The 57,397-nt window shown below is 72.5% G+C and carries 47 protein-coding genes (1 of these 47 cut by a window edge); 28 read left to right on the top strand and 19 right to left on the bottom strand.

Annotated features, from left to right (window positions below; genetic code table 11):
- From ACZ3I4_RS34110 to surE, 10 genes are all read left to right on the top strand, one after another.
- Positions 1–584: the 3' portion of a glycosyltransferase gene (locus ACZ3I4_RS34110; protein WP_465386194.1), read on the top strand. The gene continues 337 nt to the left of window position 1, outside the view; only the last 584 of its 921 coding nucleotides appear in the window; the start codon falls outside the window, past its left edge; the stop codon is at positions 582–584.
- Positions 569–1,777, top strand: a complete 1,209-nt coding sequence (locus tag ACZ3I4_RS34115) for a glycosyltransferase (RefSeq protein ID WP_465386195.1) — start codon at positions 569–571, stop codon at positions 1,775–1,777. Before ACZ3I4_RS34110 ends, ACZ3I4_RS34115 begins: the two co-directional genes overlap by 16 nt.
- A complete protein-coding gene (locus tag ACZ3I4_RS34120; RefSeq protein WP_465386196.1) occupies positions 1,774–2,376 on the top strand; it encodes a D-sedoheptulose-7-phosphate isomerase in 603 nt (200 codons plus the stop codon). The genes ACZ3I4_RS34115 and ACZ3I4_RS34120 overlap by 4 nt, the downstream gene beginning before the upstream one ends.
- Entirely contained in the window at positions 2,373–3,797 is a 1,425-nt protein-coding gene (locus ACZ3I4_RS34125; protein ID WP_465386197.1) for a PfkB family carbohydrate kinase, read from the top strand. The genes ACZ3I4_RS34120 and ACZ3I4_RS34125 overlap by 4 nt, the downstream gene beginning before the upstream one ends.
- 8 nt (positions 3,798–3,805) lie before the next feature.
- Positions 3,806–4,486 (top strand): SDR family oxidoreductase, encoded by a 681-nt coding sequence (locus tag ACZ3I4_RS34130; protein WP_465386198.1) that lies wholly within the window; start codon positions 3,806–3,808, stop codon positions 4,484–4,486.
- A complete protein-coding gene (locus ACZ3I4_RS34135) occupies positions 4,483–5,403 on the top strand; it encodes a glycosyltransferase family 9 protein (RefSeq protein WP_465386199.1) in 921 nt (306 codons plus the stop codon). Before ACZ3I4_RS34130 ends, ACZ3I4_RS34135 begins: the two co-directional genes overlap by 4 nt.
- On the top strand, positions 5,384–6,364 hold the full coding sequence (locus ACZ3I4_RS34140; protein ID WP_465386200.1) for a DNA topoisomerase IB: 981 nt from the start codon (positions 5,384–5,386) through the stop codon (positions 6,362–6,364). Before ACZ3I4_RS34135 ends, ACZ3I4_RS34140 begins: the two co-directional genes overlap by 20 nt.
- A gap of 42 nt (positions 6,365–6,406) precedes the next feature.
- The gene (locus ACZ3I4_RS34145; RefSeq protein WP_465386201.1) at positions 6,407–6,703 is read left to right on the top strand and encodes a hypothetical protein; all 297 of its coding nucleotides are present in this window, start codon (positions 6,407–6,409) and stop codon (positions 6,701–6,703) included.
- Positions 6,704–6,764: 61 nt separating this feature from the next.
- Positions 6,765–7,682, top strand: coding sequence for a 1-phosphofructokinase family hexose kinase (locus ACZ3I4_RS34150; protein WP_465386202.1), 918 nt, complete (start codon positions 6,765–6,767; stop codon positions 7,680–7,682).
- On the top strand, positions 7,679–8,479 hold the full coding sequence (surE, locus tag ACZ3I4_RS34155) for a 5'/3'-nucleotidase SurE (RefSeq protein WP_465386203.1): 801 nt from the start codon (positions 7,679–7,681) through the stop codon (positions 8,477–8,479). Before ACZ3I4_RS34150 ends, surE begins: the two co-directional genes overlap by 4 nt.
- Here surE and ACZ3I4_RS34160 read toward each other — a convergent pair.
- From ACZ3I4_RS34160 to ACZ3I4_RS34170, 3 genes are read right to left on the bottom strand one after another with little or no spacing between them, the layout of a single operon-like run.
- The gene (locus ACZ3I4_RS34160) at positions 8,398–9,603 is read right to left on the bottom strand and encodes a glycosyltransferase 87 family protein (protein WP_465386204.1); all 1,206 of its coding nucleotides are present in this window, start codon (positions 9,601–9,603) and stop codon (positions 8,398–8,400) included. The genes surE and ACZ3I4_RS34160 overlap by 82 nt on opposite strands.
- A 54-nt stretch (positions 9,604–9,657) precedes the next feature.
- Positions 9,658–10,941 carry a hypothetical protein gene (locus tag ACZ3I4_RS34165; RefSeq protein WP_465386205.1) on the bottom strand — a complete coding sequence of 428 codons (1,284 nt, stop codon included), beginning with the start codon at positions 10,939–10,941 and terminating at the stop codon, positions 9,658–9,660.
- Positions 10,941–11,270 carry a PadR family transcriptional regulator gene (locus ACZ3I4_RS34170; protein ID WP_465386206.1) on the bottom strand — a complete coding sequence of 110 codons (330 nt, stop codon included), beginning with the start codon at positions 11,268–11,270 and terminating at the stop codon, positions 10,941–10,943. The genes ACZ3I4_RS34165 and ACZ3I4_RS34170 overlap by 1 nt, the downstream gene beginning before the upstream one ends.
- A gap of 126 nt (positions 11,271–11,396) precedes the next feature.
- Here ACZ3I4_RS34170 and ACZ3I4_RS34175 point away from each other — a divergent pair, with 126 nt between their 5' ends.
- Entirely contained in the window at positions 11,397–13,346 is a 1,950-nt protein-coding gene (locus tag ACZ3I4_RS34175; RefSeq protein WP_465386207.1) for a S9 family peptidase, read from the top strand.
- Here the strand turns inward: ACZ3I4_RS34175 and cydC are convergent.
- The 3 genes from cydC to ACZ3I4_RS34190 form a co-directional block, all read right to left on the bottom strand.
- Entirely contained in the window at positions 13,297–17,250 is a 3,954-nt protein-coding gene (gene cydC / locus ACZ3I4_RS34180) for a thiol reductant ABC exporter subunit CydC (RefSeq protein ID WP_465386208.1), read from the bottom strand. The genes ACZ3I4_RS34175 and cydC overlap by 50 nt on opposite strands.
- Before the next feature lie 104 nt (positions 17,251–17,354).
- Complete coding sequence (cydB, locus tag ACZ3I4_RS34185; protein WP_465386209.1) at positions 17,355–18,335, bottom strand: cytochrome d ubiquinol oxidase subunit II; 981 nt, start codon at positions 18,333–18,335, stop codon at positions 17,355–17,357.
- Between the two features lie 11 nt (positions 18,336–18,346).
- The gene (locus tag ACZ3I4_RS34190) at positions 18,347–19,708 is read right to left on the bottom strand and encodes a cytochrome ubiquinol oxidase subunit I (protein ID WP_465386210.1); all 1,362 of its coding nucleotides are present in this window, start codon (positions 19,706–19,708) and stop codon (positions 18,347–18,349) included.
- A gap of 83 nt (positions 19,709–19,791) precedes the next feature.
- Here ACZ3I4_RS34190 and ACZ3I4_RS34195 point away from each other — a divergent pair, with 83 nt between their 5' ends.
- The 5 genes from ACZ3I4_RS34195 to ACZ3I4_RS34215 all read left to right on the top strand — a co-directional run bounded on the left by ACZ3I4_RS34195 (position 19,792) and on the right by ACZ3I4_RS34215 (position 24,709).
- A complete protein-coding gene (locus ACZ3I4_RS34195) occupies positions 19,792–20,142 on the top strand; it encodes a BlaI/MecI/CopY family transcriptional regulator (RefSeq protein WP_465386211.1) in 351 nt (116 codons plus the stop codon).
- A gap of 10 nt (positions 20,143–20,152) precedes the next feature.
- On the top strand, positions 20,153–21,061 hold the full coding sequence (locus ACZ3I4_RS34200; RefSeq protein WP_465386212.1) for a M56 family metallopeptidase: 909 nt from the start codon (positions 20,153–20,155) through the stop codon (positions 21,059–21,061).
- Between the two features lie 198 nt (positions 21,062–21,259).
- The gene (locus ACZ3I4_RS34205) at positions 21,260–22,237 is read left to right on the top strand and encodes a C40 family peptidase (protein WP_465386213.1); all 978 of its coding nucleotides are present in this window, start codon (positions 21,260–21,262) and stop codon (positions 22,235–22,237) included.
- Positions 22,238–22,325: 88 nt separating this feature from the next.
- Positions 22,326–23,549, top strand: a complete 1,224-nt coding sequence (locus ACZ3I4_RS34210) for an ATP-binding protein (protein WP_465386214.1) — start codon at positions 22,326–22,328, stop codon at positions 23,547–23,549.
- Positions 23,546–24,709: a hypothetical protein gene (locus tag ACZ3I4_RS34215; RefSeq protein ID WP_465386215.1), complete on the top strand. Its 1,164-nt coding sequence runs from the start codon at positions 23,546–23,548 to the stop codon at positions 24,707–24,709. The genes ACZ3I4_RS34210 and ACZ3I4_RS34215 overlap by 4 nt, the downstream gene beginning before the upstream one ends.
- A 6-nt stretch (positions 24,710–24,715) precedes the next feature.
- Here ACZ3I4_RS34215 and ACZ3I4_RS34220 read toward each other — a convergent pair whose 3' ends face one another.
- The 3 genes from ACZ3I4_RS34220 to ACZ3I4_RS34230 form a co-directional block, all read right to left on the bottom strand.
- Positions 24,716–25,465 (bottom strand): YcnI family protein, encoded by a 750-nt coding sequence (locus ACZ3I4_RS34220; RefSeq protein WP_465386216.1) that lies wholly within the window; start codon positions 25,463–25,465, stop codon positions 24,716–24,718.
- An 81-nt stretch (positions 25,466–25,546) separates the two neighbouring features.
- Entirely contained in the window at positions 25,547–26,899 is a 1,353-nt protein-coding gene (locus tag ACZ3I4_RS34225) for an ATP-binding protein (protein WP_465386217.1), read from the bottom strand.
- Positions 26,896–27,558 (bottom strand): response regulator transcription factor, encoded by a 663-nt coding sequence (locus ACZ3I4_RS34230; protein ID WP_465386218.1) that lies wholly within the window; start codon positions 27,556–27,558, stop codon positions 26,896–26,898. The genes ACZ3I4_RS34225 and ACZ3I4_RS34230 overlap by 4 nt, the downstream gene beginning before the upstream one ends.
- A gap of 103 nt (positions 27,559–27,661) precedes the next feature.
- Here ACZ3I4_RS34230 and ACZ3I4_RS34235 point away from each other — a divergent pair, with 103 nt between their 5' ends.
- From ACZ3I4_RS34235 to ACZ3I4_RS34250, 4 genes are all read left to right on the top strand, one after another.
- A complete protein-coding gene (locus ACZ3I4_RS34235; protein ID WP_465386219.1) occupies positions 27,662–28,798 on the top strand; it encodes a LolA family protein in 1,137 nt (378 codons plus the stop codon).
- A 79-nt stretch (positions 28,799–28,877) separates the two neighbouring features.
- Positions 28,878–30,035: a tryptophan synthase subunit beta gene (gene trpB, locus ACZ3I4_RS34240; RefSeq protein ID WP_465386220.1), complete on the top strand. Its 1,158-nt coding sequence runs from the start codon at positions 28,878–28,880 to the stop codon at positions 30,033–30,035.
- Between the two features lie 128 nt (positions 30,036–30,163).
- Positions 30,164–30,955, top strand: a complete 792-nt coding sequence (gene trpA / locus ACZ3I4_RS34245) for a tryptophan synthase subunit alpha (protein WP_465386221.1) — start codon at positions 30,164–30,166, stop codon at positions 30,953–30,955.
- On the top strand, positions 30,855–31,646 hold the full coding sequence (locus ACZ3I4_RS34250; RefSeq protein WP_465386222.1) for a GntR family transcriptional regulator: 792 nt from the start codon (positions 30,855–30,857) through the stop codon (positions 31,644–31,646). Before trpA ends, ACZ3I4_RS34250 begins: the two co-directional genes overlap by 101 nt.
- Here ACZ3I4_RS34250 and ACZ3I4_RS34255 read toward each other — a convergent pair.
- On the bottom strand, positions 31,634–31,903 hold the full coding sequence (locus tag ACZ3I4_RS34255) for a DUF2277 domain-containing protein (protein ID WP_465386223.1): 270 nt from the start codon (positions 31,901–31,903) through the stop codon (positions 31,634–31,636). The genes ACZ3I4_RS34250 and ACZ3I4_RS34255 overlap by 13 nt on opposite strands.
- A 74-nt stretch (positions 31,904–31,977) precedes the next feature.
- Between ACZ3I4_RS34255 and ACZ3I4_RS34260 the strand changes: the two genes are divergently transcribed.
- From ACZ3I4_RS34260 to ACZ3I4_RS34275, 4 genes are all read left to right on the top strand, one after another.
- Positions 31,978–32,361 (top strand): DnaJ family domain-containing protein, encoded by a 384-nt coding sequence (locus ACZ3I4_RS34260; RefSeq protein WP_465386224.1) that lies wholly within the window; start codon positions 31,978–31,980, stop codon positions 32,359–32,361.
- Between the two features lie 82 nt (positions 32,362–32,443).
- Positions 32,444–34,525 (top strand): transglycosylase domain-containing protein, encoded by a 2,082-nt coding sequence (locus tag ACZ3I4_RS34265; RefSeq protein ID WP_465386225.1) that lies wholly within the window; start codon positions 32,444–32,446, stop codon positions 34,523–34,525.
- Positions 34,526–34,565: 40 nt separating this feature from the next.
- Positions 34,566–35,855 (top strand): GAF domain-containing sensor histidine kinase, encoded by a 1,290-nt coding sequence (locus ACZ3I4_RS34270; RefSeq protein ID WP_465386226.1) that lies wholly within the window; start codon positions 34,566–34,568, stop codon positions 35,853–35,855.
- A gap of 11 nt (positions 35,856–35,866) precedes the next feature.
- The gene (locus tag ACZ3I4_RS34275) at positions 35,867–37,843 is read left to right on the top strand and encodes an ATP-binding protein (protein ID WP_465386227.1); all 1,977 of its coding nucleotides are present in this window, start codon (positions 35,867–35,869) and stop codon (positions 37,841–37,843) included.
- On the opposite strand, the gene ACZ3I4_RS34280 is transcribed toward ACZ3I4_RS34275, so the two are convergent.
- The 6 genes from ACZ3I4_RS34280 to ACZ3I4_RS34305 all read right to left on the bottom strand — a co-directional run bounded on the left by ACZ3I4_RS34280 (position 37,764) and on the right by ACZ3I4_RS34305 (position 47,085).
- Positions 37,764–40,415, bottom strand: a complete 2,652-nt coding sequence (locus ACZ3I4_RS34280; protein WP_465386228.1) for a molybdopterin-dependent oxidoreductase — start codon at positions 40,413–40,415, stop codon at positions 37,764–37,766. The genes ACZ3I4_RS34275 and ACZ3I4_RS34280 overlap by 80 nt on opposite strands.
- Entirely contained in the window at positions 40,412–41,188 is a 777-nt protein-coding gene (locus ACZ3I4_RS34285; protein ID WP_465386229.1) for an FAD binding domain-containing protein, read from the bottom strand. Before ACZ3I4_RS34285 ends, ACZ3I4_RS34280 begins: the two co-directional genes overlap by 4 nt.
- Positions 41,189–41,217: 29 nt before the next feature.
- Complete coding sequence (locus tag ACZ3I4_RS34290) at positions 41,218–42,648, bottom strand: hypothetical protein (RefSeq protein WP_465386230.1); 1,431 nt, start codon at positions 42,646–42,648, stop codon at positions 41,218–41,220.
- Between the two features lie 51 nt (positions 42,649–42,699).
- Entirely contained in the window at positions 42,700–44,865 is a 2,166-nt protein-coding gene (locus ACZ3I4_RS34295) for a ricin-type beta-trefoil lectin domain protein (protein WP_465386231.1), read from the bottom strand.
- A 12-nt stretch (positions 44,866–44,877) separates the two neighbouring features.
- On the bottom strand, positions 44,878–46,065 hold the full coding sequence (locus tag ACZ3I4_RS34300; protein ID WP_465386232.1) for an alginate lyase family protein: 1,188 nt from the start codon (positions 46,063–46,065) through the stop codon (positions 44,878–44,880).
- A gap of 141 nt (positions 46,066–46,206) precedes the next feature.
- Positions 46,207–47,085: an SDR family oxidoreductase gene (locus ACZ3I4_RS34305; RefSeq protein WP_465386233.1), complete on the bottom strand. Its 879-nt coding sequence runs from the start codon at positions 47,083–47,085 to the stop codon at positions 46,207–46,209.
- Positions 47,086–47,222: 137 nt separating this feature from the next.
- Between ACZ3I4_RS34305 and ACZ3I4_RS34310 the strand changes: the two genes are divergently transcribed.
- Together ACZ3I4_RS34310 and ACZ3I4_RS34315 are read left to right on the top strand one after the other, a co-directional pair.
- Positions 47,223–47,789: a TetR family transcriptional regulator gene (locus ACZ3I4_RS34310; RefSeq protein ID WP_465386234.1), complete on the top strand. Its 567-nt coding sequence runs from the start codon at positions 47,223–47,225 to the stop codon at positions 47,787–47,789.
- Positions 47,790–47,866: 77 nt separating this feature from the next.
- A complete protein-coding gene (locus tag ACZ3I4_RS34315; protein WP_465386235.1) occupies positions 47,867–49,537 on the top strand; it encodes an FAD-binding dehydrogenase in 1,671 nt (556 codons plus the stop codon).
- Between the two features lie 406 nt (positions 49,538–49,943).
- On the opposite strand, the gene ACZ3I4_RS34320 is transcribed toward ACZ3I4_RS34315, so the two are convergent.
- Complete coding sequence (locus ACZ3I4_RS34320) at positions 49,944–50,930, bottom strand: ricin-type beta-trefoil lectin domain protein (RefSeq protein ID WP_465386236.1); 987 nt, start codon at positions 50,928–50,930, stop codon at positions 49,944–49,946.
- A gap of 263 nt (positions 50,931–51,193) precedes the next feature.
- Between ACZ3I4_RS34320 and ACZ3I4_RS34325 the strand changes: the two genes are divergently transcribed.
- The gene (locus tag ACZ3I4_RS34325; protein WP_465386237.1) at positions 51,194–53,038 is read left to right on the top strand and encodes an alpha/beta fold hydrolase; all 1,845 of its coding nucleotides are present in this window, start codon (positions 51,194–51,196) and stop codon (positions 53,036–53,038) included.
- A gap of 386 nt (positions 53,039–53,424) precedes the next feature.
- Here ACZ3I4_RS34325 and ACZ3I4_RS34330 read toward each other — a convergent pair whose 3' ends face one another.
- Together ACZ3I4_RS34330 and ACZ3I4_RS34335 are read right to left on the bottom strand one after the other, a co-directional pair.
- Positions 53,425–55,893 carry a VIT domain-containing protein gene (locus ACZ3I4_RS34330; RefSeq protein ID WP_465386238.1) on the bottom strand — a complete coding sequence of 823 codons (2,469 nt, stop codon included), beginning with the start codon at positions 55,891–55,893 and terminating at the stop codon, positions 53,425–53,427.
- Complete coding sequence (locus ACZ3I4_RS34335; protein WP_465386239.1) at positions 55,890–56,621, bottom strand: MerR family transcriptional regulator; 732 nt, start codon at positions 56,619–56,621, stop codon at positions 55,890–55,892. The genes ACZ3I4_RS34330 and ACZ3I4_RS34335 overlap by 4 nt, the downstream gene beginning before the upstream one ends.
- Before the next feature lie 56 nt (positions 56,622–56,677).
- Here ACZ3I4_RS34335 and ACZ3I4_RS34340 point away from each other — a divergent pair, with 56 nt between their 5' ends.
- Positions 56,678–57,373, top strand: coding sequence for a cyclase family protein (locus tag ACZ3I4_RS34340; protein ID WP_465386240.1), 696 nt, complete (start codon positions 56,678–56,680; stop codon positions 57,371–57,373).
- Positions 57,374–57,397 lie beyond the last annotated feature (24 nt).

The raw sequence follows: 57,397 nt of genomic DNA on the forward strand, positions 1-57,397 counted from the left end.
ACGAGCTGATGTGGGACAACGGCGGCACCCGGACGACAGTGATCGAGCACGGCATCGTCGAACCGAAGGCGCGCTGGACCGGCGAGGTTCCGCACCTGGCCGTGGTGACCAACGAGCCGGTACGCCGTCAGCGCGTGACCGGCACCGATCTGTTCCCGCGGTTCGCCGGCGTGGCGCCGCTCGACGTCTTCGGCATGGGTGTCGAGAAGCTCACCGGGGCCAACGTCTTCGAAGACCTTCCCCAGCACCGGATGCACGCGGAAGTGGCGCGCCGCCGGGCCTACCTGCATCTGTGCCGCTGGACGTCGCTCGGGCTGAGCCTGATCGAGGCCATGCAGATGGGCATGCCGATCATCGGCCTGGCCACGACCGAGGCGGTCGTCGCCGTGCCACCCGACGCCGGGGTGCTCGACACCCGGGTCACCACCCTGGTCGAGGCCGCGCACTGGCTGCTCGAGGACGACGCCGCGGCCCGCAGCCTCGGCGCCCGGGCCCGCCAGGTCGCCCTCGCCCGCTACGGGCTGGACCGGTTCCTCGCGGACTGGGACCGGCTGCTGGAGGAGGAAACATGCGCATCGCGATGATCTCGGAGCACGCCAGTCCGCTCGCCGCCCTCGGGGGAGTCGACGCGGGCGGGCAGAACTCGCACGTCGCCGAACTGGCCGGGGCGCTCGCCGCGGCCGGGCACGAGATCCGCGTCTACACCCGCCGGGACAGCGCCGACCTGCCGGCCGTGATGCCGATGGCCGACGGGATCGACGTCGTGCACGTGCCGGCCGGGCCCGCGACGGCGTTGCCCAAGGACGAGCTGCTGCCGTTCATGGGGGCGTTCGCGGATTTCCTGGCCGAGGACTGGCGTACGGAGTGGAAGCCGGACGTCGCGCACGCGCACTTCTGGATGAGCGGGCTGGCCGCGGTCACCGCCGGGCGCCGCTGTGACGTGCCGGTCGTGCAGACGTACCACGCGCTCGGTTCGGTCAAGCGCCGCCACCAGGGCGCGGCCGACACCAGCCCGCCGCGGCGCGTCGCCTACGAGCGCGAGCTGGGCCGGGCCGTCGACCGGGTGATCGTGCAGTGCCAGGACGAGGTGCGCGAGCTGCTCCGGCTGGGTGTGCCCCGCGCGCAGATGACGCTGGTCCCCTCCGGCGTCAACATCGAACGCTTCCGCCCGGACGGCCCGGCCGTGCCCCGCAACGGTCACCGCCTGCGCATCCTGACCGTGGCCCGGCTCGTCGAGCGCAAGGGCGTCGAGGACCTGATCCGCGCCCTCCCGGCCGTCCAGCAGGCCGAGCTGGTCGTGGTCGGCGGACCGCCCGAGGGCGATCTCGAGGACGACCCGTACGCCCGCAAGCTGCGGCACCTCGCCCGGGCGTGCGGAGTCGGCGACCGGGTGGTGCTGGCCGGCGCGGTCCCGTCGCACGAGATGCCGAAGTGGTACCGCTCGGCCGACATCCTGGCCGCCACCCCCTGGTACGAGCCGTTCGGCCTGACCGCGCTCGAGGCGATGGCGTGCGGCGTCCCGGTCGTCGCCACCGCGGTCGGCGGCCTGGCCGACACGGTGGTCGACGGCGTCACCGGCGACCTAGTGCCCCCGCGCGACCCGGCCCGGCTCGGCGCGGCGCTGCGCAAGCTGGCCGTCGAGGAGATGCGCCGGCTGTCCTACGCGGCCGCCGCCGTCGATCGGGCCCAATACACGTACGCCTGGCCGCGCATCGCCGAGCGGCTGGCCGAGGCGTACGCCGGACTCACCGCGAACACCCCGGAGGTAGTGGCGTGACGGACTTTCTCGAAGGGCATCTGTCCGCGTTGACCGCGGCCCTGGTGCCGTTCCGGGCCGAGGCCGGTCGGCTCGCCCGGTGGGGCGCCGACCTGGCCTGGCACCTGGGCCAGGGCGGGCGCCTGCTGGTCGCCGGCAACGGCGGCAGCGCGGCCGAGGCCCAGCACCTGGCGGCCGAGCTGGTCGGGCGGCTGCGCGAGGAGCGCCGGCCGCTGTCGGCGATCGCGCTGACCCCGGACTCGTCGGCGGTCACCGCGATCGGCAACGACTACGGCTTCGACGAGATCTTCGCCCGCCAGGTGCGCGCCCACGGCCGCCCCGGCGACGTGCTGATCACCCTGTCGACCAGCGGGCGCAGCCCCAACCTGCTGGCCGCCGTGCGGGCGGCCAAGGAGAGCGGCATGCGCACGTGGGCCATGACCGGGCCGGACGGGCCGCTCGCCGACGCCTCCGACGAAGCGCTGCGCTGCCCGTCCCCGGACAGCCAGGTCGTGCAGGAACTGCACCTGGTCGCGGTCCACCTGATGTGCGAGTACCTCGACCGGACCCTGCCGGCCGTCGCCCCTTTCGCCGACTTCCAGGTGGAGGTCTCGGTATGAGGCTGGTCATCGTCGGCGACACCCTGCTGGACCGGGACGTGGACGGCAGCGTCCGGCGGGTCGCCCCGGACGCCCCGGCGCCCGTCCTCGAGGAGGAGCGGGTGGCCGAGCGTCCCGGCGGCGCCGGCCTCGCGGCCCTGCTCGCGGCCCAGTCCGGTCAGGAGGTCGCGCTGGTCACCGCCTTGGCCGACGACGCCGGCGGGGCCCGCCTCAGCGAGCTGCTGGCCGACGCCGGGGTGAAGGTGTACGCGCTGCCGCTTCCCGGGGCGACGCCCGAAAAGGTGCGGCTGCGCGCGGACGGGCACGTGCTGCTGCGCCTCGACCGCGGTGGTGACGCCCGGCCACCCGGCGAGGCGGCCGAGGCCGTGCTTGACGTGCTCCGCGACGCCAAGGCCATCCTGGTCAGCGACTACGGGCGGGGCGTGGCCCGGCATCCGGAGCTGCGCCGGGCCCTGGGCGAGACCAAGGCCGCGATCGTCTGGGATCCGCACCCCAACGGGCCGCCGCCGGTGCCGAACGCGCGCCTGGTCACGCCCAACCTGGCCGAGGTGCGCAAGCTGTCGGGCGACGCCGGTGGCGGGTCCACCCTGGCCGCCGCCCAGCGGGGCGCGCAGGCGCTGCGGCAGCAGTGGCGGGCCGGTGCGGTCGTCGTCACCTGCGGGGCCGAGGGCGCGGTGCTGTGCCACTCGGGGCCGACGCCGCTGGTCGTTCCCGCGCCCACCGTGGGCGACGGCGACACTTGCGGCGCGGGGGACCGGTTCGCGGCCAGTGCGGCGCTCGCGCTGGCCGAGGGCGCGCTCGTCTCCGAGGCCGTCCAGCAGGCCGTCGCCGCCGCCTCGGCCTACGTCGCGGGTGGGGGAGTGACGGCGGCCCTGGCCCCGGCGCGCGAGGTCGCTTCCGTTCCGCCCGAGCGCATCGGCGCCGAGGACGCGGGACGGCTGATCGCCGAGGTGCGTGAGCGGGGCGGCACGGTCGTGGCCACCGGCGGCTGCTTCGACCTGCTGCACGTGGGCCACCTGGCCACCCTGCGCGCCGCCCGCCGGCTGGGCGACTGCCTCATCGTGTGTCTGAACAGCGATGACTCCGTACGAGGTCTGAAGGGTTCCGACCGCCCGCTCAACTCGCAGCACGACCGGGCCCGCATGCTCGCCGCCCTCGACTGCGTGGACGCCGTCGTGATCTTCGGCGAGTCCACCCCCGAGGCCGTGCTGACCTGGCTGCGCCCCGACATCTGGGTCAAGGGCGGCGACTACGACTCGCTGCCCGAGACCGAGCTCGTCGAGCGCTGGGGCGGCCAGACCGTGATCGTGCCCTACCTCGACGGCCGATCGACCACCAAGACCATCGCCGCGGCCCAGGCGGCTCAGTCCGCACCGGCCCGCCCCGAAATCGCGGCTCAGGCCGCCCCTACCCGGAGGTAAACCAGCACATGGACGCAGTGATCGTCACCGGCGGCTCGAGCGGGCTCGGCGCCGCCGTCGTCGACGCCGTGATCAAGGCCGGCGGCCGCCCGTACGTGATCGACCGCCAGGCCCCGGCCGAGGGCGTCGCCTGGATCGAATGCGACCTGGCCGACACCCGCGCCGCCGAGGCCGCCACCCGCCGCGCGATCGAGGAGGCCGGCGGCAGCATCGACGGCGTCGTCACGGCGGCCGGCATGGACGTGCCCGGCGCGCTGGCCGACATCCCCGGCGAGACCTGGGACCGCATCGTCACCATCGACCTGCTGGCCACCGCGGCCGTCATCCGGGCCGCGATCCCGGCGCTCAAGCAGTCGCACGGCGGCATCGTCACCGTCGCCTCCACGCTGGGCGTCAAGGCGGTCAGCGACGCCACGGCGTACTGCGCGGCCAAGTTCGGCGTCGTCGGCTTCACCCGGGCCCTGTCGGCCGAGCTGGCCGGGCAGGTCAACGTCACGCTGGTGATCCCCGGCGGCATGCGCACCAAGTTCTTCGACGAGCGTGACGACCAGTACAAGCCGGGACCGGACGCCATCCTCAACGACCCGGCCAACGTGGCCGGAGCGATCATGTTCGCCCTCGGACAGCCGCGCGGTTGTGCCATCCGGGAGCTCGTCATCGCGGCCGAGACGGAGAGCTCGTACCCGTGATCCTCGCCCTCCGCGCGCTCGGGGTGGGCGACCTGCTGACCGCGGTGCCCGCCCTGCGCGGGCTCCGCGGAGCCTTTCCCGGACGCACGCTCGCGCTGGCCGCGCCGGCCTGGCTGACGCCGCTGACCTCGCTGATCAGCGGCGTCGACCGCGTCGTGCCGGCGTCCGGCCTCGATCCGGCCGAGCTGCCGCATGCCGCGATCGCGGTCAACCTCCACGGCTGCGGGCCGGAATCGCACCGGCTGCTCCAAGCCGCCTCACCCGATCGGTTGTGGGCGTTTGCCTGCCCACCGGCGGGGCATCTCGACGGTCCTGCCTGGGATGAGGAGGAGCACGAGGTGCATCGCTGGTGCCGGCTGCTGTCCCACTACGGCGTGGCCGCTGACTCTTCGGATCTTTCACTCCGGCCGCCGTCCGGTGGCCCGTCCGGGATGTCGATCATCCATCCCGGGGCCAAGTCGCCGTCGCGCCGCTGGCCGGTCGAGCGCTACGCGGCCGTGGCGCAGCGGTTGCGCGCCGACGGCCACCGCGTGCTGATCACCGGTTCCTCCGCCGAGAGAGACCTGGCCGTACGCGTCGCCGAGCGCGCCGGTCTGGGCGAGGCGGCCGTGCCCCGCACCGACCTGGGGGAGCTCGCCGCGCTGGTCGCCCGGGCCCGGGTCGTGATCAGCGGGGACACCGGCATCGCCCATCTCGCGTCGGCGTACCGTACGCCCTCGGTGGTCCTGTTCGGACCGATGTCACCGCGGCGCTGGGGCCCGCCCGACCGGCCGCAGCACCGCGCGATCTGGCACGGCACCCGCAGCGAGCCCGGCGACAGCCCCGACCCCGGGGTGCATCCGGCGCTGCTGGCCATCGAGCCCGGCGAGGTGCTCGACGCCGCCCGCGAGGTGACCGGTGCGGCTGCGACGCTCTGACCTGACCCGGCCCGGCTACGCCCGGCAGCGTTCGGGCCAGGGCTTCACCTATCGCGACAACGACGGCTCGCGGCTCACCGACGACGCGGCGCTCGAACGGATCAAGGCGCTGGTCATCCCGCCGGCCTGGACCGACGTGTGGATCTCACCCGACCCGCGCGGGCACATCCAGGCCACCGGGGTCGACGCGGCCGGCCGCAAGCAGTACCGCTATCACGACGAGTGGCGGACCGCGCGCGACGAGGAGAAGTTCGACCACGCCCTCGAGGTGGCGGCCCGGCTCCCCAAGATCCGCGACCGGCTCTGCGCCGACCTGACCGAGGGCCGCGGGCTGACCCGGCAGCGGGTGCTGGCGGCGATCGTCCGGCTGCTCGACATGGGCATGTTCCGGATCGGCAGCGACCAGTACGCCGTCCGCGAGGACGACCCGTCGTTCGGGCTGTCCACGCTGCGGCCCGAACACGTGCGGACCAAGGGCGGGTGCGTGCTGCTCGAGTTCACCGGCAAGTCGGGCGTCTCGCACTCGGGCACGGTCGGCGACGGCGAGGTCTGCCAGGTGCTGCGCGACCTGAAGATCCGGCGCCGCGGAGAGGACCGGCTGTTCGCGTTCTACGACCGGGCCGGCCGCCGCTGGCGGGACATCCACGCCGACGACATCAACGACTACCTGCGCGAGGTCAGCGGCGAGCGGATGACGGCCAAGGACTTCCGTACGTGGCACGGCACCGTCGAGGCGGCCCGGTCGCTGGCCTCGCAGGGCCCCCAGCCGACCGAGTCCAAGCGCAAGAAGGCCGTGTCGCACGCCATGAAGGAGGTCGCCGAGCTGCTGGGCAACACGCCTGCCGTGGCCCGCGCGTCCTACGTCGACCCGCGCGTGCTCGAGGCGTACGAGGAGGGCGAGGTCGTGAAGTCCGGCAGCGAGAAGGCCGTCCGCAAACTGATCAACGAAGTGGCCGAGTAGCTCGCGCTGCGAGGTGCGGGCCAGGGTGGCAGGATCGTTGGTATGACTGTCATCGCTACGCTCACCGTCGAACGCCCCTCCGGGCACTGGTTCGACCGGGCCCGGGCGTACGAGATCGTCGTCGACGGCGCCGTGAAGGGTTCGGTCCGGTGCGGCCGCGAGCTGTCGCTGGCGCTCCCCCCGGGCACCCACACCGTGCGGGCCAAGCTCGACTGGACCGGCAGCGAGGCCCTGCCCGTCCATCTCGGCCCGGGCGCCACGGTCCGCCTGCGCGTCGAACCCCGCAGTGCCCGGCACGCGGCCGGACGGCGTTACCTGCGCCTCACCCGGGTCGGCTGACGCACACGATCGGGCCGGCCGCGGTTGCTTGAATTCGCGTCGGGCGGGTAACGAAGGGGCCATGACCGACCGGGTGATGGTTTTTGCCCCCGCGCCGATCCTGACCGTGACGATCGAGCAGCAGAACAATGCGCCGGACCTGCACGTCCACCCCGGTGGGCAGGGTGTGTGGCAGGCGCGCATGATCTCCGCTCTCGGTGTGCCGGTCACCCTGTGCGTCGCCCTCGGCGGTGAACCGGGCTCGCTGGTCGAGGCGCTTCTCGGAACCGAGGAATTCGACGTGCGTGCGGTACCCCGGCGCGCGACGACCGGGTGGTACGTGCACGACCGCCGCGACGGGGAACGCGACACGGTGGCCGAGCACCCGGGGGAGCCGCTGGAACGCCATGACCTCGACGAACTGCACAACGTCGCGCTCACCGAGGGGCTGCGCTCGTCGGTCGCCGTCCTGAGCGGGCCGCACGGGCCGTCGGTGGTCGACCCGGCCCTGTACGAGCGGCTGGCGGCGGATCTGACGGCCAACGGCGTACGGGTGGTGGCCGACCTGTCGGGGAACTATCTGACCGCCGTACTGGAAGGCGGGGTGGCCTTTGTCAAGGTCAGCCACGAGGAGCTGATCGACGACGGGCTCGCCGCCGACGACAGTGTCGACTCGCTTTTGGCCGCCGGGCGCAAACTGCTCGAGCGCGGCCTCGAAGGGGTGCTGATCAGCCGGGCCGGTGACGCCGCGCTGGCCCTCTACGACGGCAACGAGTGCGAGGTGCACCCGCCGCCGCTGCGCGTCAACGAGCATCGTGGGGCCGGGGATTCGATGACCGCGGGAGTGGCTTCGGTGCTCGCCCGGGGTGGTTCGATGGACGAGGCCTTGCGTACCGGGTCGGCGGCTGGTGCATTGAACGTGACCCGGCACGGGCTGGGAACCGGAAGGGGCGAGGCGGTGCGGGAGTTGATGAGCCGCGTGCGGATCGAGCCGCGATGAGGGTCCTCGTGACCAACGACGACGGGATCGACGCGCCCGGGCTGCGGGCTCTGGCGCTGGCCGTGCCGTCCGGGTACGACGTCGTGGTGGCGGCACCGCAGGACGAGGCGAGCGGGATGAGCGCGGCCCTGTCCGCGGTGGTGTCGGACGGCCAGATCGTCGTCACCCACGCCGACATCTCCGACCTGACGGCCTTCGGGGTGGCGGCCTCACCGGCGTACATCGTGGTGCTCGCGTCCCTGGGCGTCTTCGGGCCGCCGCCGGATCTCGTGCTGTCCGGGATCAACCGGGGCGCCAACGCGGGCCGGGCCGTGCTGCACTCGGCCACCGTCGGGGCGGCGCTGACCGCGGCCAACTACGGCATGCGGGCGATGGCGGTGTCGCTGGACGTGCTCAACGCCGACGCGTCGGTGTCACCGTCCTCGGGCGGCAACGCGATCGTCGTCCCGTCCGACGACAAGCTGCACTGGGACGCCGCGGCCTCGACGGCGGCCGGGCTTCTGGAGACGTTGGAGTCGGCGCCCGCGGGCACGGTTCTCAACGTCAACGTGCCCGACCGGCCCCGGCCCGGTGAGCTGCGGGAGGCCGCGCTGGCCACGTTCGGCCAGGCCGGCATCGCGATCGCCGAGGCCGGCGAGGGCTTCGTCCGGACGACCATCGAACGCGTCGACGAGCAGCTGGTGCCCGGCACCGACCTGGCCCTGCTGGCCGAGGGCTATGCGACGGTGACCGCCTTGCGGCCGCCGACCGAGGTGAGCGGGGTGCGCATCCCGTCCCAGCGTCGCGTCCCGTCGTAGAGCGGCACCATCGCGGCCGCGGCGACGGCCAGCAGCAGCCGCGATTCGCTCAGCGGGCCGATCGCGGTCACCGGCGCCAGCATGACGACGAGAACCGTGACCGGCCAGGCGACCCGCACCCAGGCTGGACCGGCCACGGGAAGCAGGGCGGCGAGCACGAGCCAGACCTGATGATGCGTCCACGAGACCGGCGAGAGCACGACACTGGCCGCCCCCACGACAACGGTCGCGCCCAGCCAATGGCCTTCGGCGGCCAGCCGTACGCCCCGGAGCAGAGCCGCCGCGGCGATCGTCCCGCCGATGGCCACCACGAGCACCGAGCGGGCATGGTCGGGCACCTCTAGCCGCATCAGGGCCCCGTTGAGCGACTGGTTGCCCAGGCCGGTGATGTAGCCGAGCCGGCTGACGTCGAACATCTCACCCAGCCAGAACCGCCACGAGTCGCCCGGCAGCGCCAGCGCGCCGATCGCCCCGCACCCGGCGAACGTTCCCGACGCCACCACCGCCGCGCGCCGGCGGCCCGAGAACCACAGCAGCGGAACGAAGATCAGAGGCGTGAGCTTGACGGCGGCCGCGATCCCGATCAAGGCCCCGTTCCATCCCGTACGCCGCAGGAGCAGCAGATCGGCCAGGACGAGCGCGGCGAGAAACAGGCTGACCTGCCCGTACTTGAGATTCGACGAGACCGGGGCGGACAGCACGAGCACCAGAGCCGCCACCGCCACCGGGGCCGCGGCGAACTTTGACAGCGCGTTCGCCGCCGTGGCCGACCCGTGCGTCGCCGGTGCTGCGACGGGCGCCTTTGCCGCCGTGGCCGGGCCGCGCGTCACCAGGGCCGCCACGGCGGCGACCGTGGCCAGGGTGGCCAGCGTCCACGCCACCTGAACGACCGGAACCGGCACCCACGTCAGCGGCGTGAAGACCAGGGCGGCGAACGGTGGATAGGTGAAGGGCGCGGCGCCCCGGGCGAAGTCGTAGAGGCTGCCCCCGTCGGCCAGCCCGCCGACCGCGCCCAGATAGACGGCCATATCGGTGAGGCGGGTCTCGGCCGGCCGTCCGAGTGCCACTCCGGCCGAGATCGCCCCGGCCACCGCGGCGAGCACCCACATCCATCGCTTTCCCATGCTCGAAACCCTACATAGGGCCTGGGCTGCGGAGAAGATACCGTGCCGACTTCGTTACCCGGCGGCCGACCGGGCGTCGGCAGCCCGCACCGCCAGCACAGCCAGAATCAGCGCCATCAGTCCGAGCCCCACCGGATGCTCGACGAACCCGAACCCGAATGCCGTCGAGTTGCTCAACATCCGCGGCAGGGCAGCGTCGGCATCCACGGGCGCGGCCGGCAGCATAGGCGCCACCATCAGTCCTCCGACCGCCGCCACGACCCCCACGGCAATGCGCCGGGCCTCGCCCGGGACTGCGGACATGCCGAGCTTGCCGGGTGCCCTATCCGGCCTCAGTTCACGCGCCGCGCCGCCCAATGAGCTTGATGCCATGCCAAGCTCCCGACCGTGGCCGGCGGCGTGGATTGCGCCGTTCGGTCCCCGGTTGCGGGCCTCCGCATGGGCTGCGCTGGAGACCGCGTTCAGTTCCGAGTCGTGAGTGGGGGCCGGAGCCCGGAAGGCCGAGGCCACGACGAAGGCGGTGCACAGCAGGAGTGGGCCGGTCATGACGGCGGCGTTGGCCAGCAGGATGTCGGAGGCGTGGAAGGCCGCGCCCGAGGACTGGAGGCTGCCGAAGGCCGCGGTGCCGTCGGCGAAGCGAGGGCCGAACGCGACGAGGTCGCCGGGCAGCAGCGCCAGGGGCAGCCAGGCCGGAGCGCTCCAGGCGGGCACGCCCAGCACCGACGCGGCGTGGGCGGAGCCGGCGATGGTGGCCAATTCGAGCGTCAGCAGACCGCCGCCGACGGCGGCGCAGGTGGCTCGCCCTCCGCGGCCCGCCGCCACGAGCCGCCGCGCCCACCATGTCACGGCGACGGTGCCCGCGGCCCAGACCGTTACGGCCGGGGCGATGTCGGCCGCGCCCATGAACGGCATGATCGGCACGGGGTTGCCCGCGAGCAGGAACGCGAAGACGGCCAGGCCGACGAGGGCGGCTGACGCTCGAACCCGGCGCCCGGCCCAGCCGAGCAGGATCGCGGCCACGGTCAGCAACATGGGCGCGAACAGTTCGGTCGCGCGGGCGACATTGGCCACCACCGCGGCGCCCAGCGTCACGCCGGCCGCGACCGTTGCCGCCCGGCCCAGCCTGTGCGCCCGCTCCGGCCACGACGGGCCGTCGACCGTGGGCGAAACGGCCAGCGAGACGGCGAAGGCCAGTTTCCGGCGGTGACTTCCGGCGAAGGCGAGCTCGGCCAGCCACTCGTCGCGCATCACGCCGGCCAGGTCGCCGGGCCACCGCCGGGCCGCCGCGATGACCAGCGCCCGCGCCAGCCGATCCAGCGGCGAACCGCCCCGGCCCATCACGCCTCCCGCGCGCGGCGGGCGGTGGGGGTGACCGCGCGGGACATCTGCTGCTGCATCAGCGCGACCTCGCGCCGCGCGGCGACCAGGCCGTCGGCGGTGAGCAGGTAGTAACGCCGGCTCGGGCGGCCCTCGGCGACCGGGTCGATCTTTTCCCAGCGCGATTCCACCCAGCCGGCCCGTTCCAGCCGGGCCAGGATCGGATAGAGCGTGCCGCTGGGCAGACCGGATTCCTGCATCAGCTCGAGGCCGTAACGCTGCGCCTGCGGGTCGGCGAGCAGGCCGGCCAGCACCCGTAGCACCGACGCCGTGATCCGTGGCTCACCCATGTATGCACTCTACATAGGGGCGAAAAGCTTGATCGACAGGAGTAAGACTGTTTCATGCTTGTGTCGTTTCCGCGGCTTCTGGCCCGGACGCAGGGGTTCCGCCTAGGGCGCCCGCAACGCTTCACCGTGTCGGCGGACGGGAAGCGCCTTCTCTTCCTGCGCAGTGCGGGCGGGGAGGATCCCGTACGGCGGCTCTGGTCTCTGGATCTCGGGTCGGGGGAGGAGACTCTGCTGGCCGAACCGCCCGGCGCGACGAGTGCCATGTCGGCGACGGAACGGGCGCGACGCGAACGGGCGCGGGACCGGTCGGCGGGCATTTCGGATTACAGTGCCGATTCTGCCGTACGCCGCATCGCCTACACGGCCGGCGAGAAGCTCTTTGTCGTCGGCGAGGACCGAGAGCTTCCCGCCCGTACGCCGCTGACCGGCGCGACGCTCAGCCCGGACGGAACGCGCGTCGCCTACGTGCACGCCGGCGAGCTGCGGGTGATCGGGGCCGACGGCACGGGGGACCGGGCCGTCGCGACGCCGGAGACGGAAGACGTGACGTACGGGCTCGCCGAGCACGTGGCCGCCGAGTCGATGGGCCGGCATCGCGGGTTCTGGTGGGCCCCCGACGGCCGGAGCCTGGCCGTGGCCCGCGTCGACAACGAGCCGGTCGAGGTCTGGTATCTCAGCGACCCCAGCGAGCCGGCCCAGCCGCCGACCGCGCACCGCTACCCGGTCGCGGGCACGGCCAACGCCGACGTCCAGCTGTGGATCATGGGCGAGGGGGAGCCGGTCCGGGCCGACCTCGGGTGGGACGACTACGAATATCTCGTCGACGTCGTCTGGGACGGGCACGGGCTGATGGCGGTCGTGCAGAACCGGCCGCAGACCGTGCTGCGGGTGCTTGCCGTCGACCCGGCCACCGGGCGTACGGAAATGCTCGCCGAAACCACCGGCCCGAACTGGACGCACATCGCGCCCGGCTTCCCCCGGCGTACGGGGGAAGGCTCTCTGATCTGGACGGTCGACGACGGGGACACGCGGCGCCTGACCGTCGACGGCCGGCCGGTGACTCCCGACGGGCTGCAGGTGAGCGAATTGTGCGCGGTCGACGGGGGAACTGTGGTCTTCACCGCCTCCGACGAACCGGTCGAAATGCACGTCTGGTCGTGGTCGGCCGCCGACGGGCTGCGCCGGCACACCACCGAGCCGGGACGCCACGAGGCCTTCCGCGCGGGCGGCGCCACGGTGATCAACTCGGCCACGCTCGACGGCGTGAGCGTCACCTGGCCCGGCGGCACGGTCCGGGAGTTCGCCACCAGCTCGCCGGTCGTCCCCAAGGTGTCGCTGCTGCGGGCCGGCCGCCACGAACTGCGCACGGCGGTGCTGTTCCCGGCGATGTGGCAGCGCGGCGAGCGGCTGCCGGTGCTGATGGACCCGTACGGCGGCCCGGCCGGGCAACGCGCCGTCGCCGACCGCCGCTCGTACTACGTCTCGCAGTGGTTCGCCGACCAGGGATTCGCGGTGATCGTCGCGGACGGTCGCGGCACCCCCGGACGCGGGCCGCGCTGGGACCATGAGGCGCGCGGGCGTTCGGCGACCAAGCTGCTCGAGGACCAGATCGTGGCGCTGGAGACGGTGGCCGCGCTCTACCCCGAGCTCGATGTCGACCGGGTCGGCATCCGGGGCTGGTCGGCCGGCGGATATCTCGCCGCCCTGGCCGTGCTGCGCCGCCCCGACGTCTTCCACGCCGCCGTCGCCGGGGCCCCCGTCACCGACCTGCGGCTCTACGACACGCACTGGCAGGAGCGGTTCCTCGGCGACCCCCGGATCGACCCGGGCCCGTACGAGGAAGGCTCGTTGATCGCCGACGCCGCCACCCTGTCGCGGCCGCTCATGCTGATCCACGGCCTGCGCGACGACAACGTCTATCCGGTCCACACCATGCGGCTGTCGGCGGCCCTGCTCGCCGCCGGCAAGTCACACACCGTGCTGCCGCTGCCCGGCGCCAGCCACATGCCCCCCGACGCCGACCTGCTCACGCCCGAACTGCAATTCCTGCGCGCTGCTTTAGCCGCCCCGCACTGAGCTCGAACACCCGGTCGACCCGGTCGAGCCCCTCGGCGCGGTGGGTCAGCAGCAGCACGGTCCGCCCGTCCGAGGCGTCGAGCAGGTCGGCCATCAACGCCGCGGCGACCTCCTCGTCGAGCCCTTCGGTCGGTTCGTCGAGAATCAGCACCTCGGGCCCGGCCAGCAGGGCGCGCGCGGTGGCGAACCGCCGGCCCTGCCCACCCGACATCGTCGTGCCGCCGCTGCCCAGCCAGGTGTCCAGCCCGTGCGGCAGAGATTCCAGCCAAGTTCCCAGCCGTACGCGGGTCAGCGCGGCCCGCAACTCGTCGTCGCTCGCCTCCGGCCGGGCCAGGCGCAGGTTCTCGCGGACCGTGCTCGCGAAGATGTGATCGGTGTCGTCGCCGACCAGCACGACCCGTCCGCGGATGTCCCGCTCGGGCCGATCTTCGTGCGACATCGTGCCCGCGCGCGGGTCGAGCAGCCGGGCGACGACGGCCGCCAGCGTGGACTTGCCCGACCCGGACCGCCCGACCACCGCGACTTTCTCTCCCGCCGGGAGCTCGAGATCGAGGCCGCGGAGAGCCGGCTCGCGCGCCGGATCCCAGCCCGCGGTGACGCCGGTCAGCGTGATGCCGCCTTTTCCGGCGTTGCCGGCCCGGAACGTCACGCTGGGCGGTTCGGCGGTCAGGGCGGCGAGCCGCTTCTCGGCGCCGGCCGCCTGTTGCCGGGCGATGGCGGCGTCGGGCAGCGTGAGCACGGTCTCCCCGAGCACGACCGTCGCCAGCAGAAGGACCGCGGCCCATTCGGCGCCGGGCCCCGCCGTAAAGGCCACCCCGGTGACGGCGACACCCCAGCCCAGGTGCGCGAGCGCGGTGGCCCGGCCGGCGGCGTGCGCGGCCTTGGACTCCAGGCGGGCCAGTTCACGGCTGCGCCGATGCGGTACGCCGTGGCCGGCCAGATCCTCGATCCCGTCCACGGTCTCGACCATGGCATCCCCCAGCCGGGCGCGCGCGTCCCCGGTGGCCGCCTCGTCCCGCCGCGCTTGGCGTGCCGCCAGGGCCGGCGCCAGCACCCCAGCGATGATCAGCCCCACGGCCAGCGGCAGCACCGCCGCCGGGGCGGTCCAGGCGATCGCGCCCCCGGCGACCGCAGCCGTCACGACCGCGACCAGGGCTGGCAGCCGTCCCCGCAACAGCCCGTCGACCCGGGCGTCGACGTCACCGACCACCTGCGTGAGCAGCTCGCCGCGCCGCCGCAACCGCGGCCCCGGAACCCGCGGCACCAGCCCCGCGAAGACACGCGCCCGCCAGGCTCCGAGCCGCGCGAACGCCACATCGTGGGCCACGAGCCGTTCGAGATACCGCAGCAGCGGCCGGGCCACAGCGCTGCCGCGCACGAGCACGACGGCCGTCGACAGGCTCAGCACAGGCGGCAGGCTGGACGCCCGAACCAGAAGCCAGGCCGCCGCCCCGGTCAGCACAAGCCCAGCCAGCGACGACCCACTCCCCAGCGCGACCGCCACCCCGGACCGCCGCCACCAACTCGCCCGCAACCGCTCCCGCGAACCCGTCTCCGCCGCCGGCACTCCGCTGCGCCCGGCCGGGCCGCGCAGCGTGCCCGAACTGGCGCCGTCTGTCACGACCCCGGGCGTGTCGCCCCACGACGGATCGTCCCCGAGCAAGCCGCTTCCGGCCGTGGCGTGAGTGGCGACGTCCGTTGGAGTGGCGGCGCCTGGAGCTATGCGGTCCGGGCCGCCTCCGGCCGTGGGATGAATGGCGTCGCTGCTGCCCGTTGGTGCGTCGCCGTTTGAGTCCGCGGTATGCGGGGCGGCAGGATTTTCGGGCAGCGAGACGGCACAGTTTTCGGGGAGCGGAACGGCCGGGTCTTCGGACAGCGGAACCACACGGTCGGCGGCGGCGAGCAGCGCCGGGCGGTGGGCGACCACCAGGATCGCGGCGCCGGCCCTCGCCGCATCCCGCAGGCGGTCGATGACCAGAGACTCAGTAGTGCTGTCGAGATGGGCGGTCGGTTCGTCGAGCAGCAGGGTGACGGGTGTCCGTTCAGCGGACGGCTGGGGTGCGGCGCCGGCTCGGGAAAGCAGCGCGGCGAGGGCCAGGCGCTGGCGTTGGCCCGCCGACACGCCGGCGCCGCGTTCGCCCAGCGGGGTCCGGGGGGTCAGGTCGTCGGCGAGGCCTACGAGGTGGAGGGCCGCGCGGGCCTCGGCGGTGGATGCGAAAAGGTCGGCGACCACCCGGGCGTGGGGCAGTGTCGGTCGCTGCGGGAGATAGAGCGGGTTCACGGCCCGGGTCACGCCCGCCGTGGCCTCGTGCAGACCGGCCAGGACGCGCAGCGCGGTGGTCTTGCCCGCGCCGGACGGTCCGCTCAGCGCGATGATCTCGCCCGGACGCACGACCAGCTCATCCAGCACGACGGCGTCGCGAGTGGCCCCGGGATAACGGGCCCGCAGCCCGATCACGGCGACTCCAGCGCTTCGCTCCTCAAGCACGGCCGCCCCAACGGCGTCGCCCGATGAAGCAGCGACATGACTTCCGCCGGCAACCGCCGCGGACGCCTCCCCGATGGATGCTGCATCGTCGTGCCTCGTGCCCGCGTATGGGGCGGTGGCAGAGGATGCGGTGACGGCTTCCGCGGGCCTGGGTGATGTGAAGACGGCTGGGGACGTGGTGACGACTCGGGCGGGATCGGCTGAGGCAGCGGATGCGGTGGTGGCTCGCGTCGGGCTGTGCGAGGTGGCGTCCGCCGGGGACGCGGTGGCAGCTTGCGTGAGGTTGGTGGCGGTAGGGGATGCGGGTTGCGTGCGGTCGGCCGCGGTGGCGGCGGCATGGGCGTTGGGCGGCCGGACATCGGTGGCAGCGGCATGGGCGTTGGGCGGCCAGACATCGGTGGCGGCGGAATGGGCGTCGGACGGCCGGACATCGGTGGTGGCCGGGACGGTGCCGGGTGTCCTGTTGAGGTTCAGGGCTGGGCTGTCGGAGCCTGCCGACGACACCGCCGGGTGCCGCGGGGCCAGGACCTCGTCGACGTCGTTGATGACGGCTGTGGCGTCCGTCGAGGCGTGGTAGCGGGTGGCCATTTCGCGTAGGGGGCGGTACGCCTCGGGGGCCAGCAGGATCACCAGCAGGGCCGGGCCCAGGGACAGGTTGCCGGAGGCCACGCGCAGGCCGGCCTCTACGGCGATCAAGCCTACCGAGAGGGTGCCGACCAGGTCGAGGGCCGTCGACGAGAGGAAAGCGACCCGCAGGACGCGCATGGTGGCCGTGCGGTGCTGGTCGGTCAAATGTTCCACGACGGCGGTCTGGCGGTCGGCCCGGCCGAAGGTGCGCAGGGTCGGCAGGCCGCGGACCACGTCGAGGAAGTGGCCGGCCAGCCGGGCGTCGGCCTGCCAGCGGCGGCGGGCCTGGGTCTGGGTGGCCCAGCCGATCAGGGCGCCCAGCACGGGGATCAGCGGCAGCGTGACCAGCGCTATGCCGGCCGAGGTGGGGTCGACCACGGCCATCGCGGCGATGACCAGCGGGGGCAGGGCCACGCCCAGGACCAAGGCGGGCAGGTAGCCGCTGAACCACGGCTTCAGGGAGTCCAGGCCGGTGGTGAGCACCGCGGTCAGGCGGCCGGCGCCGAACGACGCCACCCAGGCCGGGCCGCGGCGGGGGAGGGCGTCGAGCATGGCGCGGCGCAGTTCGTCGGTCACGCGGGCGGCGGTGCGGCGGGCCACGACCTGTTCGGCCCACGACAGCGCGGCCCGTGCGAGGTAGGCGCCGCCGAGCAGGGCCGCGGGCCATCCGGGGCCCCGGGTGACCAGCAACGTCAGCGCCACCGCGACGGTCAGGGTGGCGCCGGCCTGGCCCGCTCCGAGGAGGGCCAGGCCGGCGATGCCCGTCCGGCTGGTGCGGGCATGACGCACCAGCCGGGGGTCCAGCGGCCCGCGTGGCGGGCGCGGCCGCTGGATCTCCGCAGCAGCCTGGAGAGAGGCCGTCGGAGCAACTGGGGAAGCGGGGGCGGGACGGGTCATGAGGGCACCCGTTCGCTGGCGACCCGGCGGCGGAAGACCCAGTAGGAGTAGGCCTGATAGGCCAGCACCCCGGGAAGGATCAGCACGCCGGCCCAGGTGATGAGCTCCAGGGCTTGGGGCGTGGCGGCGGCCGAGTCGCGGGTCAGGGACCAGGCCGGGTTGACGGTGCTGTGCAGGACGACCGAGCCGCGGGCGGTGAAGACGGCGACCACGGCCCCGGCCACCGCGACCGCCGTGGTGGCGAAGGCCAGGGCCTCGCGACCGGTCCGGGCCAGCAGGCCCGCGGCGAAGCTGAGCACGGCCGCGGCCAGCACCAACGGCGAGCTGGTGGCGATGCCGGCCACGACCAGGGCGGCGGCCCCGCCCGTGCCCAGCCACCGGGCGAGCACCCGGGCCCGGCGGCGCAGCGGCCCGCTCGTACGAAGGGAAAGGAACGTCGCCCCGAGCAGCAGCGCGGCGAACAGGGCGGCCAGCGCGCCGAGCAGGGCTTCCGGCGTGAGCAAGGGGCCGAGGCTGCGGGCGGGACCGGTGCCGGTCACCTGGCCGGCCGCGTCGAGGGCGAGGCCGCGGGCGAAGACGGCCAGCAGCGCGCCCCAGAGCAGCACGATGCCCAGCGACGCCGTGGCCAGCGCGATGTCGGCCCGGCGGCGGTAGCGCTCGCCGTCGCCCTTGCCGCGGAACTCCAGCGCCACGCCGCGCACCGCCAGCAGGAGCAGCAGCACGACCATGGGCAGGTAGAGCCCGGACAGCCACGCGGCGTACCAGGCCGGGAACGCCGCGAACGTCACGCCGATCGCGGCCACGAGCCAGACCTCGTTGCCGTCCCAGAACGGGCCGATGGTGCGTACGGCGGCACCCCGCTCGTGATCGTCGCGGCCCAGCACCGGACCGAGGATGCCCACGCCGAAGTCGAACCCCTCGAGCACGAAGAACAGCACCCAGGCCAGCACGAGGACGGAGAACCAGAAGGTGATCACGGAGAGGCTCCTCAGTAGACGGGCGCGAGTTCCGGCTGGTCCGACGGCGCGGGCGCCGGTGTGAGCGGCTGGCGGGCGAGATGGCGTACGAGCCGCAGCCAGACCACGGCGAGCACCCCGTAGACGACCGTGAACCCGGCCAGGGACAGCAGCACCTCGGAGCGGGTCAGCCCGGGCGAGATGCCGTCGGCGACCGTGGAGATGCCGAACGCGATCCACGGCTGCCGCGCGGTCTCGGTGAAGATCCAGCCGAAGGTGTTGGCCGCGGCGGGCAGCAGCGGGATCAGCGGCAGCCACCGGGTCAGCCATCGGGGCGCCTGACGATCCCGGCGCGTACGCCACAGGTAGAAGCCCGCGACCACCATGGCCAGCATGCCCGCGCCGATCATCAGGCGGAACGTCCAGAAGGCGACCGGGATCATCGGCACGTACGAGCCGGGGCCGAACTCGGCCGCGTACTGGGCCTGCAGGTCGTCGATGCCCTGGACGGTGGCGTTCGGATCGCCCTTGGCCAGGATCGACAGCAGCCACGGGATCTCCAGCGCGAACTCGGGCAGCGGCTTGCCGGTCGCGAAGACGGCGAACGGCGCCCCCGACGTGGTCTCGTAGAGCGCCTCGGCCGCGGCCATCTTCATCGGCTGGACCTCGGTGATGACCTTGCCGAGGTGGTCGCCGGTGAGCGCGGTGAACCCGCCGCCGGCCAGCGTGAGCCAGGCGCCGAGACGGGCCAGGATCCCGTACGCCGGGTCGGCCGCGAGACGCCAGACGCCCAGCGCGAGCAGCAGCGCCCCGCCGACCATCAGCGCCCCGGCCATGGTGTGCGGGAAAGCGGCCAGGTTGACCTTGTTAAGCATCAGCTCGGTGAACGAGGTGAGCCGGGCCCGCCCGGTGACGGGGTCGAGGGCGTACGCGACCGGATTCTGCATGAAGCTGTTGGCGGCCAGGATGATGAACGCGCTCAGCAGCGTGCCGGCGGCGACGATGACGATGCAGGCGGTGTGCACGAGCCGGGGCAGGCGGTCCCACCCGAAATACCAGAGCGCGAGGAACGTCGCCTCGAGGAAGAACGCGAGCATCCCCTCGATCGCCAGCGTGGGCCCGAAGACGTCGCCGTAGAAGTTCGCGAACGCGCTCCAGCCCAGCCCGAACTGGAACTCCTGCACGAGGCCGGTGACCACGCCGACCGCGAACGTGATGATCAGCAGCTTGCCGACGAACTTCGTCAGGTGCCGGTACTGCTCCTTCTTCGTACGCAGCCAGGCGATCTGCAGGCCGGCGGCGGTCGCGGCCAGGCTGATCGACAGCGGCACGAAGAAGTAGTGGTAGATCGTCACCACCGCGAACTGCAGCCGGGTCAGATCGAGCACGTCCATGTCGGCCCCCTCTACGACGTTCCGTAGTAGATACTACGCCACGTAGTACGACGTTGTGCAGTAGAGGCGGTATGCTCGGTCACATGGCTCTCGGAGATTTGGAACGCGAGGTCATGACGCAGTTGTGGGACGCCGGTGAGCCACTCACCGTGCGGCAGGTGCACGAGCGCCTGAGCCGTCAGCGCGACTTGGCCTACACGACGGTGATGACCGTGCTCGACCGGCTGGCCAAAAAGGGCGTGGTCCTCCAGCAGAAGGCCGACCGCGCCTACAAGTACGCTCCGGCGCAGTCCCGCGAGGAGATGACCGCCGCGGTCATGCTCGACGCGCTGACCGCCAGTGATGATCAGGACGCGGCCCTGGCCTATTTCGTCGGCCGGCTCTCGCCCGATGCGCTGGCCGCCGCCATCGAAGCCGCCGGGAAAAGGAAATAGGGCCGGCCGGGTGACCGCGCTGCTGCTGGGCGCGCTCGGCCTGACGCTGTCGCTGATCGTGCCCGGCATTCTGGCCGGTGCGCGCTGGCCCGACCGGGCGCCGGTGGCCGCGGTCGTGCTCTGGCAGTCGATCACGCTGACCGCGGTGCTGGCCGCCCTCGGCGTCGTGCTCGCCGCCCCCGAGGAGGTCACCCGGGCCGCCGGTTCGGGCCGTCCGGTGGCCGAGGTCGCCGTGATCGGCGCGCTCGCCGTGGCCGCGCTGATCATCCTGCGCCTGCTGATTTCCCTGTACGGGGTGAGCCGCCGCTCCCGGGCCCGCCGCGCCCGCCACCGCATGCTCGTCGACCTGCTCGACCGGGCCGAGCAGCACCGCGAGCTGGGCCCGGACAACCTGCGCGTGCTCGACGGCGCCCTGCCGCTGGCCTACTGCGTGCCCGGCCGTGAGCCCCGCGTTGTGCTCAGCCACGGCGTGCTTCAGGTGCTCGACCGGCCGCAGATCGACGCCGTGCTGGCCCACGAGCAGACCCACCTGCGGCACCGGCACGAGGTGGTGATGGAGTCGTTCACCGCTTTCTATCGGGCCGTCCCGGGCCCGCTGCGCAGCCGGCGGCCGCTCGACGCCGTGCACCTGCTGCTCGAGATGGTCGCCGACGATGCCGCCCGCCGCCGGGTCGGGGCCGGGCCGTTGCGGGCCGCGCTCGAGCGGCTGACCGATGCCGTCCCGCTCGCGGAGGACGTCGGAGCCGATCCCGGGGGTGACGCGCGCCGCCGCCGGCTCGATCGTCTCTCGGCGTCGCACACCCCGTCCGTCGCCCTGAACGTGGCCGCGGGGGCCGCGGCGGTCGGTCTGCTGGTGTTACCCACGGTGATCCTGGTCGTGCCCTGGCTCGATCGAGCGCTCGAAGCCTGGCCGCTCTAGTCACTCACCGTAGAACTCCGGGTGCGCAAAGTTCCGGCCTGATGCCGCTTTAGATAAGGACATGATCGGGAGTACCGTGTTGCACGGTCCGGCAGCCCCCCATCGTCCATCCCGGCCGATCTGACGGATCACCGCGCCCCGAAGATCAGCGATCAGCTGACCGGCCGGCGGAAGAGGGACGAAAGGAACCACACGCAGGTGCGTCGCGCCGCAGTAGTACGCAGCCTGGTCTGCGCCGTCGCCGCGGTCGGGATCGTCTTCACCGGACCCGCCGCCGCGCAGGCCACGCCCTCGCCGTCCTCGGTCGAGGCGCAGATCGACAAACAGTGGAACCAGCTCGAGCCGGTCATCGAGCAGTACAACGACGTGCACGGCAAGCTGCTCAAGAACCGGGCCCAGCAGAAGAAGCTCACGGCCCAGCTGACCCCGCTGCAGGTGCAGGTGGACGTGGCCATGCAGCAGGTGCGCGGGCTCGCGGTCGACGCCTACAAGCAGGGCTCGCCCAGCGCGCTCAACGCCATGCTGATCAGCGGCTCGCCGACCGGGCTGACCGACAAGCTGATGTATCTCGATCAGCTCGCCCGGCACCAGCAGGAGCAGATCGCCGACGTCGCGGCCCTGCGCGACAAGCTCGCGGCGACCAAGGCCGACCTGGACGTCGTGACCAAGTCGGTCGCCGCCCGCGACGTCGACCTGGCCAAGCGCAAGAAGGCGATCGAAGCCAAGATCACCTCGCTGCAGAAGCTGCGGATCCAGGCGTACGGGGCTTCGGGCGCCAACGACGGGCCGTTCAAGACGGGTCCGTGCCCGGTGGCGTACACCAACGACAAAGGCGGTCGCGCGGCCCAGCGCGCCTGCGACCTGGTCGGCCTGCCCTACGTCTTCGGCTCGGCCGGCCCCAACTCGTACGACTGCTCGGGTCTGACCCAGGAGGCGTGGGCGAGCGTCGGGGTGCACCTCGACCACTACACGAAGGACCAGTGGAACCAGGGCCGGCCCGTCTCGTCCGACGAGCTTCAACCCGGTGACCTGGTGTTCTACTACCCGGGCAGCCTTCATCACGTGGCCATCTACATCGGCGGCGGCATGGTCGTGCACGCCCCGCACACCGGTGACCACGTGCGGATGGCCACGATCGACCGGGGCCCGATCGCGGGTTACCGCCGACCGGGCTAGACACGCGTCGAAGCATTGATCGAAGGCCGTCGGGGCGGGATCCCGGCGGCCTTCGATCGTCGCCGGGCACGCGGCATAATGCGGTGTCATGAGCGACTCGCCCTTGATCGACAGTCTCGCCGCGGCCGTCGAGGCCCGGCCCGACGACCTGACGCTGCGCCTGCATCTCGCCGAGCTGCTGGTGGGGGCCGGGCGGGGCGCCGAGGCGATCGGGCACGCCGCTCAGGTGCTGGCCCGCGAGCCCGGCCACGCCGCCGCGCAGAAGCTGATGACCTCGGCGCTCGGGGGCCCGCCGCCCGCTCCGGCGCAGGAACCGGCGCAGGAACCGGCGCAGCAGAGCGTCGACTGGGCCGCGATGGAGCAGGACCTCGGCGACATCGTCCCGCCGCGCTTCTCGCACGAGCAGGAGCCGGTGCAGGGCCACGAGGACCGTACGTTCGACATCGAGACCTCCACGATCACGCTGGCCGACGTCGGCGGCATGCAGGAGGTCAAGAAGCGTCTGGAGATCTCGTTCCTCGGGCCGTTGAAGAACCCCAAGCTCCGTACGCTGTTCGGCAAGAGCCTGCGCGGTGGCCTGCTGCTCTACGGCCCGCCCGGCTGCGGCAAGACCTTCCTGGCCCGCGCGGTGGCCGGCGAGATGGGGGCCGCGTTCATCTCCTTGTCGATCACCGACGTGCTCAACATGTGGGTCGGCAGCTCCGAGCGCAACCTGCACGACCTGTTCCAGTCGGCCCGCGGGCACGCGCCCTGCGTGCTGTTCCTCGACGAGATCGACGCCCTCGGCCACAAGCGTAGCCAGCTCAACTCCTCGTCGATGCGTACGGTGGTCAATCAGCTGCTGACCGAGCTCGACGGCGTCGACGGCAACAACGACGGCGTGTTCGTGCTGGCCGCCACCAACGCGCCGTGGGACATCGACTCGGCGCTGCGCCGCCCCGGCCGGCTCGACCGCACCCTGCTCGTGCTGCCGCCCGACAAGCCCGCCCGCGCCGCGATCCTGCAGTACCACCTGCGCGACCGCCCGGTGGCCGGTGTCGACCTGGGCCGGGTGGCCGACGCGACCGAGAACTACTCGGGCGCCGACCTGGCCCACGTGTGCGAGACCGCGGCCGAGTTCGCCATGCGCGACTCCATCGCCAGCGGCGAGATCCGCATGATCAACCAGCAGGACATGCTGGCCGCCGCGCGCGAGGTCCGGCCGTCCACCGAGGGCTGGTTCGCCACGGCCCGCAACGTGGCGATGTTCGCCAACGAGTCCGGCGAGTACGACGACCTTGCGGCCTACCTGAAAAAGCGGAAGAGCCGGTGACCTCGCCGCCCTCGGCGTACTGGCGGGCGCAGCGGCTGGCCGAGGTCGGGCACTACGCCGAGGCGGAGCGGATCGCGCGCGAGGGCTTGGCCGAGTCGCCCGCCGACGGGTGGCTGCTCACCCTGCTCGCGTCGGTGCTGCGGCTGCGGCGCGACTATGCCGCCGCCCTGCGCGGGGCCGACGCCGCCGTCGCGGCCGCGCCGCAGCTGGCCGACGCGCACCTGGAGCGGGCGGAAAATCTGATCGTTCTCGTCCGGTCGAGGGACGCGATCGACGCGGCCGCCGAGGCCGTGCGGCTCGAACCCGAGGACGCGTCCGGGCATTTCGTGCTGGCCCGGGCGCTGGCCGCCGCGCGCCAGTTCGACCGGGCCCGCGCCGCCGCCGCGCACGGCCGCACGCTCGCCCCGCGCTCGGTCGAGGGACTGCTCACGGTGGCCGACGTGGAACGCGATGCCGGCCACCGGGAGCCCGCGCTGGCCGCGGCGCGCGCGGCGCTGGCCATCGACCCCGGCAACGCGTACGGGCGCTGGTTGATCGCCATGCTCGACGCCGAGCGGTTGCGGGTGCGCCGCTCGATGCGCGCGCTGCGCGAGGTGGCGCGGGACAACCCGGCTCGCGCCGACGTCGTCTCGATGACCTGGCCGATCCGGGGTGTGCTGAGCGGGCTGCGCCGGGGTCTGGCCGCGAGCGCCGGCCTGGTCTGTGCGCTGCTGCTGGTGGCCCACTGGTGGTGGCAGCCGGCCGGCCTGTTCGCGCGGATCGTGTCGGCGGTGCTGGCCGCGGTGATGGCCGGTTTCGCGGCCCGCGTGCTGGTCCCGGCCGGCCGCCTGCCGTGGCGCTGCCTGCGCCTGCTGCCACCGCTGATGCGCCGGGCGGACCTCGCCGGGCTCGCGCTCACCGGGACGGCGGTCGGATTGCTGGCGGTCTACGAGGCGGTCCCGTGGTGGCCGCTGCCGGTGATCGCGCTGGCCGTCACACCGCTGTTGTGGCTGCTCAGCCTGACCGAGCTGCTCGGCGCGGGCCTGGACGACCCGGGCAGCCGGCAGGCGCTGCGCGACTGGACCGACGAGCTGCGCGAGTGGTGGCGAACCACGAAGAAGGACCTGCGCGACGCCTGGGACGACGAGGCCGGACCGAAGAACGGCCCGGCCCCGCGATAGAACGTCCTACTTGTCGTCGGGCGAAGCGATGGTGGCCGCGGCGGGCGCGGGGCGACGAGCCGAACGCGCGTAGGCCAGCATCGCCACGATCAGCGCCAGCACCCCGGCGACCAGGCCGGCGAGGCCGAACGCGTCGGGGCCGTCGGACTCGTCGGCCGGGGCGGTCTCGGCCACGGCCGTGGCGGTCGGGGCGGCGGCGCCGCTGTCGGAACCCCCGGCCGCGGCCGCCGCCAGCTTGAGCACCGGGGCCGGCGACTCGGGCTCGGTGCCGTCGGTGGACGGCTCGTCGATCCAGCGCACGACCGTGCCGTCCGAGTAGGTCTGCAGCGTCTTGAAGATCATCTCGCCCGACTCGGGCAGCGGGCCCAGCGAGACGTCGAACTCCTGGAACTGGCCCGGCTTGATCTCCGACCCGGCCTTGGCCGTCCACGTGATCTTCGAGACGGCCTCGGTGATCTGCGCGCCGTGCGCCTCGAGCGGCTTGTCGAGCTTCGAAACCGTGCTGGCCACGTCCCAGCCGGTGACCGGCTTGACCGACACCGAGGCGACCGGCCTCTCGGCGGGCAGGTTGACCTCGATCTTGGTCGTCGACTCCTTGTCGGACTCGTTGGGCACCCGGAAGGTGACCTTGGAGTATCCGCCGGCCGTCGCGGTGTCGGGGTTCACCGTGACATGGGCGGCGGCGGGGGCGGCCAGCGCGAGGGTGAAGCCGAGGACGGTGGCGCCCACCAGAGCAGAGCGCTTGAGCAGGGACATCCTTGTCGAACCTTCCGTGGGGGACAGACCGGCGTACGGCATTGGTCGCTCCCGGCCACGAAATAGTTCCCGGCGAATTTTCTATTTCAGGGCGGGCAGCCGTACGTCGACCCGCAGCCCCGGAGCGGCATCGCTCAGCGTCACGATACCGCCGTGCCGGCGCACCAGTTCCCGGACGATCGCCAGCCCCAGCCCGGACCCTCCGGCGTCCCGCGCCCGGGCGTCGTCGAGCCGGGTGAAACGGTCGAAGACCCGTTGCCGGTCGGCCTCCGGGATGCCCGGCCCGTCGTCGGTCACGGTGATCAGCCGATGCGTCCCGTGGGCACTCACGGTCACCTGCACGGAGCTCTTCGCGTGCCGCACGGCGTTGTCGAGCAGGTTGGCCACCACCCGGCCCAGCGCGTCGGGCTCGCCGGTCACCTCCATCGGGGCCGACGGACGCACATAGGCGACCGACGGATAACGGTCGGCCACGTCGCCGACCAGCGCACCCAGGTCGACCGAGCGGAACGGCGCCGCGACCACCCGGCCGCCGCCGTCGTCCGAGCGGGCCAGCAGCAGCAGGTCGTCGACGAGCCGGCTGAGCCGGTCGACGTCGGTCAGCAGGTCGCCCGAGAGCGCCATCCAGTCGGTGTCGGGCAGCCGCTGCGCGACCTCGAGTTCCGTACGCATGTTGGTCAGCGGGCTGCGCAGCTCGTGCGCGGCGTCGGCCACGAACGCGCGCTGGCGCACCCGCGCCGACTCGAGCCGGTGCAGCATGCCGTTGAGCGTGACGGCCAGCCGATGGATCTCGTCGCGCGACTCCGGCACCGGCAGCCGGCCCTCCCGCGTGCCGCCGGTGATCTCCTCGGCCCCGGCCCGCAGCGCGTCCACCGGGTTCAGCGCGGCGCCCAGGGCCCGCCACAGCACGATCGCCAGCAGCGCGATGATCAGCGGGAACGTCACCAGCAGGGCCAGCCGCAGAATGTGCACCCCCTGGCGCAGGTCGTTGGTCGAGCGCGCCACCAGCACCCGCATCGGGTCGGTCGGCGGCCCGGTGCTCAGCATCACGACGCGGGCCTCGCCGCCGAGCCCGATCCGGCTGCCCGGGATGTCGCGCACCTCGCCGTCGGACAGCCCGCGCAGCTCGTCCTCGTGCAGCATCGGCACCAGCCGGTCGGCGGTGGCCGAGATCGCCAGCACCCGGCCGCTCGCGTCGATGACCTGCACCTGCATGGCCGGGTTGGCCTCGATCCGCTGGCTCAGCGACTTCTGGTCGATGAGCTTGACCACGCCCCGCGCGGTCTCCAGCGTCTCGGTGCTGATCGCGCGGAGCAGCGCCGAGTTGAGCACCCCGACCAGCAGCACGCCGCCCGCGGCCAGGCCGACGGTCAGCGCCAGCACCGAGACCAGCACGAGCCGGGCCCGGAGGCTGATCTCGCGGGGCCGCCTCATTCCACCGCTGCCAGCCGGTAGCCGGCGCCGCGCACGGTCTCGAGGCGCTCCCGACCGATCTTGCGGCGCACGTAGCCCACATAGACCTCGACGGCGTTGGGCGCGGTCTCGATGGCCGCGTCCCACACGTGGTCGAGGAGCTCGATCTTGCTGACCACCTCGCCGGGCCGGCGCATCAGGTATTCCAGCAGCGCGAACTCGCGGGCCGTGAGCGTCACCTCCTGACCCGACACCATCACCCGGCGCTCGGCCGGGTCGAGCTCGACGTCGCCGTGCCGCAGCACGACCGGGCGTTCGTGCACCCCGCGCCGCAGCAGCGCCCGCAACCGGGCCAGCAGCACCACGTACGAGAAAGGCTTGGTCAGATAGTCGTCGGCGCCGCAGTCCAGACCGTCGGCCTGGTCGTACTCGCCGTCCTTGGCCGACAGCATCAGCACGGGCACCCAGTTCTGCTCGGCCCGCAGCTGCCGCACCACCCGATAGCCGCTCAGCCTGGGCAGCATCACATCCAGGATCATCGCGTCGTAGCCGCCGTGCCGGGCCATCTCGAGCCCGTCCTGACCGTCGCCCGACACATCGACCGCGAAGCCCTCGGCCTGCAGTCCACGCTGCAGCGCGGCCGCTAGCCGCGCCTCATCCTCCACCACCAGCAACCGCACCTCATTACCTTTGCATGGGAGGGGCAACCCCTAGGGGCCGCTCTCAGCCCGGTCACAGCGGTGATGCCGCACTCTTGTGGCAGATCAACGGGAGGTGGACATCGTGTCCGTGTTCAGGTCAAGGTCGGCGCTTCGCTGGCTCGTGCCGTCGGCCGCAGCCGTCGTCGTCATCGGCGGAGGCGCCGCGGCGGGGACGATCATCGCGAGTGCCGATCCGTCGCTGCCCGAGCGCAGCGCCGCGCAACTCCTCGTCGACCTGCAGAACGCCAAGGTCGACGGTCTCAGTGGCACCATCGTGCAGAGCGCCGATCTGGGTCTGCCCAAGATCGCCGGGCTCACCGACGACGCGTCCGGCCAGCTGGGCCTGGCCAGCCTGGTCGCGGGCAGCAACACCGCGCGGGTCTGGTATGCCGGTGAGGACAAGGCCCGGATCGCGCTGCTGGGCACCCAGGGCGAGACCGACGTCATCCGCAACGGCCCGGACGTGTGGTTCTGGCAGTCGGCGGAGAGCGCGGCCACGCACCTCAAGGTGCCGGCCGGCGCGGAGAAGCAGCACCGGCCGGAGGCGCTGCCCTCGGGCATCCCGTCCACGCCGCAGGAGGCGGCCGACGCGGCGCTGGCGGCGATCGACGACACCACCGCGGTCAGCACGACCGGCGCGGCCAAGGTGGCCGAGCGGGACGCGTACGAGCTGGTGCTCAGCCCCAAGGCCCAGGGGTCGCTGATCGGCCAGGTGCGCCTGGCGATCGACGCCGAGAAGCACATTCCGCTGCGCGTGGACGTCTACGCCAAGAACGCGACCAGCCCGGCCATCCGGGTGGCGTTCCAGCAGATCAGCTTCGACACGCCCGATGCGCAGCAGTTCGTCTTCAACCCGCCGCCGGGCACCAAGGTGACCGAGGCGAACAAGGGCCAGATCGAGAAGGACATCGAGAAGTCGGCCAAGGAGAAGAACCCCGAGCTCGAGAAGGCTCAGGCCCGGGGCGAGGGCCCGAAGGTGATCGGCGAGGGCTGGGCGTCCATCGTGACGGCCACGCTGCCCAAGACCGACGCCGCCGGCAGCGACGAAGCCAAGCAGGCCGAGGGGATGCTGGGCATGCTGCCCGAGGCCAGCGGGACGTGGGGCAAGGGCCGGCTCTTCGCCGGGTCGCTGTTCAGCGTGCTGGTGACCGACGACGGCCGGGTCTTCGCGGGTGCGGTCGCGCCGGAGACGCTGTACCAGGCGGCCGCCAAGAAGTAACCGGTCTCCAATAGTTCTAGAACTCTCCCGGGCATCTGTGCAACACTGCCCAGGAGAGTTCTAGAACTTTGGAGGCGTGATGCCCACCCGCTCTTTGGATCACGAACCGGCGGCCGGTCGCTTCGGCGACTTCGGCGGCCGGTTCGTTCCCGAATCGCTCGTCCCGGCCTGCGACACCCTGGCCACGGCCTTCCGCGACGCCTGGGCCGACCCCGCGTTCCGCGCCGAGCTGGACGACCTGCTCGCCGTCTACGCCGGCCGCCCGACGCCGCTCACCCCGGCCCGCAACCTCTCGGCCCAGCTCGGCATCGAGCTGCTGCTCAAGCGCGAGGACCTGGCCCACACCGGCTCCCACAAGATCAACAATGTGCTCGGCCAGGCGCTGCTGGCCCGCCGCATGGGCAAACGCCGCATCCTGGCCGAGACCGGCGCCGGGCAGCACGGGGTCGCCGCGGCCACCGCCGCCGCCCTGCTCGGGCTGGAGGCGACGATCTTCATGGGGGAGCGGGACATCGAGCGCCAGCAGCTCAACGTCCTGCGGATGACCACGCTCGGCGCCACCGTCGTCCCGGTCACGACCGGCAGCCGTACGCTCAAGGACGCCACCAACGAGGCGATGCGCGCGTGGGTGGCCGATGTGGACGACGCCCACTTCCTGCTCGGCTCGGTCGGCGGCCCCCACCCGTACCCGTGGATGGTGCGGGAACTGCAGCGGGTCATCGGGGACGAGGCGCGAAAGCAGAGCCCGTACGTTCCCGACGTCGTGGTGGCCTGCGTCGGCGGCGGCTCGAACGCGGCCGGCACCTTCGCCGGTTTCGAGGACACCCCGGCCCGGCTGGTCGGGGTCGAGGCGGCGGGCGGCGCGGCCATCTCGTTCGGCCGGCCCGGCGTCGTGCACGGCGCGCGCTCGATGGTGCTGCAGGACGCGGACGGTCAGGTCGCCGAGGCCACCTCGATCGCCGCGGGCCTCGACTACCCGGGCATCGGCCCCGAGCACGCCTTCCTGCACGCCTCCGGCCGCGCCGAATACCACTCGGTCAAGGACGACGAGGTGGTCGTGGCGGTGCGCCGGCTGGCCCGCGCCGAGGGCATCATCGCCGCCCTCGAATCGGCCCACGCGGTGGCCTGGATCCTGCGCGAGGCGGGCGGCCCGCTGCTGCCCACCGGCTCGCGGGTGATCCTCACCCTGTCCGGGCGCGGCGACAAGGACATGGCGACGCTGGGAGAGGTGGCATGAGCGACTGCACCGGAGTCAGCGAAGCGCCCGCAGGGCCAGGAGGGCATGCCCGGGTGGACAGCATGAGCGACTGCACCGGAGTCAGCGAAGCGCCCGCAGGGCCAGGAGGGCATGCCCGGGTGGACAGCATGAAAAAGCTCCTGGTTCCGTATCTGACCGGCGGCGTCACCCCGAACTGGATCGACTACCTGCTCGCGCTGCAGGAGGCGGGAGCGGACGCGGTCGAGATCGGGCTGCCGTTCTCCGACCCGATGCTCGACGGCGCCACCATCCAGCAGGCCTCCGACCGGGCGCTGGCCCGCGGCGTCACGGTCGGCTCGCTGCTGGCCGAGATCAAAGCCGCCCCCGTACGCGTCCCGCTCATCGCCTTCACGTACGCCAACCTGGTCTTCCGGCCGGGCGCCGAGGTGTTCTGCCGGCAGCTGGCCGAGGCCGGGTTCCGCGGGCTGATCGTGCCCGACCTGCCGCTGGACGAGGCCGGCCCGGTCGAGGCCGCCGCCGCCGGGGCCGGCATCGAGCTGACGCTGCTGGTCGCGCCGGTGACGCCGGACGACCGGCTGGCCGAGATCGTGGCTCGCAGCCGCGGCTACGTCTACGCGATCAGCCGCATGGGCACGACCGGCGAACGTGACGCCCTCGCCTCCTCGGCGGCCACCCTGGCCGCCCGGATCAAGGCCGTCACCACGCTGCCCGTGCTGGTCGGTTTCGGGGTGTCTGGGCCGGAGCAGGTGGCCGAGGCGGGACGCGCCGGGGACGGTGTGGTGATCGGCTCGGCCCTGATGCGTAGGGTTCTCGACGGAGCCACGCCGGCCGACCTGGGTGCCGAGGTCACGGCGTTGCGCGCCGCCCTCGACCGCGCCGACCAGGAGGCCACCGCTGACCACGCCTCGTATTCCGAAGTATCAGGTCATCGCGGCTGACCTGAGCGCCAAGATCCGGGGCGGGGAGCTGCCGCCCGGCTCGGCCCTGCCCCCGCAGAAGGAGCTGAGCGGCTCCTACGGCGTCACGCTGGCCACGCTGCGGCAGGCGCTGCAGCAGCTCGAGGCCGACGGTCTGCTCTCCCAGCAGCCCGGCCGGGGCACCTTCGTCGCCGAGCCGCGCGCCGCCTACCGTCTCGACTCGCTGCGCGGTTTCGCCGAGGATCTGCGGGCCCAGGGTCACCTGGTCACCACGCAGATCCTCGGGCAGGCGGTGGGCACGCCTCCGGGGTGGGCGGCGGCGCATCTGGGCGAGCGGCCCCCGGCCGTACGCCTCGAACGGCTGCGGTTGCTGGCCGGCCGGCCCGCGGTGCACCAGGTGTCGTGGATCCGCGGCGCCGTGCTGGCCGAGGCCGACCTCAGCGGCACCTCGCTCTATCAGGCGCTGGCCGACCACGGGGTGGCCGTGCACCGGGCGAGCGAGGCCGTGCGGCCGGGCGCTCTCGACCAGACCACCGCCGCCCTGCTGCGGCAGCCGGCGGGCACGCCCGCGTTTCTCTCCGAGCGCGTTACCTACGGCCTCGACGACCGGGCCCTGGTGGCCGACCGGGCGACGATCCTGGGCACGATGATGGAGATCCGCACCGAGCGGGCGGTCACCGGCCTGTCGATCAGCTGGGCTCAGCTGGCGTAGCGCTTCTCGGCCCGGGCGCGCGCCTTGATCGCCTCGACCTCGCGGTTCTTCGGCGGGGCGGTGGTGACCAGCTCTTCGAGCAGCTCGGCGGTGGCGGCGGCGACCGCGGCGACCGCCCGGTCGAATGCGGCCTGGTTGGCCTGCGACGGCTTGGTGCTGCCGGCGACCTTGCGCACGTATTGCAGGGCGGCGGCGTGCACCTCGTCCGGCGTCGCGGGCGGTTCGAAGTTGTGCAGTTGGTGGATGTTGCGGCACACGGCGGGACCTCCGGGCGACGGGAACGCGACTTCCGCCAAGCTACGCCACGGGTACGACGAAATACGATGGACGCATGACTCACTGGTACGAGTCCGCCATCGACCGGCAGCTGCGTGAGGCAGCGGAGCGGGGCGAGTTCGACAACCTGCCCGGAAAGGGCAAGCCGTTGCCCGGCCACGGCCGGGACTACGAGGACGACTGGTGGGTGAAGGACTGGCTGGAACGCGAGGGCGCGACCGCCGCGGTGATCCCGCCCACGCTGGCCGTGCGCCGCGAGACCGAGGATCTCGAGGCCAAGGTCGACGGGCTGCCCGCCGAGCGTGAGGTCCGCGCCTACGTCGCCGAGCTGAACGAGCGCATCCGCAAGGCCACGGTCGGGCTGATGGACGGCCCGCCGGTGATCATCCCGAGTCTCGACGCCGACCGTGTGGTCGAGGGCTGGCGGTCACGGCGCTGACGGCCCGAACCCAGCTGGTTCTCAGAAAGCGGTGTTACCGAATTGGTCGACGACTGCGCTGAGCCCCGCCGGAGGACCCCCGATGAACGCCCTGAACACCTCGAAACCGGGGGCCCTGGCCCGTCTCGGCGGAGTGCTGGTGCTGATCGGCGTGCTCGTCGCCGTAGCCGCGATCCCGGCCGGCGCGGTGCTGACGGCCGGCGCGCACTGGAGCGAGAAGCAGCGCGAGGAACTTCCGGCCCAGCTGCTCGACCCGCCCGCGGCCCAGCTGACCCGCGTCTACACCCGTGACGGCACGCTGCTGACGACGTTCTACGACGAGGACCGGCAGGACGTCGCGCTGGCCCAGGTCGCCCCGGTCATGCGGAACGCGATCGTCGCCGCCGAGGACACCCGCTTCTACGAGCACGGCGGGGTCGACCTCAAGGGGGTGGCCCGCGCGCTCGTCTCGGACGCCCGCCGCGGCTCGGCCGAGCAGGGTGCGTCCACGCTGACCATGCAGCTGGTGCGCAACGTGCTCAAGGAGGACCCGACGCTGACGACGGCCGAGCGGGCTGCGGCGACCGAGGACACCCCGGCCCGCAAACTGCGCGAGATCCAGTACGCCGTCGAGCTCGAGTCGCGGCTGAGCAAGCAGCAGATCCTGCAGAACTACCTGAACATCGTGTACTTCGGCGACGGGGCGTACGGGATCGAGGCCGCCGCCCGCCGCATCTTCGGGGCCAGCCCGGCCCGGCTCGACCTGGCCCAGGCCGCCCTGATCGCCGGCATCGTCCAGTCGCCCGACGCCGACAACCCGATCGGCGGCGATCGCGCCCGGGCCCGGGAACGCCAGGCGTACGTCCTCGGCGCCATGCTCAAGGCCGGCCTGATCACCCCGGCCCAGCGCGACGCGGCCGTACGGGAAAAGCTGAAGTTCTTGGGGCAGGCCCAGCCCAACGGGTGTGTGGACGCCACCGGCCGGGCCGACGGGCGGGGCTTCTTCTGCGACTATTTCGAGCGCTGGTGGGACACCCAGACCCAGTTCGGCGCGACGAGGACCGAACGGGAGAACGCGCTGCGCCGCGGCGGCTACACGATCGTCACCACGCTCGACACGGGCGTGCAGAAGGTCGCGGCCGAGCAGGCCCGTGCGGTCTACCCGCTCCGCGACGCCAAGACCCTGCCGATCGCCGTCGTCGAGCCGGGCACGGGCCGGGTGCTCGCGCTGGCCGTCAACCGCGAGTACGGCACCGGCCACTCGATCGCCCGCACCATGAACCCGCTGATCAGCGGCGGGGGAGGGGTGAGCGGGTATCCGTCCGGCTCGACCTTCAAGATGTTCACGATGCTGGCCGCGCTCGAGGCCGGGATGCCGCTCGCCTCCGGGTACGACTCGCCGGCCAGGCTGGTCACCGAATGGCCCGCCTCCGGCCCGGACAGCTGCGACGGCCGGTACTGTCCCGGCAACGCCAACCCGGGCTGGATGGACGGCTACCGCACCATGTGGACCGCGTTCGGCCGCTCGGTCAACACCTACTTCGTGCACCTGGAGGAGCAGGTCGGGCCGGCCGCCGTGGTCGCGATGGCCAAGCGCCTCGGGATCAGCTTCAGCGCACCGGCCGACGCGCGGATGGCCGCCGGCAGCGCGGATTCGTGGGGGTCGTTCACCCTCGGCGTCATCGACACCACGCCCCTCGAGCTGGCCTCGGCCTACGCGACCGTGGCGGCTGACGGTCGATACTGCGCGCCGCGGCCGGTCGAGTCGATCACCCGGCCCGGCGGCGCCCGGGTCGTCCTGCCCGCCAACTGCTCGCAGGTGCTGGACCCCGCGATCGCCCGGGCCGCCACCGACGCCGCCCGCTGCCCGGTCGGCCGGCAGAGCAGCTTCGGGGAGTGCGACGGCGGCACGGCACCGCAGGTGGGCGAGATCTTCGGCCGTCAGGACGTGGCCGGCAAGACCGGCAGCACCGAGGACAACCGCACCGAGACCTTCGTCGGTTTCACCCCGTCCGTGGCCGCGGCCGGCATCGCCGCCGATCCGGCCGACCCGTCCGATCGGGTCGGCGGCGCGGCCGAGCCGCGGGTGGTCACGGCGGTCGCCCGGACCCTGCACGCCGCGGCCGGTGACTACGCGTACGAGAAGTTCGCACCGCCGAGCGGCCGGACAGCGTACGGCGGGTGATTCACTCAGGATCGGGGGTTTTCCTGCCGACATCAACAGTGTGACCGCCGCCGACGAGCAGCGACGCCTGGCCGCCCTGCACGAGTACGAGTTGCTCGACCAGCCCGCGGGTGACGAGCTGGAAGCTGTGGTGCGGGTGGCGGCCCTGGTGGCCGGTGTGCCCAATGCGACGCTCAACCTGATCGACGAGAACCGGCAGTGCCAGCTCACCACCCACGGGTTCGAGGGCACCGACAGCGCGCGCTCCGACTCGATGTGCGCCGTGCGGTTCGAGTCGGGCGAGGTCACCTGCCTGCCGGACGCGAGCCTCGATCCGGCGTTCGCGGTCAACCCGTGGGTGATCGGCCCGCTCGGCCACGTCCGGTTCTACTTCTCGGCGCCGCTGGTCACGCCGCGGGGGTACGCGCTGGGGTCGCTCTGCGTCTTCCACAGCGAGCGGCACGAGCTGACCGCCGAGCAGATCGACCGCCTCGGGGACCTGGCCGGGGTGATCCTGGCCCTGTTCGAGCGCCGCCGGCAGGCCCGGGTCAACGCCGCGCTGGCGGCCGAGGTGCGGCAGCAGCACGAGCAGCTCGAGCTCGCGCACGCCGACCTGAGCCGGGCGCACGCCGAGAAGGCCGCCACCATCGCCGAGCTGCGCCGGTCCAACACCGAGCTGGAACAGTTCGCCGGTGTGGTCAGCCACGACCTGGCCGCGCCCCTGACCGTGGTCAAGGGCTATCTCGAGCTGATCGAGGAGCGGGTCGTCCACCACGACGCCGAGTCGGCCCGCTGGATCGGGGCGTCGACCCGGGCCGTCGGCCGGATGCAGCGCCTGATCACCTCGCTGCTCAGCTACGCCCGGGCCGGTCACGCGCCCTGCCGTCCCGAGCCGGTGAAGCTGGGCGATTTGGTCGAGCAGGCCCTCAACGACCTGCGTGGCAGCCTGGACGGCGCGACCGTGACGGTGCCGCCGGACCTGCCGGTGCTCGAGGCCGACCCGACGTTGATCCGCCAGCTGCTGCAGAACCTGCTGGGCAACGCCATGAAATACCGGCGCCCGGACCGTCCGTGCCGCATCGTGGTCAACGCGCAGCAGGACGGCGGGCAGTGGCGGATCGCCGTGGCCGACAATGGCGTCGGTATCCCCCCGGCGCAGCGCGAACGGATCTTCGAGATGTTCACCCAGGTCGACCCGGCCTCCGGCAAGGGGCACGGAGTCGGCCTGTCGACCTGCCAGCGGATCGTCGAGCGGCACGGCGGGCACATCGCGGCCACCGGGACGCCCGGCGGCGGCGCGACGGTCGTGTTCACCCTGCCCGTCCGGGTCCCGGCGGCGGCCCCGTCATGATTTTCCAGCGGTTGGCGGCGACGAGGCTGAAGTACCGGGTGGCCGGCGGGTTCGCCGGGCTGCTCCTGCTCTTTCTCGTGCTGATCGTCGCGCATTTCGTGGTGACCGACCGGGAACGCCTCCAGCACGAGACCCACGAGACGCGGATCGACGTCGCCCGGGACACCAACCGCGCGGTGCTGCAGTACATGACCGACGCCGAGACCGGCATCCGCGGCTTCCAGCTCACCGGCGACAGCGCCTACCTCGAGCCGTACACCAGCGGGCGGGCCGGCGCGTTCAGCGCGCTCGAGCGGCTGGCCGAGGATCCACTGGACGCCGAGACCACCCGGCTGCTGCTGGTCGAGCGTCAGTCGGCCGAGGGCTGGCTCTACGGGTACGCCATCCCGATCGTCAACGCCGGGGTGGCCGACACCAATGCCGCCCGGGCCGCCCGCGGCCGGGATCTGTTCGACCGTCTGCGGACCGCCAACGCCGACGTCTTCGCCGCGATCGAGAGCTTCGAGCAGCGCGTCGGCGACCGCGAGCGGGACCGGGCCACCTACGCCACCCTGCTTTTCGCCGGGCTGGCCACGCTGGTCGTGGCGGCCGGTCTGGGCCTGGCCATGCTGCACCAGCGGCACCTGCTCGTTCCGCTCGAGCACCTTCGGCTCACCCTGCGCCGCCTGGCCGACGGCGACCTCACCGCCCGGGCCATCCCGTCCGGCCCGGGCGAGCTTCGCGCCCTGGCCGGCACGCTCAACGACCTGGCCGCGCGGACCGAGCGGCTGATCAGCGCCGAGCAGGCCCGGGTGGCTCGCAGCGAGCTGCGCCAGACGGTCGCCGCGCAGCTGCAGGAGGAGGGCGAAGCGCGGGAGCGGGCGGCGCGGATCGTCGAGGTGGTCGGGGCGACCCTGGGCGCCGGGGCGGTGCACATCCGGTTCACCCTTCAGGCCGGAGTCCCGATCGAGGCGACGTGGCCGCGTACCGCCGGGCCGCTCGACCCGTCGATCGCCGAGCAGGCCCGCTCGTGCGCGCCCGGCGGCTCGCTGGTCCCGGCCGGGCTGCCCGGCGGGCTGGTGATCCCGCTCAGCGGCGACGCGGGCTGCCCGCCCGGGGCGATCTGCCTGGTCCGCCCGGACAGGCCGGCCTGGTCGGAGGAGGAACGCCGGCTGCTGATCGGGCTGGCCCGCGAGATCGACCACGCGGCCCGCCAGGAGCGGCTGCGGCTGCGCCAGGCCCGCCTGATCAACGAGCTGCGGGTGCTCGACGAGCAGAAGGACGTGTTCGTCGCCACCGTCACCCACGAGCTGCGCACGCCGCTGACCAGCATTCTGGGCTACGGCGAGATGCTGGTCGACGACGAGGAGCACGCGATCGGGTTGTCGCTGGTGCAGAAGCGCGCGGTGGAAGCGATCCTGCGCAACGCGCACCGGCTCGAGTCCACGGTGGCCGACCTGCTGCTGCTCGACCGATCCCACGACCGGGACGGTGACTCCGACGCGGCCCCGGTCGACCTGGCCCGCCTGGTCAGCGAGGTGCACACCACGCTGGGCGCGGCGGCGCGGGCCAAGGATCTGCGGTACGAGCTGTCGGCCGAGCCGGCCTGGGTGCGCGGCGATCCCGTCCAGCTCGAACGGGCGGTCCGTAACCTGCTCGACAACGCCGTCAAGTTCACCGCGCCCGGCGGGAGCCTGGAGTGCCGGCTCGCCTGCATCGACGGGCGCGCGGTGGTCACGGTCACCGACACCGGCATCGGGATCCCGGCCGACGACGTGCCCGGGCTGTTCACCCCGTTCCACCGGGCGGCCAACGCGATGGATCAGGCCGTGCAGGGCAACGGGCTGGGCCTGGCCATCGTCCGCACCATCGTCAACGACCACGGCGGCACCGTCACCGCCCGCTCCGAGCTGGGCCGGGGGAGCACCTTCACGCTGACGCTGCCCCGGATTCCCGCTCCTCCGGCGCCGCCGCGGCTCGCAGAGCCGACCAGATCCGGTCGCGGGTGAAGGGCAGCTCGGTCAGCCGTACGCCGGTGGCGTCGCGCACCGCGTTGGCCAGCGCGGGCGCGACCGGGTTGAACGGGCTCTCGCTCATCGATTTCGCGCCCAGCGGTCCGATCCGGTCGTCCGTGTCGGCGAACAGCACCTCGGTGCGGGGCACGTCGGCGAACGTCGGCAGGTGATACTGCCGGAACCCGGTCGTGGTGACCTGGCCGTCCGGCCCGATGCCGACGTGCTCGGCCAGGGTCGCCCCGAGCGCCTGGGCCACGCCGCCCTCGATCTGCCCGCGGCACTGCAGCGGGTTCATCACCGTGCCCGCGTCGGCGCTGTGCACGCTGCGCAGGATCCGCAGCTCGCCGGTGTCGGGATCGACCGCGACCCGGAACCACTGCGCGTTGAACGCCACCGACCGCGGGCTTCCGCCCCAGTGGCCCTCGGCGCTCAGCGGTGTCTCCGACCGGACCGCCAGCTCGTCGAGCAGCGCCTCGGTCAGGCCGGCCTCCCCGGCCCGGGCCAGCAGCAGCGCGTGCAGGCCACGCGCGGCGTGCAGCACCGCCCGGCCGGCCACGACCACCCCGGTCGACGCGAACGCCCCGGTGTCGTGCCGCACCACGTCGGTGTCGGACTGCCGCACGGTGATCCGGTCCGGGGTCGTCCCCAGCGCGTCCGCGGCGATCTGGGCGTGCACCGTCGTGCTGCCGTTGCCGAACTCGGCCGTGCCGACCGCGATCTCGAACCGGCCGCCGGGCCGCAGCGTCGCCGTCGCGTCCGCGTAGTGCCCGCCGGGCGGCCCGGCCGCGATCATCGCCACGGCCATGCCGTCACCCACGAGCCAGCCGTCGGGCGCAGCCTCCACCGGCCCGGCCGCCGCGTCCCGCAGGTGATCGAGGCACTGGTCCAGCCCGTACGAGGCGATGGTCAGGTCGTCGGCGTGGTCGCCGGGCGCGGTCAGATGGTCGCCCTCGCGCACGATGTTGCGTTCGCGCAGCGCGATCGGGTCGACGCCCAGCCGCCGGGCCAGCTCGTCGAGCGCCGACTCGACCGCGAACGACACCTGGCCCAGCCCGTACCCCCGGAACGCGCCCGCGGGAACCGTGTTGGTGTAGACGCAGCGGGCGTCGGTGCGCATGTTCGGGCAGCGGTAGACGGCGATCGACTCGTGGCAGCCGTGGAACATGACCGCGGGACCGTGGTTCCCGTACGCCCCGGTGTCCGAGACCACCCCGAGCTGCAGCGCGGTGAGCGTGCCGTCGGCGCGCGCCCCCACCTTGACGGTGACCGTGAACGGATGCCGGGTGGTGGCCGACGTGAACTGCTCGGCCCGCGTGTACTCGTGCCGCACCGGCTGGCCCAGGCGCAGGACGGCCAGCGCGACCAGATCCTCGACCAGCATCTCCTGCTTGCCGCCGAACCCGCCGCCGACCCGGCCCGCGATCACCCGCACCCGGTCCTCGGGCAGTTCGTACAGCTTGGCCAGGGCCCGCCGGGTCAGGAACGGCGTCTGCGTGCTGGTGCGCACGACGAGCCGGCCGTCGTCGTCGAGCCAGCCGACCGCGCCGTGCGTCTCCAGGCTGGCGTGCTGCACGCGCGGCGTCCGGAACGTCCCCTCGTAGATCGCGGTGGCCTCGGCGAACCCGGCTTCGGGATCGCCCAGATCGGCGTGCAGCTCGGCCACCACGTTGCGCCCGGCCCCCGGGTGCAGTTGCGGGGCGCCCTCGGCCGTCGCTTCCTCCGGCGTGAGCACGGCCGGCCACACCTCGTAGTCGACGGCGAGCGCGCGGATCCCCTCCTCGGCGGCGGCCTCGCTGGTGGCCACGACCGCGGCGACGCGCTGGCCTGCGAAACGCACCACGTCGTCGAGCACCCGGGTGTCCCAGGGGTCCTCGGACGCGTGCTCGTGCTGGGCGGTCGAGAATCGGGCGGCGGGCGCGTCGGCGTGGGTGAGAACCAGTTCGACGCCGGGCACGGCCAGCGCGGCCTCGGTGCGTACGGCGGCGATCCGGGCGTGCGGGTGCGGCGAGCGGAGCACCTTGAGATGCCGCACCCCGGGCACGTCCAGGTCGAACGTGTAGCGGGCGGCGCCGGTCACCACCTCCGGACCGGCCGGGGCGCCCAGGCTCGCACCGACCGACTTCCCGGTTACCGGTTCGGCCACGTTGACCACCCCGGCCACCGCGTCGGCGATGGCGCGGTATCCCGTACAGCGGCAGAGGTTGCCCTTGAAGGCCCGGGGAAGGTCGGCGCGCTGATCGTCGGTGAGCGCGGCGGTCGTCATGATCAGGCCGGCCGTGCAGAACCCGCACTGGAAGCCCTGCGCGTCGAGGAACTGCTGCTGCACCGGATGCAGGGCGTCCGCGCCGGCCAGCCCCTCGATCGTCGTGACACTGCGACCGGCCGCGCGGAACGCCGGATAGACGCAGGAGTGCACGGGCAGGCCGTCGACGTGCACCGTGCAGGCGCCGCAGTCCCCGGTGTCACAACCCTTCTTGACCCCGTACGCTCCCTGTTCGCGCAGGTAGGTGCGCAGGCACTGCCCGGGGCGCGGCGGACGCTCGTGCTCGGCGCCGTCGATCCTCATGCCAGCTCCGCCCGGATCTGCTCCGCGTAGAGCCGGGTCAGGTGCCGCCGCCAGTCCGGCTGCCCGTGCACGTCGTCGACGTAGGCGTCGGCCCCGATCCGCTCGGTCAGCGCCACCGCCACGCGCTCGGCGTTCGGCGGCTCACCGAACCGCAGCACGTACGGGCGTTTCGTCGCCGCGGTCACGGTCAGCGTCAGCCCGGCGGAGTCGCGCCGCCCGATGACCAGCACGCCCGAGCGGCCATGGGCGTGCAGAGACCCTTGCCGGTACGCCGTCACGGCCGCCAGCGCCGGGGCGGGCAGATGCATCGAGCGCAGCAGTTCGCCCTCGCGGAGCACGGTGGTGCCCTCGCCGGTGACGAACTCGGCGACCGGAACCGTGCGCTCGCCGTCCGGGCCCTGCAGCAGCACGGTGCCGTCGAGCGAGGCGCCCAGCGCGATCATCGGACCGGCCGGCAGCGCGGCGCACAGGTTGCCGCCCACGGTCGCCACGTTCCAGATCTTGAAGGAGGCCAGGAACGCGTGGCAGCACCGCTCGGCGATGTCGTAGCCGCTGGCCGCCAGCTCGGCGATCGTGCAGGTGGCGGCGATCTCCAGGCCGTCCTCGCGCGGCGTCAGCGCGGGCCAGCCGGCCGTGGTCAGATCGAGCAGCCGGGTCAGGTACGGGCGGGGCTCGCCGAACAGCGCCGTCCCGCCGCCCAGCCACGCGTCGCCCGGCCGCCACTGACCCACCTCAGCTGGGCTGATGACTTCGGCCACGGTGTTCAGGTCCACGTCCGTACGCTACGCGCGTCGTGTTTCGATCAGCTGACGATCAGGATCGTGGCCGCGACCGTGACCGCCCACGCCGCGAACAGCAGCGGCGGCCGGTGCGGCGTCTCGATCTGGGGCGGCGGAGGCGGCGGGCTCATCGCCAGGGCCTGGATCCGGGTGTCGCGCAGCGCGGCCACGAGCTGGTCGGCCGTGCGTTGATGCGAGCGCGACGGCCAGGGCGGGGGCACCGGCACGTTGAGCACGGCCTCGCCCGCGGTCAGCACCACCGTGCCCTCGTCGTCGTGCACGATCGCGCTGTCGGTGGCCCACGGCTCCCGGCTGCGGCCGCGAAATCCGATCGCCGCGACGCCGCCCGCGTGCCAGCGCAGCCGCGGCCGCAGCTGGGAGCGCCAGCCGAACTCGTAACCGGCCGCCGCGGCCACCCCGGCCACGGCGATCAGCACGTTGCGGGGCAGCCCGGCCAGATGGGCCGCCTCGGTCAGCGCCAGCGCCGCGCCGAGGCCGATCGCGACCGTGGCGATCCAGGCCCGCTGCGGGCTGATCCGGTGCTCGCGCGGCTGGAACGCGCCGGCGTCCCGGTCGGCCGGGCGCAGCGACGCCGGGTCGACCAGCTGCTCCTCGTCGTCCTCGATCTCGCGGGGCAGACCCTCGACCACGTCGTACGGGACCTCGATGACCTCGCCGACCGGGCCGACCGGCACGTGCAGCCGGTTGCCGACCTCGAGCACGCACCAGCTGCCCGGGCGGGGGTCGCCGTAGAGCACGGCGGCCTCGGTGTGCACGCCATCCTCGTCGTGTCGCGGTTCCGGCTCGGCCACGTCGAAGGCGAACTCCAGCGCCGTCCGGCCGTCCTCGGCGGGCAGCAGGACATGCACGTAGCCCTCCTGCTCGACGGCGCGGACGGCGTGCACGGGCTGCGGCACGGTGAACAGGCGGCGCAGCGCGGCCTGGTGGCGTACGGCCCGGGACAGCAGCGCGCAGCCCAGTGAGAAGGCGGAGACGGTGGCGGCCAGCCAGGGCACGGCCGCGTCGTCCACGGCCACCCACGCCACCCCGGCCGCGGCCCCGAGCAGCAGCGCGAACCCGGCCACCTCGGCCGGGGCGGCGACGTGCGGCAGGGCGTACGGGGGAGGGGGTTTGCGGTGCGGTACCGGAAGCGGCGCGGGCGGCTTGTCGAGGCGCGACACCAGGATCGCGGCCGCCGCGTAACCCCAGGTGGCGATGACCGTGCCGGGCGAGCCGGCCAGCGGGGTCCAGATCACCGCGCCGAGCACGGCGGCCCACGCGGCGGCGCCCCGGTGGGCGTAGACCATCAGCGCCGGCCCGATCAGCACTCCGAGCCCGAGCCAGCGCGCGGCCGGAGCCGGATCCGAGGGGCCGCCGAAAACGCCGAAGACCAGCAGGAACACGACCAGGCCGGCGACCGGCACGGCGGTGTCCACCCGCATCAGCCAACGCATGACTCCATGGTCATGCGTTGGCCGACATTTTGTAGCGGTTTGCCGGGCTTGTCAGGGGCCGCTGACGATGCTGGTGACCTGATGGCCGCTGTTCACCGTCTGACCCGTGCTGTTGATGACGTTGGTGATCGTGCCGGTGCCGCCCAGCGAGACCGTCACCATGTTCCGGAACCGCACACCGGACTTGACCGGCACCTCGAACGCCCGCGCCGCCACGACCGACGGGTTGACGTTGAAGAAGCAGTAGCTGCCCAGGCCCCACGCCTCGTGCGTGGTCACCGAGTCGGCCACCTTGTACGCAGCCCAGCCCCGCGTCGAGCCGTTCATCCAGGCGGCCTGGTTCGGCGGGTCGTACGGCATCTCGTTCTGATAGAAGTAGGTCCGGCCGCGGTCACCGTTCCAGATCGTCTGGTACTGCTGGTAGTGCTCGACGAACAGGCCGTAGAAGGTGACGTCGTTGCCGTTGACGATCAGGCCGTTGCGCCCGGTGTTGACGTTCCAGCCGACCGTTCCGCCGTTGCCGTGGTCGGCGCGCCAGATCCAGGCGTGGTCACCGATCACGTTGTTGCTGTTCACCTCGACGCTCACGGTCGCCTTGCCCGCGATCGAGCCGCCGACCCGCACGAAGACATCGGACAGCACGGTCGGGTTGGCGGCGTGCGAGGCGGACGAGCCGGCCGGGCCGACCTGCAGCAGGGTGTTCGAGTTGGTCGTGCCCGCGTCGAAGAGCACACCGGCCAGCCGTACGCCGTCCACGTCGGCGATGTTCATGGCGTTCACGCCGCCGGTCGGGATGAACGTGGCCAGGCCGAGGCCGAGGATCACGGTGTTGGCCCGGGTCACGTTGAGCGTCTGGTTCAGGTTGTAGACGCCCGGCGTGACCAGCAGGTTCTTGCCGGACGCAAGGGCCGCGTTGATCGTCGTGGCGGTGTCGCCCGGCTTGACGACATAGAACGTGCTGATCGGCAGCGACGTGCCCGCCGGGTTGCCGCCGGCCCAGGTAGTGCCGGACGCGTTGCTGCGCAGGGCGGGCACGAAGACCTGATAGGCCCCGGCCGAGTCGACGTACAGGTAAGGCTTCTCGGCGATCGTGGGGGACGAGCCGATCGTCGTGTACGGCGGATTCGGGAAGCTCTGGGCCGGGGCGCCGGGGGAGCCGACGAACACCTGGTTCCAGTTCGAGCCGCTCCAGCTGCCCATCTGCGAGTTGCGGGTGAGGAACTGCTGCTGGCTCCCGGACTGGATCTGGCCGTCGATCTTCGAGTCGGCGATGAAGCCACCGGACGACCAGCCGCCGTCGGACAGAGCCAGATTTCCCCGTACGTGCATCCGGCGGTACGGCGCGGCCTGGGAGACGGCCCAGCGGTCGAGGCCGTCCTGCGGGGTGACGCTCAGGCCCTCGGCCGCACGCCAGAAGTTCTGGGTCGCGTTCTGCGAGCCGTCCGGCCACCAGTCGGCCTCGACGTGCACGTGGCCGTTGATGTTGACCTGGTCGGGGACGAGGCCGAGACCGGCGACCTGGGTGAAGAAGCCGACGTTGACGTCCACGTTGTAGTTGCCCGGCTTGAACAGAAGCGCCTGACGGGCCGTGCCGAACTGGTTCGTCACCTGCTGGTTGAAGACGCTGTTCAGCTTGCTCTGGATCGTGGCCGCGCTCATCGACGGGTCGAAGATGGCGACGTTCGGGCCGAGGTCCGGGTTGCCCGGGTTCGGCGGCACGGTCGTCGGTGGGGGCGTACCGGTTCCGTTCATCGTCCATTTCTGGTTGGCGCCGCCGCCGCAGGTCCACAGCTGCAGCTTGGCCCCGTCGGCGAGGTTGTTGTCCTTGATGTCCAGGCACTTGCCGGCCTTGACGTTGACCAGGTCACGGGCCGCGTTCAGGGTCCACTGCTGGCTGGTCAGGCCGCTGTAGCAGTCCCACAGGTGCACGGCCGCGCCGTCGGTGGTGGCGCCGTTGACCACGTCCAGGCACTTGCCCAGGCCGCGCAGCGAGCCGTCGTCGCCCAGCGTCCACGTCTGGTTGGGGCCGCCCACGCAGGTCCACGTCTGGGGCTGGTTGCCGTTGGCCGTGCTGCCGTTGGTCACGTCCAGGCACTTGCCGTTGGCGGCGCTGGCGATCGATCCCGTGGTGGCGGCGAACGCGTTGGTCACGCCGACAATGCCGAGGGCCGCGACTGCTACCCCGACTACCGCCGTGGTGATGATTCTTCGTCTCATATCGGGGATTCCTTACGCCGGGTTGTTCGCGTGGGTGAGCGTCTCCCAGGCCACGAACAGGTTGTTCGTGCCCTGCGGGCGACGTGACTCGGTGAACGTCTTGGTGTTGGCCATCGCGATGCCGAGCCGGTTGGCGAGGGCGTTGTACGCCACCTCGGTCACCGGCCCGAGGCCCTTGGCCACCGAGCCGCCGCAGATGTTGGAGGGCACGGCCGTGCCGTTCTCGAACTTGGTGTGCAGGCCGAGCGCGTGCCGCATCCGCTCGCTCAGCTCGGGCCAGAGGTCCTGGCCCTGGATGCGGGTGGTCTCGGCGACGTGGCTGATCGCGCTCAGGCCGTACCCGGTGTGCACGAAGTCGCGGCACGTCTCCTGGGCCAGGCCGTCGGTGAACGTGCTCTGCCCCTGCCAGAAGGTGATCAGTTCGGCCCGGGTGTCGATGCTGCCGGCCGGCGGATACTTCGGCTGGCTGCCGTCGGCCGCGACGTAGATGTACGCGGCGGCGCGCGCCTTGAAGCGGGCGATCGCCCGGTCGTAGCTCGCCTTGTCCTCCAGGAAGACGGAGATACCGGTCGCGGCCTCCATCATCGAGAGTTCCCAGTTGCCGTTGTTGGCGCTGCCGGCGATCACCGTGGGCAGATAGACCGTGCGCAGCATGGTGGCGAACCGGGCCTGGTTGGGCCAGCTCGAGTACGTGTACTTGATGATCTCGGCGGCGCGCGGCCACACCGAGCCGGCCCAGCCGGTCTGCAGCGGGGCGTTGCTGTTGGTGTGGGCCTTGATGGTGGCCGACCACGCGTCCATCAGGGCGATCGACTTCTGCGCGTACGCCGCGTTGCCGCCGAGATACCAGATCAGCGCGTCGGTGTAGGCCGCGATCGCGTCTTCACGTTCCTCGGTGCAGCCGTTGTTCGGGTTCGAGTACGAGCCGCATTCGACCGTGGCCCTTGGCGCGGGGGTACGCGAGAGCGAGGCGTAGCGGCTGTTGACCATCTGGGTGTAGGCGCTCGCCCAGGGCTGGGCCCCGGCGGTGACCTTGCTCTTGACGAAGTCGAGCTGGGCCCGGCTGATCATCACGCCGGGGTGGGCGAAGGTCGTGGGTGCAGCTTTTGTAGTGGCTGCTTCGGCGGTCAGGTGGACGCCTAACGTGGCGGTCACGGCGACCAACGCCGTGAACGTCGCCACCAGGGCGCGCTTGCGCATGGGGATCTCCCGGGTGGGGGTGGGGAACCGGAAAGTGAGTTAACAGTTCCCATCCCGGGAGACCCCGGTCAAGCGCAGATCGATGTACTTAAGTCTCTCTTAATGGTTCCGGAACGTGAGAGCGCTCTCTTCCATCGAGGCTTAGTTGAAGTAGTGGCCGGCGTCCAGGTCCTCGATCAGCGTCGGTCCGGTGGGATTCCAGCCGAGCAGTTCGCGGGTGATCGCGTTGGACGCCGGGCTGTCCGACGCGAACAGCGGCCCGATCCACCCCAGCTCCTCCGGGGCGGCGGGCGCGGCGGGCACCCCCAGGCCCCGGCCGATCGCCTCGGCGATGGCGCGGGCGGTCACCGCCTGGTCGCCGACGGCGTGCAGGATCGCGCCGGCCGGCGCCTTCTCGATCGCCAGGCGGAACAGCGTTGCGGCGTCGTCGCGGTGCACGGCCGTCCACCGGTTCGCACCGTCGCCGGCGTAGCCGGCCGACTTCCGCTCGCGGGCGATGCCGATCAGCGTGGGCACGAAGCCGTAGTCGCCGGCGCCGTGCACGCTCGGCGCGAGCCGCACGATCTGCGGGCGCACCCCCTTGCCGGTCAGCTCGAGCGCGGCCGCGGCCGATCGGTGGCGCGGATAGGCCGTGGCCAGGTCGGGGATGTCCCGCTCGGTGGCCACCCGGTCCGGGACCACGCCGAGCATCCCCGAAGCGATGGCGAGCGGCCGGTCGGTGCCCTCCAGGGCCTCGCCCATGGCCGCGATGGCTGCCTGATCCTTGCGCAACGACTCCGCCATGTTCCCGAAGTCGTGCACAAAGGCCAGGTGGATGACGGCGTCGGCGTCGCGGGCGCCCTCGCGCAGCACGTCGAGCGTGTCGAGGTCGCCGCGGAGGACGTGGGCCCCGGTCGCGGCCACGGCCTCGGCCTTCGCGTCCGAGCGGGCCAGTCCGACCACCTCGTGCCCGTGAGCGATCAGGTCGGGCACCACGGCCGAGCCGATCCAGCCGGAGGCGCCGGTGACGAATACGCGCATGGCGGTTCCTTCTTTCCTTGGTCCTTTGCAAGCCCTTTGCATGTCAGCCGCTGACATCACCGTACGCGCGATGTCAGCTGCTGTCATCAGTTGTGGCGTAGTGATGTCAGCGACTGACGCTGGCTAGGATGGCGACCATGGGACGCTGGGAGCCGAACGCGCAGGCCCGCCTCCGGCAGGCGGCGCTCGACCTCTACGCGTCCCGCGGTTTCGAGAGCACCACGGTGGCCGAGATCGCCGAACAGGCCGGGCTCACCGAGCGCACCTTCTTCCGGCACTTCACCGACAAGCGCGAGGTGCTGTTCGCCGGCTCCGAACAGCTCCAGGACCTACTGGTCGAGGCGGCCGCGACCGCCTACGACAAGGCCGGTCCGGCCGGGGCGATCATCGCGGCCTTCGAGCACGCCGCCGTCTCGTACTTTCCCGAGGTCGCGTTCTCCCGCCAGCGCCAGGGCATCATCGACGCCAACCCGGCCCTGCAGGAACGCGAGCTGGCCAAACTCCACCGCGTGGCCGCGGCGCTGACCCAGGTCCTGCGAGATCACGGCGCGGTCGACCCGTCCGCCGCGCTGGCCGCCGAGTCGGGCGTCGCCGCCTTCAAGGTCGCCTTCGCCCGCTGGGTGACCGACCCCCACGACGGCCCCCTGATCGATCACATGCGCGAGGCCTTCACGGCCCAGAAAGCACTGCTGACCACCCCGTAGCCACTTTCGTGCTGCTGCGGGGCGCCGCGCCAACCGAATCCGAAACTTCCTCGGAATCTCCGGTAACCTGCCGGACCATGGACGCAGACGTCATCGTTGTTGGGGGCGGGCTCGCCGGCCTGGCCGCGGCCCACGAACTCACCTCCGCCGGTAAGCGGGTCGCGCTCGTCGACCAGGAGAACGCGGCCAACCTCGGCGGCCAGGCGTACTGGTCCTTCGGCGGCCTCTTCCTGATCGACACCCCCGAGCAGCGGCGGATGCGGGTCGCCGACTCGTTCGACCTGGCCTGGAGCGACTGGCAGGGCAGCGCGGGCTTCGACCGGCTCGACGACCAGGACTCCTGGGGCTACAAGTGGGCGCGCGCCTACGTCGAGTTCGCCGCGGGCGAGAAACGGGCCTGGCTGTCATCATTGGGCCTTTCCTGGCTGCCCACCGTGGGATGGGCCGAGCGCGGCAGCCTGCGGGCCGACGGCCACGGCAACTCGGTTCCGCGCTTCCACGTCACGTGGGGCACCGGCACGGGCGTCGTCGCGCCGTTCGTACGCTCGATCGAGGACGCCGCGGCCCGGGGGCTCGTGACCTTCCACTATCGCCACCGGGTCGACGAGCTGGTCGTCGAGAACGGCACGGTCACGGGCGTACGCGGGAAGGTTCTGGCCGCCTCCGACGACGCCCGCGGCGAGCCGTCAACCCGCGAGCAGGCCGGCGATTTCCACCTCACGGCGCAGGCGGTGGTGGTCGCGTCCGGCGGCATCGGCGGCAACCACGACCTCGTACGCAAATACTGGCCCGACCGGCTCGGCACCCCACCCGCCAACATGATCACAGGCGTTCCCGCGTACGTGGACGGCCGCATGCTGGAAATCTCGGCCGACGCCGGCGCAAGGCTCGTCAATCGCGACCGCATGTGGCATTACACCGAGGGAATCCAAAACTGGAACCCCATCTGGCCCGGCCACGGCATCCGCATTCTGCCCGCCCCGTCCTCGATGTGGTTCGACGCCCTAGGCCGGCGTCTCCCCGCGCCGTGCCTGCCCGGTTACGACACGATGAGCACGCTGCAGTACTTGCGGGCCACCCCCGAGATTGCCCAGTACGACCATTCCTGGTTCATCCTGACCCAGCGAATCATCGAGAAGGAGTTCGCGCTTTCCGGCTCCGAGCAGAACCCCGACATCACGTCCGGTGACAAGCGCGCCTTCATGCGCGAACGCCTGCTGGGCAAGGGCGCCCCCGCCCCCGTGGAGGCGTTCAAGCGCAAAGGCGCCGATTTCGTGGTCTCCTCCAACCTGGACGACCTGGTAGCCGGAATGAACAAACTGACCGACCAGCCGTTGCTGGACGCGGCCCGAATCCGCACCCAGATCGAGTCCCGCGACCGCCAGCTGGCCAACCCGTATTCGAAGGACGCCCAAATCCAGGGAATCCGCAATTCCCGCCGCTACCTGGGCGACCGAATCGGCCGCACGGCAACCCCCCACCGCATTCTCGACCCCGCCGCGGGCCCACTGATCGGCGTCAAACTGCACATCCTGACCCGCAAAACCCTGGGCGGAATCCAAACCGACCTGAACTCGCGCGCGCTGGCCCCCGACGGCACCCCCATCGCGGGCCTCTACGCCGCAGGCGAGGTGGCCGGCTTCGGCGGCGGCGGCGTGCACGGTTACAACGCCTTGGAGGGCACTTTCCTGGGAGGCTGCCTCTTCACAGGCCGCAACGCCGGCCGCCACCTGGCCCAAACCCTGTAGCCCACCCCGAACTCAGGCACACCGCGCTCCCAGATACATGGTGTATCTGGAACCGTCGTGTCCCCGGGGACAATGCGTTCCCAGATACACGGCGTTTCTGGGAGTGTCGTGTTGCTTCGGGGCGCCGCGTTCCTGGATGCGCCGCGTATCTGGAGCGTCGCGTGCCTAGGAACGCCTCCATCCGGGGCATACCGGGCATCTGGGCTTGGTGAGCCGTGGGCACCCAGACTGGATGCCGCAAGCATGGACCGTATGCGCGGTGAACTTCAGCCCGGTGGGGCCTGACCGTGCCGGGGTAGGCGGAGCACGTCCGCGGGGCAGCGAGGCGGATCCGCCCGCTCCTGTAAGCGAAAGCGGACCGTTAGCGAATGCCGGCGCCGTCCTGTGCGGATCGTTGCCGGGCGTTCTAGGGGAGGGACCAGCGCTGGCTTGCGGAACCCGTGCAGTCCGAGACGTTGACGCGAGTGCCGGACTGGCGGCCGCCGGACGGGTCGGTCAGGCAGTCGTTGCCGACGGCGTTGAGCAGGCGCTGGTTGGAGACGCGCCACTGGGCCGGGGTGCGGCTGTCACAGCTGTCGACCTCGACCGCGCCGCCGCCGACGAGCAGGGCGCACTTGCCCATGACTCGGAGGGTGCCGTCGGTGGCCAGTGTCCAGGCCTGCGCGACCGAGTTGTTGCATTCGTAGACATGGACGAAGTTGCCGTTGACCGCGACCGCGCCGTTCAGGTCGAGGCACAGGCCGTTCTGCCCGCGGATCTCGCCCGTACGGTCGCTCGAGGGGGGCTCGGGCGCGACGAGCTGCGGCCCGCCGGTCGGTGCGGTCTTGTTGCCGCCGGTGGCCGACGGGGTGAGCGAGATCGGAGTCGGGATGCCCGCAACCGGCGGCGCCGCGGCCGACGTGGCGCTCGCGCTCACCGACGGGGAAGCCGATGTGGCGGTGGCACCTCCCGTACCGGGCCGGCCCTGACCGGCCGACGTGCCGGAGACCGACGGCGTCACGCTCGCGCTCGTGGGCAGCGGCGCCTTCGCGGCGGGAATCTCGGCGCCCGGCCCGGTGGCGACCGACGGCCGAACGTCGTCGGAGCGCAGAGCCGCGTATCCGGCCGCGGCGGCGCCCAGCACCACGACGGCGGCCGCCGAGGCCATGACGATCAGGCGGCGGCGACCATGGTGGCCCGAAGCCGGCTTGGCCGCGGCGGGCTTGCGCTTGAACGGCAGATGCAAGATCGCGGTCGGCGCGTCGGCGTTGTCGTGGGCGGGCGGTGACGGCGCCTCGCCGGTCGCGGGCCAGGTCTGAACCGGCTCGTCGTTGTCCAGCGCACCGGAATCACGCAGCACGAATGGTCGCACGAGCAGCGGATCCTGCTCGCCGTTCTGGTCACCGTCCGTCACGCTTCACCCGCCGCCATCGAGTCTGCACAAGACGATCGGCCGCCCAAGATACCCGCGATGATCGTCATTCGGCCGCCCTGTGAACATCCGACTTTCCGCCCGTTGCGCCCGTCTGGGCAGTGATCGAACACATCAGTCGGCTTGGCGACAGTTGATCCGGTAGCAACTTCCCAGCTCCACAACGGCGAACCAAGTTGATCTCAACCGAACCTACCTTTCTGCTCATCCGGGCGCGACACGGCACCGGCTGATCAGGAGGTCCCATGTCGCTTCCGTCCCGCCTGCTCGCGTCGGGCGCCGCAGGCCTGGTCATGGCCGGTGCGCTCGTCGCACCGGCCTCGGCCGCGAGCGCTGCCGGTGTCTCGGCCGCCCGCTCTGCCGGCGTTTCGGCCGCGGGCGCCACCGCCGTCCCGGTCACAGGCGCTGCTGGAATCCCGGGCTCGTCGAGTTCGGCGGACCTGTCGGCCTCGGCGGCCACCGCGCGAACCTCTGCCCGAGAGCGCCGCCGCGTCGACTCCGTGGCGACCCCCAAGCTGCGCTGGTATTCGTGCTACTCGTGGGCGCAGTGCGCGACCGCGGAGGTGCCGCTCGACTACGACCGTCCGCACGGCCGCCAGGTCACGCTGGCGTTGCTGCGCGTCAAGGCCCGCGACCAGAAGCACAAGATCGGCAGCCTCTTCGTCAACCCCGGCGGCCCCGGCGGTTCGGGTGTCTCGCTCGCGCTGGCCGCGCCCTACTTCATGAGCGACGCGCTGCTCGAGCGCTTCGACATCGTCGGCATGGACCCGCGCGGCATCGGCTTCAGCGACCCCGTCACCTGTTTCGGCGACCCCGGCCGCCAGCAGCCCGTCATCGCCAAGCTCAACACCGGTTTCCCGTACGGGGTAAAGGAAGAGAAAGCGTTCCTCAAGGCGGCGGCCAAGCAGGGCCGGGCCTGCTCGACCACCGGACGGGATCTCGCCGGCTCGATGTCGACCGCCGAGGTCGCGCGGGACATGGACGTCATGCGCCGGGCGGTCGGCGACAGCAAGCTCACGTACCTGGGCTTCAGCTACGGCACCGCGCTCGGGCAGTACTACGCGAACATGTTCCCGGACCGCTTCCGCGCGATCGCCGTCGACGGCGTGATCGACCCGCGAGCCTGGGTCGGCAGCAGCCGCACGGCCGGACAGGTGCAGGACGACCGCCTGCACTCGGCCGATGGCGCCTGGAAGGCCCTGCAGGAGATCATGCGTCGCTGCAACGCGGCCGGCCCGGACAAATGCCAGTTTTCCGGCCAGGCCCTGCGCCGCTTCGGCATCATCGCGAACCGCCTCAAGGCCAGGCCACTGGCCGTGGGCGGTCAGAAGATCACCTACGCCGCCTTCGTGAGCATGGCCCTCAGCTCGCTCTACGACGTCGAGGCCGGCGCCGAGGTGACCGAGATGGCGGCCGCGCTGTGGCGGCTCACCACGCCCGGCGCCAAGCCGACCGGCGCCGAGGTCGCCACCGTCACCCGCGCGCACCGCAAGGCCATCGGCCGCGCTTTCCCGTACGACAACTCGTTCGACGCCTACGCCGCAGTCATGTGCACCGACGGCCGCCACCCCGCTCGCGGCTCGGCCTGGGTGAAGGCCGGAGCGAAAGCCGACAAGCGAGCCCCCTACTTCGGCCGCGCCTGGGCCTGGGCAAGCGCCTCCTGCGCCCGCGACACATGGACGGTCCGCGACGAGGACGCCTACACCGGCCCGTTCAACCGCCGCACCAAGAACCCCGTCCTGGTCGTCGGCAGCCGCTGGGACCCGGCCACCAACTACACCGACGCCGTCAAGTCCGCCGCCCTGATTCCGCACAGCCGCCTCCTCTCCAGCACCAACTGGGGCCACACCGCCTACGGCACGTCGGCCTGCGTGACCACTGCCATGGACCGCTACCTGCTCACGCGAACCCTGCCCGCCAAGGGCAAGACCTGCGTCGGCGACGTCCAGCCCTTCCGGACCAAGCTGAGCGACACCCCCGGCGAGACCACCGAGGACGCCTTCAACCTGAACACCGCCACCCCCGCCGAGATCGCCGCCCACGGCCTCCCGACCGGGACCACCCCGAAGGTCCTCCCACCCGTCCGCTGACGCAGCCCAAGTCCTCCGGCCGGGGCGAGTCACGTCCCGCCTCGGCCGGGCCCAAGCCGCCCCGGCCAGCGCAAGCCCGGCCAGCCAGCCCAACCCGACCCTAGGTCTGGCCCGCTTGGCCAGGCCGACCCGAGGTCCGGGCCGCTTCGCCAAGCCGACCCGAGGCCCGGACCGCCCGGCTAAGCCGAGCCCGCCCTGCCTGGCCGCACCGCCGTTGGCGTCCACGTAGACACGCCCGCCGCCGGACCTGCCGTATCCGCCCCGCCCCGCCGGTTGACACCGGCGGGGCGGGGCTTTCGGCGTCGGCGAGATACCCGGACGGCATCGCAGCCTGACACTTGCTTCGGGCGCTCGCTGTCGGGCTTCGCGCTGCGGTGGGCGGCGGGTCAGCGTTTCCAGAAGGCCTTTCGCTCGGAGGTGCTGCCGGGGGACGCCGCCGGCGGCTCGGGGGTGGACTTGGCTGGGTCGGTGGTGGGTGGCGTGCCCTTTCCGGCGAAGGCGGTCAGGATCTCTGTGGCGGCTGTCCACTTGTCGGCCGTGGAGGCGTCGGAGCGCAGCTTGGCCACCAGATCCTTGAGCGGAGCGAAGTCGGGATCGTTGAGCGGCCCGGCCAGGACGTCGAGGCGGCTGGCCAGGTCGTCGAGCAGGTCACGGCGCTCCCAGTCGGGTAGGCCGGCCGCGTCGCGCAGGCGCTGGGCCTCGGTGCCGGCCAGGGCCCGTACCTCGTCGATCGACGGTGCGCTGCCGAACGACGCCTGGGCCTTGGCTCGCATCATCGCGGGGCGGGCGGCAACGCGTCCGGCGCGAGCGGAGCCGGCGCGGCCAAGCATGGCACCAGCGCCGCCGCCTGCGCCGGATTCTTCCGGGACGGCCAGCGACTCCAGGGCGGATACCGGTGAGAACCGACCGGGGGCGGCCGCAGGGGGCGCGGGCATGGGGGCGGCCGCTCCGGCGATCATCGGCATGTAGCTGGTCGCCGCCACGTCATCGGGGGACATCCAGCCGTCGGGGAGCTCGACCGGCTGCGTCACCCGGCGGGTCTCGCCGCCCTCGTTGACCACCCGGCTGTCGACCGCCACGAAAGCCGTGAACCGGCACAGCACTCCGTAACGCAGCGATGTCGCCACGATGCGCTGCTCGAGGCTGCGGTCGCCCGCCGCGTACGCGTCTTCGAGATCGCGCAGCCGCGCCCGAGCCCACTGGGCCTCGATCGCCGCCTCGTGCCGTTCCTGCACCGGAATCGTCGTCCGGAATTCCTGGTCGTCACGCGTGCGCCCGGTGACCACCAGCTCGCCGCCCGGCCGGCCCGTGAAGCGCCCGCTCACCACCAGCGGAACGCCGGGGTAGAGCGCGGGAAGCCGGGCCGGTGACAAGTCGTCGTCGACCAGGGTGAAGCCCGAAGCCGTGATCCGCAGGCCCGTGACGACCGGCGCGCCGATGCGGCGGTGGATGTGCTCCATCGCCTCGTCCAGACGGTCCTCGCTCTCGACCAGCTCGGCCCGGCCGGCCCCCAGCGCGGCGAGCCGCCCCAGGAACCCGGCGTTGACCGCCCGGTCGATGCCGATGGTGTGGATGCGGGTCGTGCCGATCAGCGGCGTGACGTCGTGGACGATCTGGTCCTCGTTGCCGACCTGACCGTCGGTGACCAGCACGAGCACCCGGTCGCGGCCCTCGCTCGCGCGCAGGAGCTCGAGCCCTTGGCGGAGCGGGCTGAGCAGCTCGGTGCCACCGCGGGCGTCCGCCTTGGCCAGGTGCTCCACCGCGCGGAACCGGTGGCGGTCGGTCGCCTCGGCCAGCCCCGGCGGCAGCTCGTCGGGCCGGTCGACCTGGTGATCGAACGTGAGCACGGCAAAGCGGTCGGCGGTGGTCAGCGTGTCGACCACGCGGGCCGCGGCCCGGCGGGCAGCCACCATTTTCCAGCCGCCCATGCTGCCGGAACGGTCGAGCAGCAGGACCACATCTTTGGGACGGGCCGGCGCGGAGCCGTCGGGCGGCAGCACGACCAGCTGGAAGACGCCCTCGGGCTCCTCGGCGGACTCGTCGGGCACGGCGACCGCGGTCTGACCGCCCCCCGCATAAGGCAGGCGGAGGATGAAGTCACGGTTGGCGCGCTCGTCGGGCCCGATCGACAGCACACCGTCGCGGTCGACCACCGTGTGCAGGCTGGACCGCACCGCGCCCAGCTCGAGCCCGGCCGGGTCGATCTCGACGGAGACGCCGAGGCGCAACGGATTGGGGAAGCCGGGCAGCAGCACCGGGGGAGTGATGCGCGAGGCGTCGGGAACCGCGTCGGTGTCGGACACCCAGCCGTCACCGACCGACTTGCCGGGGAGGGGCGTGCCCGGGATGTAGCGCGGCGCCACCACCAGCGGGAACCGGAAGGTGGCCTCCCCGTCCTCGAACGGCAACGGACCGACCAGGCTCAACTCGATCGTGACGCGCTCACCGGGAACGATGTTGCCGACCCGCATCGTGAAGACGTCGGGCCGCTCCTCCTCGGCGATCGACGCGCGCCGGCCGGAGGCGATCGCCTGGTCGTACGCCTCGCGGGCCGCCCCGCGCTCCTGCAGCTCGGCCGTGACCACGCGGTCGTCGCAGGTCATCGTCATGCCGGTGACCGCGGCGCGGTCGGGCAGCGGGAAAATGTAGGTCGCCTCGAGCGCGGTGTCGTGCACGTTGACGAACTCGGTGGTCACGACGGTGCGCGCGACCAGGCCGCTGATGCGGGCGCGTACGTCGAGACGGTCGAGCGGCAGGGCGCCGCGGTCGGTGCGCAGCATGCCGAAACCGGCGTCGGGGAGGATCCGGATGCGGCTGATCTCCGCCGGCGCCATCGGAGTGACGGAAAAGGTCATGACGGACTCCCATTGATCAAGCCGTCGGCTGAGGTCAGGCCTCGGGCGGTGAGCAGGTCGAGCAGGGGGACGGCGGCCTCGGCGATGGCGTCGCGGTCGCGGTCGGACACGGCTTGAGGGACGAGCAACAGCACGCCGCCGCCGAGCGCCACTCCGGTGAAGGCCTGGGTCGTCGCGGTGGCATGCGGGGACAGCGCGGGCGGGGATGAGCCGGGACCGAGCCGCGCGGGTGCGACTAGATCGTGATCGGGCGAGATGGATTCCGGAACGGGCGGCGCGGCCTCGGGCAGGAAGGGCCTAGGCAGGTCGGTCTCATCGGGGCCGGGCTCGGGCGCGCTCGCGGCGACCGGGCGGTCGGACCAGAAACGGGAGCGCTCGGCGTGATGCCCGAGAGCGTTCTCGTCGATCGTGACCATCAGTCGTGGCGGAATGTGGGCGATCTCGGTGAGCGTGATCGGTGACATGGCGGTGAACTCCGCCTGGATCTGGGCGAGAGTGAGACCCTCGGCCTGCCGCCGTTTCAGGGCGACCAGTTGCTGCAGGTGACGCGGGCCGTAGAGAGCAGTGCGCCCGCGCATGCCGAGCGGCTTGTCCACCAGGCCGATCGTCGAATACCACCGGATCGCCCGGCGGTCGGGCACGTCACGGACGCGTCCGTTGGGCGCGCCCGGGTATTCGGCCTCGAGGGCCTCCCGTACCCGTTCCACCAACTCGTCGAGCGTCCACATGCCAAGGACTATGACACTGTCACGCTGACACTGTCAATGAGCTAAGGTCTTGCGGCATGCGACTCGTGAACCTGTCCCACGTGCACGACCCCGAGACCACCAACGTCTATCCCGGCGACCCGCCCTTCGAGCTGGAGACGGTCGCCTCGATCGAGAAGGACGGTTACTACCTGCGCTTCGTCCGCCAGGGCGAGCACACCGGCACCCACTGGGGCGCGCCCGGCCACTTCAATGAGGGCGAGCCGCTGGCCGACGAGCTCGACCTGGAAGACCTGCATCTGAGCGCGGTCAAGATCGACGTACGGGAGGAGTGCGCCCGGGATCCTGATTACGCCGTGACGATCGCCGACATCGAGACCTGGGAGCGGACGCACGGGCGCATCCCCGACGAATCCATCGTGATCATCTGGACCGGGTGGGACGCCAAGTGGGGCACGGCCGAGTTCACCAACGCCGGCGCGGACGGGGCGCCACACCATCCCGGCTTCGCCGTCGAGACCGCGCGCTGGCTGATCGACACCGGCCGAGTCGGTCGTCGCGGCGGCACGGGAACCGACGCGTTCAGTCCCGATGTGGGCGCCGACGCCACCTTCACGGTGTCGCACCTGATATATCAGCGACATCGCATCAGCCTGGAGATCCTCGCGAACCTCCAGGCGCTGCCCGAGACCGGCGCGCACATCCTCTGCGGCGGCCAGATCAACCGCGCGGGCTCCGGCTCCCCTGCGTTGATCTACGGCGTGCTGCCGTAGCCGGCCCAGGAGATCCCGGCGTTG

Source organism: Actinoplanes sp. NPDC021490, assembly GCF_055562135.1.

What these genes read in the sequence shown, in the direction of transcription:
- ACZ3I4_RS34115 (WP_465386195.1), top strand. Translation starts at nt 569, where the DNA reads ATGCGCATCGCGATGATCTCGGAGCACGCCAGTCCGCTCGCCGCCCTC.
- ACZ3I4_RS34125 (WP_465386197.1), top strand. Translation starts at nt 2,373, where the DNA reads ATGAGGCTGGTCATCGTCGGCGACACCCTGCTGGACCGGGACGTGGAC.
- ACZ3I4_RS34130 (WP_465386198.1), top strand. Translation starts at nt 3,806, where the DNA reads ATGGACGCAGTGATCGTCACCGGCGGCTCGAGCGGGCTCGGCGCCGCC.
- ACZ3I4_RS34145 (WP_465386201.1), top strand. Translation starts at nt 6,407, where the DNA reads ATGACTGTCATCGCTACGCTCACCGTCGAACGCCCCTCCGGGCACTGG.
- ACZ3I4_RS34150 (WP_465386202.1), top strand. Translation starts at nt 6,765, where the DNA reads ATGACCGACCGGGTGATGGTTTTTGCCCCCGCGCCGATCCTGACCGTG.
- surE (WP_465386203.1), top strand. Translation starts at nt 7,679, where the DNA reads ATGAGGGTCCTCGTGACCAACGACGACGGGATCGACGCGCCCGGGCTG.
- ACZ3I4_RS34160 (WP_465386204.1), bottom strand. Translation starts at nt 9,603, where the DNA reads ATGGGAAAGCGATGGATGTGGGTGCTCGCCGCGGTGGCCGGGGCGATC.
- ACZ3I4_RS34165 (WP_465386205.1), bottom strand. Translation starts at nt 10,941, where the DNA reads ATGGGCCGGGGCGGTTCGCCGCTGGATCGGCTGGCGCGGGCGCTGGTC.
- ACZ3I4_RS34170 (WP_465386206.1), bottom strand. Translation starts at nt 11,270, where the DNA reads ATGGGTGAGCCACGGATCACGGCGTCGGTGCTACGGGTGCTGGCCGGC.
- ACZ3I4_RS34190 (WP_465386210.1), bottom strand. Translation starts at nt 19,708, where the DNA reads ATGGACGTGCTCGATCTGACCCGGCTGCAGTTCGCGGTGGTGACGATC.
- ACZ3I4_RS34195 (WP_465386211.1), top strand. Translation starts at nt 19,792, where the DNA reads ATGGCTCTCGGAGATTTGGAACGCGAGGTCATGACGCAGTTGTGGGAC.
- ACZ3I4_RS34210 (WP_465386214.1), top strand. Translation starts at nt 22,326, where the DNA reads ATGAGCGACTCGCCCTTGATCGACAGTCTCGCCGCGGCCGTCGAGGCC.
- ACZ3I4_RS34220 (WP_465386216.1), bottom strand. Translation starts at nt 25,465, where the DNA reads ATGTCCCTGCTCAAGCGCTCTGCTCTGGTGGGCGCCACCGTCCTCGGC.
- ACZ3I4_RS34225 (WP_465386217.1), bottom strand. Translation starts at nt 26,899, where the DNA reads ATGAGGCGGCCCCGCGAGATCAGCCTCCGGGCCCGGCTCGTGCTGGTC.
- trpB (WP_465386220.1), top strand. Translation starts at nt 28,878, where the DNA reads ATGCCCACCCGCTCTTTGGATCACGAACCGGCGGCCGGTCGCTTCGGC.
- trpA (WP_465386221.1), top strand. Translation starts at nt 30,164, where the DNA reads ATGAAAAAGCTCCTGGTTCCGTATCTGACCGGCGGCGTCACCCCGAAC.
- ACZ3I4_RS34260 (WP_465386224.1), top strand. Translation starts at nt 31,978, where the DNA reads ATGACTCACTGGTACGAGTCCGCCATCGACCGGCAGCTGCGTGAGGCA.
- ACZ3I4_RS34265 (WP_465386225.1), top strand. Translation starts at nt 32,444, where the DNA reads ATGAACGCCCTGAACACCTCGAAACCGGGGGCCCTGGCCCGTCTCGGC.
- ACZ3I4_RS34280 (WP_465386228.1), bottom strand. Translation starts at nt 40,415, where the DNA reads ATGAGGATCGACGGCGCCGAGCACGAGCGTCCGCCGCGCCCCGGGCAG.
- ACZ3I4_RS34290 (WP_465386230.1), bottom strand. Translation starts at nt 42,648, where the DNA reads ATGCGTTGGCTGATGCGGGTGGACACCGCCGTGCCGGTCGCCGGCCTG.
- ACZ3I4_RS34295 (WP_465386231.1), bottom strand. Translation starts at nt 44,865, where the DNA reads ATGAGACGAAGAATCATCACCACGGCGGTAGTCGGGGTAGCAGTCGCG.
- ACZ3I4_RS34300 (WP_465386232.1), bottom strand. Translation starts at nt 46,065, where the DNA reads ATGCGCAAGCGCGCCCTGGTGGCGACGTTCACGGCGTTGGTCGCCGTG.
- ACZ3I4_RS34305 (WP_465386233.1), bottom strand. Translation starts at nt 47,085, where the DNA reads ATGCGCGTATTCGTCACCGGCGCCTCCGGCTGGATCGGCTCGGCCGTG.
- ACZ3I4_RS34310 (WP_465386234.1), top strand. Translation starts at nt 47,223, where the DNA reads ATGGGACGCTGGGAGCCGAACGCGCAGGCCCGCCTCCGGCAGGCGGCG.
- ACZ3I4_RS34315 (WP_465386235.1), top strand. Translation starts at nt 47,867, where the DNA reads ATGGACGCAGACGTCATCGTTGTTGGGGGCGGGCTCGCCGGCCTGGCC.
- ACZ3I4_RS34325 (WP_465386237.1), top strand. Translation starts at nt 51,194, where the DNA reads ATGTCGCTTCCGTCCCGCCTGCTCGCGTCGGGCGCCGCAGGCCTGGTC.
- ACZ3I4_RS34330 (WP_465386238.1), bottom strand. Translation starts at nt 55,893, where the DNA reads ATGACCTTTTCCGTCACTCCGATGGCGCCGGCGGAGATCAGCCGCATC.
- ACZ3I4_RS34335 (WP_465386239.1), bottom strand. Translation starts at nt 56,621, where the DNA reads ATGTGGACGCTCGACGAGTTGGTGGAACGGGTACGGGAGGCCCTCGAG.
- ACZ3I4_RS34340 (WP_465386240.1), top strand. Translation starts at nt 56,678, where the DNA reads ATGCGACTCGTGAACCTGTCCCACGTGCACGACCCCGAGACCACCAAC.